Source organism: Devosia sp. Soil_C_22, assembly GCF_057657195.1.
Genome location: NZ_JBDGIY010000001.1, coordinates 3423062 through 3476198, shown reverse-complemented (window position 1 = coordinate 3476198; position 53137 = coordinate 3423062). Strand labels below are relative to the sequence as shown.

Genomic DNA, 53137 nt, shown 5'->3' with positions numbered 1-53137 from the left:
AAGCGGTCGCCTTCGCGCTCCAACTCGGCGACGGCGGCTTTGCGCAGGTTGTGATAGGGCTCGATGCTGAGCGTGGCGTGGCCCTTCTTATGCTCGATGGCCCAGCCGGCGGCGATGACGCCGTCGATCAGCACGGCTGGCTTGAAATCGGCGAACAGGTTGATGCGCTTCTCGTCGAGTTCCGCGAGCATGCGGCGGCGGTTGTCGTAGCCGAGATAGGCATTCTCGTAGAGCGGCAGGAAGCGCACCGGCGCGGGCGTATCGGCATCGGGGCGCGGTGCGTCGGGCAGGTCGAACAGCTCGCGGCCATCGGGCGCGGTGAAGGTGACGAGCTCGGGGCGCAGGGCTTCGAACACTTCGCCGAGCTTGGTGAGGCGCGACCAGGTCTGCATGTCGGCGACGCTGGCCGGGCCGTAGGCGGCGAGGTAGCGGCGGACCAGGGTTTCACGGGCGACCGGGCGCATATGGGGCGTGGGCAGCCAGTTCTGCAGGCGCGTGAGGACGGGCGCGTGGCCGGAGCCCCAGATGCGGGTGGGCGGGATCTGGACCAGCGTGTCGGTCGATTGCAGCAAGGTGGTCAGCGCCAGCGGCTCGGCGGCGGGGAATTGCTCTTTCAGCTTCTTGCCCAGCGCGCCGGCGGTCATCGGTTCGGCGTCGAGCAGCTTGCGCGCCAGCTTCAGTACGGCGGCCTCGTCGACGTTGCCGGAGCGCTTCTTGAAATTGCTGAGCCAGACGGTGCGCAGGAACGGCTGCATCTGCTCACGAATGCCGATCAGGTCGTCGGCGGTATGGAGGTGCAGCGTGCCGCGCATGGTGGTGGCGCGAGCGAGGGTGCGATCGACGATGAGCGCCGTAAGCGCTTCATGGGTGAAGCCGTTCAGCCGCGACCATAGGCCGATATAGGGATCATGGGTCTGCTGGGCCTGGAGGCCGAGCAGCCATTCGACGGCTTCGACGATGCCCATATCGGAGCGTTCGAGCAGCATCTGGCGGGCGAGGGTGGCCCGGTTGAGCTGGCGGTCGGTCAGGGTCGTCGGCATCGCACGTCTCCTTGTCAGGATAGGGCGATGGTAGATTGGGGCTGGTGACAGGGTTTGTCAGCAGTGGGGCTGCCGCGACCCCCTCTCTGCTGCGACTAACTCGCTGCGCTCGTAAGTCTCGCGTCTCCCCCGCCAGGGGGGAGAGGGTGCCCGCCAAGTGCATCGGGGTTGCGGTTTCGCAAGAGAGGGGGGCGGCCAGAGGCACCCCTCAAATCCAGTCCGGGACGCTATCGAGCGCGATCAGCTCTTCGATCGACTTGCGCGGCCGGATGACGTGCCACCTGGCGCCATCCACCAGCACCTCCGGGACCAGCGGGCGGGAGTTGTAGCTCGAGGCCATCACGGCGCCATAGGCGCCGGCGGACATGACCGAGAGCAGGTCGCCTTCCTTGACGCCGGCCATCTTGCGGTCCTGGGCGAGGAAGTCGCCGGTTTCGCAGACCGGGCCGACCACGTCGGCGGTGATCTGCGGCAGGTTGGAATGGACCACCGGCTGGATGTCGTGGTGCGCCTCGTAGAGGGTCGGTCGGATCAGGTCGTTCATCGCCGCGTCGACGATGACGAAGGTCTTCGCCCCCTCCTTCACATACTCGACCTTGGTGACGAGGATGCCGGCATTGCCGACGATCACCCGGCCGGGCTCCAGCACCAGCGACACGCCCAGCGGGGCGATATGCTTCCGGACAATCTCCGCATAGGCGGTGGGGAGCGGCGGGGCTTCCTCGTCGTGGTGGTAGGGGATGCCGAGCCCGCCGCCGACATCGGCGTGGCGGATGTCGTGGCCGGCGGCCTTGAGGTCGCGGATCAGCTCGGCGAGCAGCGCGAAGGCGTTGTCGAACGGCCGCATGTCGGTGATCTGGCTGCCGATATGCATGTCGACGCCGACGGCGCGGACGCCCGGCAGCTCGGCGATGCGGGCATAGACCTCGCGGGCGCGGGCATAGGGGATGCCGAACTTGTTCTCGGCCTTGCCGGTCGAGATCTTCTTGTGCGTGCCGGCATCGACATCGGGGTTGATGCGGACGGAGACCGGCGCGATCTCGCCCATCGACACGGCAACGTCGCTCAGCCGTTCCAGCTCGGGCTCGCTCTCGAGGTTGAAGCACTTGATGCCGAGTTCGAGCGCGCGGCGCATTTCGGCAAAGGTCTTGCCGACGCCCGAGAACACAATCTTGTTGGGCGGAATGCCGGCAGCGATGGCGCGCTCGAGCTCGCCGCCCGAAACGACGTCGGCGCCGGCGCCTTCCCTGGCGATCAGCTTCAGCACGGCCTGGTTCGAGTTGGCCTTCATGGCGTAGGCGACGAGCGTATCCATGCCGGCAAAGGCTTCGCGCATCACGCGCACGTGGCGGCGGAGGGTCGCGGCTGAATAGACATAGAAGGGCGTGCCGACCTTACCGGCCAGCTGGGTCAGGTCGACGTCCTCGGCAAACAGCTTGTCGCCGCGATATTCAAAGTGATGCACCAAGGTGAAGCGCCCCGCGAAATCCGGCGGAAGCTCTAGGCGAAAGGGGCGCGGAGGGGAAGCTAGACTTCTCGATGGGGCCGATAAGGGGAGGTGATCCTGCCTGCGAAGGGAGGGATCGGGTCTCGAAGATGCCCCCCCACCCTGTCCCTCCCCCGCAAGGGGGGAGGTGACCTGCGCTCGCAGGTCTTCGTCCCACTGGCGCCGGCGTTCGCTTGAGCGTCTCCCTCCCCCTTGCGGGGAGGGGACAGGGGTGGGGGAACTCTTTTGGGCGCGATGCCAGAGGCTAGTCCGAAACCCCGCCATCGCCGTGGCCGTGGCCGCCGCGGACCTTGACCGGCTCGCTCTTTTCGCCGGTGAGGATTTCCTTCCAGCGCGCCGCCTGTGCGGCGACATTCTCGGGCGCGGTGCCGCCATAGCTCTTGCGGGCGGCTACCGAGGCCTCGACGCTCAGCACCTTGTGGATGCGGCTGTCGATGCGCTCGTCGATCGACTTGAAGTCCTCAATGGTCAGCCCGTCGAGGCTCATGCCCTTCTGTTCGGCCAGCGCGACGATCTGGCCGGTGATGTGGTGGGCCTCGCGGAACGGGATGTTGGCCTGCTTGACCAGCCAGTCGGCGATATCGGTGGCGGTCGAGAAGCCGGCATTGGCGGAGGCGCGCATCTTTTCGCGGTTGGCGACAATATCCTCGACCATGCCGGTCATGGCGGCGAGCGACAGGGAGAGGGAGTCGAGCGCGTCGAAGGCGACTTCCTTGTCTTCCTGCATGTCCTTGGAATAGGCGAGCGGCAGGCCCTTCATGACGATCAGCAGGCTGGTCAGAGCGCCCATGATGCGGCCGACCTTGGCGCGGATCAGTTCGGCGGCATCGGGGTTGCGCTTCTGCGGCATGATCGAGCTGCCGGTCGTGAACTTGTCGGAAAGCTTCACGAAGCCGAATTGGGCCGACGACCAGATCACCAGCTCCTCGGCGAAGCGGCTCAGGTGCATGGCGCAGAGGCTCGCGGCGCTCAGCGTCTCGAGGATGAAGTCGCGGTCGGAGACGGCGTCGAGCGAGTTGGCGGTCGGGCGGTCGAAGCCGAGCGCCTGCGCCGTCATCTCGCGATCGATGGGGTAGGGGGTACCGGCCAGCGCGGCCGAGCCGAGCGGGCTTTCGTTGAGGCGCTTGCGCGCATCCTCGAAGCGGCCATGGTCGCGGCCGAGCATTTCGACATAGGCGAGCAGGTGGTGGCCGAAGGTGACCGGCTGGGCGTTCTGCAGGTGCGTGAAGCCCGGCATGATGGTCGCGACTTCGGTCTCGGCGCGGCGCACGAGAGCCAGCTGCAGCGTCCTGATCTGCGCCAGCAGCGTGTCGATGGCGTCGCGGACATAGAGGCGGAAATCGGTCGCGACCTGGTCGTTGCGCGAGCGGGCGGTATGCAGCCGCCCGGCCGGATCGCCGATCAGGTCCTTGAGCCGGCTCTCGACATTCATGTGAATGTCCTCGAGCGCGCGCGAGAATGTGAACGTGCCGGTTTCGATCTCGCCGAGCACCGAGTTCAGGCCGGAAATGATGGCGTCGCGGTCGGACTGGGTCAGGATGCCCACTTCCGCCAGCATCGTGGCATGTGCGATAGACCCGGCTATGTCCTGCTTGAACAGTCGCTGGTCGAAGCCGATGGAGGCGTTGATTTCTTCCATGATGGCGTCGGGGCCCGTCGCAAAACGGCCGCCCCACATGCGATTGCTCATCTCAACTCCAACGGTATCCGAATGACCGACAACAGCCCCACGCCGACGCGGAAACTCAACCCCAGGCGGGTGCTGCTGATTACGCTCGGCAGCGCGGCGGTAGCACTAGTCCTTACCCTTGTCGTTGGCAACTTCATGCCGGCGCAGGCGAAGCAATGCGAGCCGCAGGTGGTGAAGGGCCAGAAAATCGACGCGGCGGCCACCGGGCTGCTGGCGGCAGTGCTCGGCACCGGCGAGGGGCGCGGCTATGCCGATCTCGGCTTTGCCGACGAGGCCGGGGCGCCCAAGACCATCGCCGATTTCGCCGGCAAGCGCCTGCTGGTCAATTTCTGGGCCAGCTGGTGCATTCCGTGCCGCGAGGAGATGCCGGCGCTGCAGGCGATTGCCGACCAGTACAACTCGGACACATTCATGGTGCTGCCGATCAACCTCGATGTGGGCGAAGAAGGCCTCGCCAAGGCGCGAAAATTCCTCGAGGACGAGGGGCTGACGCATCTGCCGCTCTATGCGGATTCGAGTTTTGACGCGTTCAAGCGGCTGCAGCAGCAGGCGGTGGCGGTGGGCCTGCCGGCGACGCTGCTGCTCGACGAGAAGGGCTGCGAGCTCGGCGTGCTGCAGGGGCCGGCGGCGTGGGATTCCAATGACGGCAAGGCCGTGGTCGAAGCGCTGATCGGGGCCTGACGTGGCAAAAATCCTCTGCGTCGGCGCGCTGACGATGGACACCATCTTCCGGCTGCCGGAGTTGCCGGGTGGACCGGGAAAGTTCATTCCCACCGAGGCGGTCGAGGTGGCCGAAGGCATGGCCGCGGCGCAGGCGGCGACCATCGCGCGGCTGGGCGGCGAGGCGGCGCTGTGGGCTTCGGCCGGCGACGACTCGATCGGCGACCGGCTGGTGGCGCAGATTTCCGGTGAGGGCGTCGATACCTCCCGGGTGCGGCGCGTGGCCGGGGCGCGCTCGGGGTTCTCGACGATCTTCATGGATTTTGCCGGCGAGCGGATGATCGTGCCGAAATACGATGCCGACCTGATGGCGCCGCCGGAGGCGGCCCTCGACCTCAGCGGGTTCGACGCGGTGATGACCGACGTGCGCTGGCCGGGCGCGGCGGAGCTGGCGCTGATCGCGGCCAAGGCGGCAGGCATTCCGGGCATCATCGATGCCGATGTCGGCCCGCGCGAGGTGATCGAGCGGCTGGTCGGGCTCGCGAGCCACGTGGTGGCGTCGGAAGGCGGGGCGGCGCTGGTGACGGGCGGGACGACGCCGCTGCAATCGGCGGAGCGGCTGTCGGCCAGTCATCCAGGCTTCATATGCGTCACGGCGGGCGAGAAGGGCGCGTGGTGGGGTTCGGGCGGCACGGTGCGGCACACACCGGCGCCGATGGTCGCGGCTGTTGATACGCTGGCGGCTGGCGACGTGTTCCACGGCGCGTTTGCGTTCGGGCTCACCGAGGGCTGGGCGATGGAACGGGTGATCGCGTTTGCGTCGGCCGCGGCGGCGATCAAGTGCACAAGGTTTGGGGGAAGGCTCGGCGCGCCGACGCGGGCTGAGGTTGAGGCGATGCTGGCGGGGTAGGGTGGTGGGCACTGCCTCTCCTGATCCTCCCCTGCGCAGCGGGGGAGGGGGACCAGCGAAGCTGGTGGAGGGGGCGAGACTGGACTCGGTGCTTGTGGCCGCCCCCTCGACCGCCTTCGGCGGTCCCCCTCCCCCGTGAACGGGGGAGGATCACGGAGAGGCCGGTGTGTGCCGCTTCAGGCCGCGTTGGCAGCCTTCGCATTGTCCTGCGCAATCGTGCGGATTACCCGGCACGGGTTGCCAGCAGCCACCACACCGGCCGGAACATCGCGCGTCACCACGCTGCCGGCGCCGATGGTGGAGCCGTCGCCGATGGTGACGCCGCCCAGGATTAGCGCACCCGCCCCGATCCACACATTCTCGCCGATCGTGATCGGCTTGTTGTGGGTATGCGCCCCGACAATCTTGCCGGACGCATCGCGGATGGCGCGGTAATCCGGGTCGACCGGATGGCCGGCGGTGAGGAACTGCACGCGCGGGGCGATGACGCTGCCGTCGCCGATGCGGATTTCGGCGCCATCGAGGAAGATGCACTCGAAGTTGATGTAGACACCATCGCCGATATGAATGTGCTTGCCGAACTCCCAGGTCACCGGCGACATCACGATGGACTGGCCGAAGCTGCCGAGTTGATCGGCCAGCATGGCGGCGCGGTTGGCGAGGTCGGAATTGGGGGCGGCGTTGAGGTGCTGGAGCTTGCGGTGCGCCGCAGCCTGCAGGTCCATGATGTAGCGGTCGGGGGCGGCGTAGGTTTCGCCGCGCAGCATCTGTTCGTAAGCGATGGTGTCGGCCATCGAAACCTCCTGCGGCCCCCCGCAGTCGGAGGGCGTGTAGCGGAGGGACGGCAAGGGGGAAACCGCGAAATTCGCGCGCCGGCACGATTTTCAGGCACCACGTTCAGCGGCGGTTCAGAGCGCGGCCAAGGCCGCTCAGGCCAGCTTGTCGACCCTGGTTCCCTGTCCTGGGGGCGGAGCGCTGCGCGCCACCTGGTCGACCATCTGGATCAATGACATCTCCATCTCGTGCGACTTCTTCAGCACGGCGATGGAGACCGCATGCTGCGTCGATGCGGAGCGCGCGGCAAGCAGTTGCGATGTCAGATCGAGGTCCATCCACCCCAGTTTATTGACGAGGGGTAAACGAGGCGTTGCCCGGCTTGGTAAACGTCAGCGTCCGCCGAAAAGCGGAACCTCGCGGCGTTTCAACGGGATGCAGAGCAGGGCGCCGGCGACCAGGCCGCCGAGATGGGCGGTCCAGGCAACCGGGCTGGTATCGCCGATGACGAGGTAGAAGACCTGCAGCCCGGCCCACACGCCGAGCATCCACAGCGCCGGAATGGGCAGCGGGATGGGGATGACGATCTTGGCCAGCACGTAAACCCGGGCATGCGGGAAGAGCACGATATAGGCGCCCATGACACCGGCGACGGCACCCGAGGCGCCGATCAGCCAAGTGTAGGTGCCGAGCGCGAAGACGATGTAGACGAGACCGGAGAGGGCGGCGCAGAGCAGGTAGAACACCGCGAATTTCACGTGGCCCAGCGCATCCTCGATATTATCGCCGAACACCCACAGGAACAGCATGTTGCTGCCCAGATGCAGCCAGTCGGCATGCAGGAAGGCGTAGGTGAACAACGTCACCCCGTCGGGCAGGAAGGCGATGCGATCGGGCGCGGCCGGCTCGAGGAAATAGATCGGCACCGCCGCGTATTTCACCGCGAAGGCATCGAAATTGCCGCCCTGCGCCAGCTGGATCAGGAAGACGACGACGTTCAGCGCGATGATGCCGTAGGTGACATAGGGGAATTTGAGGTGCCGGATCGGATTGCGATCGTGCAGCGGCAGGAACATCTAGCTGCGCTGCTCCCCACGGGATTTTCCGGGCACCCACAGCACGTCGCTCTCGCCATTGGCATTGGCGACGCGCGCCATCACGAACATCAGGTCGCTCAGCCGGTTGAGATAGACGAGCACCTGCGCATTCACGTCCGGCTCGGCGGCTTTGAGCTCGACCACCAGCCGCTCGGCGCGGCGCGTCACGGTGCGGGCGAGGTGCAGCGCCACGGCGAGCGGGGTGCCGCCGGGGAGCACGAAGCTCTGCAGCGGCTTCAGTGCCTCGTTGTAGATGTCGATCTGCTGCTCGAGCCACTCGGCCTGCGCGGCGGTGATGCGGAGTGAGGGCGGAGCATCGGCGGGGTCCTCGCCAGGGGTCGCGAGATCGGAGCCGAGGTCGAACAGGTCGTTCTGGATGCGGGCGAGCAGGCGGTCGAGCTTGGGCATCGAGCCGGTGTGCAGTCGCGCCATGCCGATGAAGCTGTTGGCTTCGTCCACGGTGCCGAAGGCATCGACGCGCAGATCGGCCTTGGAGCGGCGCGGGCCGCGGACAAGGCCGGTCGTGCCGCTATCGCCGGTCCTGGTGTAAATCTTGTTCAGCTTGACCATTTGCGTTCCGCCGCGAGTCGGAGCGGCAGGCTAGCGCAGGGGGAGGGCGGTGGATAGCCGCGTGCGGTGTTGCTGCCGGCCCCCCGTAATCGCTACCTCCGCCGGCTGTCACCCCTGCGAAAGCAGGGGTCCAACTCCCCGCCCGCGCTGGTGGCGCGATGGATCCCTGCTTTCGCAGGGATGACAGCTGGTGGGAGGAGCGATGGAGGTCGTCGGCTGGACCGGCTGCTGCCGCCTTCTCAGCCCGGCCGGCCGAAAATCGCCAGCGCGGCCAGGATCACGACGACCGCGACGAACTGAGCGATGACGCGGGCGCGCATCAAGGTCTGGCTGGTGTTGGGGCTGCCGCCCCTGAACATGTTCCACAGGCCCATGAACAGGATGACGGCGACAACGGCCAGCGCGACGATGGTGATGATGGAGGTGATCATTTCGGTACTCTCGCGAGATAGCGGAGGAGGCCCTCGCTCAGCGCATCATACATGGCACGAACGCGGCGGCTGGTGAACAGTTCACGATGGGTCGCAAGCCAGACCTCCAGCGGCGGCGGCCTGAGATCGGGCAGCAGCGGGACGAGGCCCGGTGTATCGGCAACGAGGCCGGCCTGGGCGAAGCCGACCCCCAGCCCGGCGCGGACCAGCTCGAAAGCATTGGTCTGGCTGTCGGTTCTGAGCCTGAAGTCGGACCGCTGCAGCTCGAAACCCATGGCGCGGGCGGTGCGGGTCAGCAAGTCGGAGCGGTCGAAGCCGATGAGTTCGTGCGACAACAAGTCATCGGTGGTTTGGGGCCGGCCGCGCCGCTCGACATAGCTTTCGTGGGCGCAGGCGGTGATCGGGATGTCGCCGAGGTGTTTCGCGATCAGCTCGAGCTGGGTGGGCCGGAACATGCGCACGGCGATATCGGCCTCGCGCAGCAGCAGGTTCTCCGCCGTATCCGACGGAACCAACTCGATGGCGACCTGCGGGAATCTTTCGCGCAGGTCACGCAGGATGGCGGGCAGCACGTAGTGGCACATCACCGTGCTCGACGTGATGCGCACTGAGCCGGTCAGCGCCGCGCTGGCGCCTTCGGCGACAAGGCTCGCCTCGGCGAGCGCGGCTTCGGCCTGGCGCACAGGTTCGTAGAGGCGCAGCGCGGTTTCGCTGGGGCGAAAGCCGGACAGCGTGCGCTCGAACAGGCTCATGCCTAGCGTGAGCTCCAGCGCCTCGACATGGCGGCCGAGCGTGGGCTGGCTCAGGCCGAGCGCGCGGGCGGCGGCGGAGAGTGAACCATGTTCGACGACGGCGCCGAAGCTGCGCCACAGGGACCAATCGGGATCTGGCATATACAATTATGTATAGCCAGAGAACGATCATGTCGAATTCTAATTCACTGGTGTCGTGTCTACTTTCACGCTCGTCAGCAACGAGGACAGTGAAATGGACAAGCGGGTCATCATTCTGGGCATTAACGGCCATGTCGGCCACCACATCGCCAAGGCCTTCGTCGCGGCCGGCTGGGACGTGGCGGGCTTCGGCCGCTCGAACAAATATCCGGTGGCGGGCGTGCGCTTCATCAAGGGCGATGCCGAAAGCGCGGAGTCGATGCGCGACGCGATCAGCGACATCGACCTCGTCGTCAACGCGCTGAACCTGCCCTATCCCGAATGGGACAAGGGCCGGAAGGTGGCGCAGACCGAGCGGGTGATTGCCGCCATGGGCACGACCGGCAAGACGCTGCTGTTCCCGGGCAATATCTACAACTACGCCGCAAGCGACCGGCTGGTGACGCCGGACCTGCCGCAGCGGCCGCAGACGGCGCGCGGCGCCATCCGGGTCGAGGTGGAAAAGCTGTATCAGTCGGCCGCCCGGCGCGGCGACATGCAGGTGATCATCATCCGGGCCGGCGATTTCTTCGGACCGGAAAGTCATGGCGACTGGTTCGACCTCGCCATGATGACCGAGGCCAGGGTGGGCAAGCTGAAGCTGGTGGGCACCAAGGGCGTTGGCCACGCCTGGGCCTACCTGCCCGATCTTGGCCGCGCCTTCGAGAAGTTGGCCTGGCATCGCGACGAACTCGGGGCGTTCGAGAATTTCCACTTTGCCGGCCATTTCGTTACGCCCGAGCAGATGGGCGAGGCCGTCACGGCGGTGCGGCCTCTGAAGATCTCGATGTATCCGCGCTGGATTTTCGGGGCGATCGGGCTCGTGAACCCGCTGATGCGGGAATTGGGCAAGATGGCCTACCTGTGGGAGCATCCGATGGAACTCAGGGACGCGCGGCTCGATGCGATCCTCGGGCCGGAGTTCGCGACGCCGTTCGATGAGGCGGTGGCGGAGACGGTGGCGCCGTTCTTTGCGGAGGACCGGGTGGCGGCCTGAGGTTGGTTCCACAGCCACCGGGTCATCCCCGCGAAAGCGGGGATCTCCGTTTGGTTGCACGCTCCGTAAACAGAGATTCCCGCTTTCGCGGGAATGACACCGTGGGTGTGGCGGGCAGCGCCGGATAAGGGGTCGGCGGCGAAGCCGCCTCTTGATCCCCTGCGAAGCGGGGGGGGACCAGCGAAGCGGGGGGGGACCAGCGAAGCTGGTGGAGGGGGCGAGACTGGACTCGGTGCGTGTGGTCGCCCCCTCCACCGCCTTCGGCGGTCCCCCTCCCCCGTAAACGGGGGAGGATCAGAGCCCCAACTCCCGCCGCACATCCTCTGGCGTCCAGCCGGCTTCGCGAAGGCTCCGCAGGGATGTGGAGCCTTTCGATTTGGCGAGCTTTCTGCCGTCATCGTCGAGGATGAGCTTGTGGAAGGTGTAGATCGGCGAGGTCTGCCCGAGCAGCGCCTGCAGCAGCACGTGGATGTCGGTCGAGGCTTCCATGTCGCGGCCGCGGGTGACGCGGGTGATGCCCTGCGCGGCATCGTCGACCACAACGCTCAGGTGGTAGCTGGTCGGGGTGTCCTTGCGCTGGATGACGGCATCACCCCAGCGCTCGGGCCTGGCGTAGCGGATCTGGGGGCGATCGGCCGGGGTGGGGCCGGCGACCGTGTAGGTGAGCATGCCGGTGCGGGCGAAGGCTTCGTCGGTCCGGAGGCGCCAGTTGGCCGGCTCACCCGCGGCAAGGCGGCGGGCGACCTCGTCCGGGGTGAGATGGCGGCAGGTGCCGGCATAGAGCGGGGCGCCGTCCGGGTCGGTGCCGGTGGCGGTCGCGGCGATCTCGGCGCGCGAGCAGAAGCAGGGATAGAGCAGCCCGTAGTCGCGCAGCGTGTCGGCGGCGGCGGCATAGCTCGGGAAGCGGTGCGACTGGAACCAGACCGGCTCTTCCCAGCTCAGCCCGAGCCAGCTCAGATCCGTAAAGATCGCGTCGGTGAATTCCGGCTTGCTGCGAGCGATGTCGATATCCTCGATGCGCAGCAGGAAGCGGCCGCCCATGCGTTCGGCCCATTGCGCGGTGTAGATCGCGGAATAAGCATGCCCCATATGGAGATAGCCATTGGGGCTGGGCGCGAAACGGAACACGGGCTGCTGCATGCGAGCAGAGCTAGCACGACAGGACCTCATGACGACAGACCGACTGGACAGCGCCGAGGCATTGGCCCGGCACCTCGCGGCGCTGCTGGCGCTCGACCCGACGCTGGCGCCGATTGCCGAGCGGGCCGGGGCGTTCGAGGTGCGAAAGTCGCCGGGCGGCTTTGCCGGGCTCGCCCGGATCGTCACTGGCCAGCAGGTTTCTACCGCGAGCGCCGACGCGATCTGGGGGCGGTTCGCCCGGCTGCCGGGAGCGCTGGAGCCGGCGGGCTACCTGGCGCTGAGCGAGGAAGTGGTGCGTGGCGCCGGGCAATCGGGCGGCAAGTACCGCACATTGCGCGGGCTGGCCGAGGCGCTGGCGGCCGGGACGGTGGATTTTGCGCACCTGGCTGACCTGCCGGCGGAGGAGGCAATCGCCGCACTGACGAAGCTCAAAGGCATCGGGCCTTGGACGGCGGAGGTGTACCTGATGTTCTCGGCCGGGCACCCGGATATCTTTCCGGCTGGCGACGTCGCGCTGCAGCGGGCGGCGCAATGGGCCTTCGGGCTTGACGACAAGCCGCTGGTGAAAGACTTGATCGAACGCGCACGGCGCTGGTCACCGCATCGGTCGACCGCGGCGCTGCTGCTGTGGCGTTACTATCGCGCCGTTCGGGACCGCGAAGGGATATCGATCTGATGGCAAAACTCTCGGGGCCGATGCTGCCGCCGCCCAATGGAGCGGCACCGAAACGAATCGTGGTGCTGCTGCATGGCTATGGCGCCGATGGCAGCGACCTGATCGGGCTCGGCCACCGCTGGGGGCAGATGCTGCCCGATACGCTGTTCGTCGCGCCCAATGCGCCGACGCCGTGCGCCGGCAATCCCTTCGGGTTCGAGTGGTTTCCGCTCGCGGTCGATCGAATCGCGGGGCGAATCGAGGGTGCACGCACAGCGGCGCCGGTGATCACCGAGTTTCTCGAAGACCTGTGGGCGCAGACCGGGCTCAGTGCGGCCGATACCTTCCTTTGCGGCTTCTCGCAGGGCGCGATGATGGCGCTGCATGTGGGCACCGCGCTGCCGCAGCGGTTGCGCGGGATCGTGGCGTTTTCGGGTGCGTTCGTCGCTGCGAATGGGTTTCCGCAGGCGGACAAGCCGCCGGTGGCGCTGATTCACGGAGAACTCGACCAGGTGGTCGATCCCGGGCTCAGCCGGCAGGCTGCGGTGGAACTCGCCGCCGCGGGCTATGACGCGCGGCTGCACATCTCGCCCGATACCGCGCATGGCATCGCGCCCGATGGGCTCGATTTCGCCACGGCCTTCCTCACTCAGCAAAGCGCCCGAACGACTTAAGCGAAACGCGCTTCACAGCCATGTCACATCAGGCATAGACTATTGCCGATCATGACTGGCCGCGATTCCTGTTCACCAGGGGGCGACAAGTGACAGTACATGTGTCGCTTGAGAGCTGTCCTGCACTCGTGCTGAACGCCGATTTTCGGCCGCTCAGCTATTACCCCTTGTCGTTGTGGTCCTGGCAGGACGCCATCAAGGCGATTTGCCTCGACCGGGTCAACGTCGTCTCGAATTACGACCGGGTGATCAAGTCGCCCAGCTTCGAGATGTTCCTGCCCAGCGTGGTGTCGCTCAAGGATTACGTGAAGCCGGCGCGGCACCCCGCGTTCACCCGCTTCAACGTGTTCCTGCGCGACAAATTCCAGTGCCAGTATTGCGGCACCCGCGAGGACCTGACCTTCGACCACGTGATCCCGCGTTCCAAGGGTGGCCGCACGACGTGGGAGAACGTCGTCGCGGCGTGCGCGCCGTGCAACCTGCGCAAGGCCAACCGGCTGCCGCGCGAGATCAAGATGTTCCCGATGCAGGAGCCGTACCAGCCGACGGTGCATGACCTGCACAATAACGGCCGGGCCTTCCCGCCCAACCACCTGCACCAGAGCTGGCTCGACTATCTCTACTGGGACACCGAGCTGGAGCCGTAAGCCCGTCGCTGGACGTTCGGGCTGCCAATAACTATTATTGGTTGCGACGTTCACGCGATGGAGGCGGTTATGGCGATCAGCGCAGATCTGGGTGCAAAGCTCGAGGCCGTGGTCGAGGACCTGGTCAAGAACGGGCGCTACAACAGTAAGAGCGAAGTGCTGCGCGAGGGTGTGCGGCTGGTGCAGGAGCGTGAGGCGGCGCTCAAGCGGCTGGATGCGGCTTTGGCTCGGGGCATGGCAGACATCGAGGCGGGGCGGACCAAGCCGGCCGAAGAGGTGTTCGACCGCCTGATCGCAAAGTATGAAGGCATGGCGGCAGCGAAACGGAAGCGTGCCTGATGCGCGTACGGTTCACGGACACTGCCGAAGCCGACCTCGAGGAAATTGCCGACTACATCGCTGCAGATGATCCGGATGTCGCCGTTGAGTTTGCGATGGACATTCGCGAGGCATGCCTTGGCCTTGCGGAGTATCCGCTGCGGTATCCGAGGACGCCGTCCGGCGTCGATCCGCTGCTGCGCCGCCGACCATTCCGCAGCTACCTGATCTTCTACCGGGTCGCGGACGAAACAGTCATAATCTCGCGCATCGTGCATGCGGCTCGAGATTTCGAGAAGCTGGAGTTCCCCGAAGACTAACCTTTCCGCCGCAGCCACATCGCAACACCGAGCATCAGCACGATGGCGAGCGAAATCAGCGCGTTGTAGCCGGCGAGCGAGATGCCGAGCAGGCGCCACTGCACCGCGTCGCAGGGGACGACACGGGTGGCGTTGATATTGCTCAGATCCTGGAAGCTGACACTGACGCCGACACCCGAGCAGGCGGTGGGGCCGGGCCAGAACTGCCATTCGACGCCGGCGTGGTAGCCGGCCATCCAGGTGGACCACACGAAGATCAGCAGCGCGATCGCCATGGCAACGAGCCAGGCGGTGCGTGGCAGGCGGTTCCAGAAGATCAGGATCAGCGCCAGTACCGGCAGGCCCCAGTAATAGGCGAGGCGTTGCTCGAGGCAGAGCTCGCAGGGGACAAGGCCGCCGATCAGCTGCGAGCCCCACGCTCCCACGATAGTGGCGAGGCCGAGGACGAAGGAGATGGCGGTGAGGAGGCGCGGGCGGTCGGCGGTGAGGCTAGGCAAGGGTGACGCTCCGATAAGGCGCGGGCATATTGTGCGGCAGTAGCCTCAAGTCAATTGACGAGCGTGTCATTCACCCGGGCCAGTGAGGCCGAGCTTTGCCATCACGGCGCGGGCATTTTGTGGCGCGTGCTCCTTGTCGGTGGAGACGAAGAAGGCGTGCACGTCGCGCTCCGGCGGGGAGGCTTCGGCGGCCGTGACGTAGCGGGCGTCGGCGACCGGCTCGCCGGTGGACCAGGATTGCAGCCAGCCGGCGCGGATGTCGCGCTCGGCTTCGGTGTAGGCCTCGGCGCCGGGGGCGCCTTGGAGGCGGGCGTAGGAGAAGTCGGCGGTCTGGTCGATATAGGGCCAGTCGGCGGTGTCGGCGACGACGAGCGCGACATTGTGGGCGCGCAGTTGCGCGATGAAGCGCTGGTTGGCGAAGCTCTCGTGGCGGACTTCGATGGCGTGGCGGACGCGGGTTATGCCGGTGGCGTCGAGATGCGGCTCGCGCTTGTCGAAATCGCCCTTCTTCGCCAGCGCGACGAGCTCCTCAGGCGTGTGCGGGAGCAGGGAGAGGAAGCTCTCCATGCGATCGGGATCGTATTTGGAATTGCCGGGGAGTTGCCAGCAGAACGGGCCGAGCTTCTTGCCCAGCGCCATCACGCCCGAAGCGAAGAAGTTGGCGAGTGGGATTTCGACATTCTTCAGGCGCTTGATGTGGGTGACGAGCTGGTGGCCCTTCACGCTGAAGACGAAACTCTCGGGCGTCGCCGCGGCCCAGTTGGCGAAGCTTTCGGGCTTCTGGTGCGAGTAGAAGGTGGCGTTGATCTCGATATTGCCGAGGTGCCGGCTGGAGTAGGCCAGCTCGTCCTTCTGCTTCAGGCCTTCGGGATAGAAGGTCTTGCGCCAGGGTTCGAATACCCAGCCGGCGGTGCCCAGCCTGATCGTGCCTGCCATCGAATCCTCCCGCGTGACCGGCGTCACTCTGCGTCGGCGAAGCGGTCGGGTCCAGAGGCGGGGATGTCGAGGCGCTGCATCAGGTCGCGGGCGTCGCCGGGGGCATGCAGCTTGTCGGTGTTGTCGAAGAAGACGAAGACGTCGCGCTTCTGGCCGTCGGCGGTCGGGCCGGTGACGAAGTTGCCGTCGGTGGGGTGGCCGCGCGACCAGTGGTCGATGCGCTTCGCCCAAGTGTCGAGCTCATGGTCGGCATAGTCGGAATTGTAGAGCTCGACCGAGCCGTGCAGGCGGCAATAGATGAAGTCGGCGGTGACATCCATCAGCAGCGGCCAGTCTACCGTGTCGGCGCAGACCAGCGCGATGTCGTAGCGGCGCAGCAGCGCGATGAAGTCGGGATCGCGAAAACTTTCCGAGCGGATTTCCATGGCATGGCGGACGGGTCGGTTCTCACCGTCGCCAAAGTCGGCGCGGGCGCGCAGGCGGTGGTCGTGCTTGTGGGCGAGCTTTGCTGCCTCGTGCGTGTCGTGCGGAAGTAGCGCGAGGAAGGGCTCGAGCCGCTCGGGATCAAAGCGGAAGCGTTCGGGAAACTGCCACAGGATGGGGCCGAGCTTGTCGCCGAGCACCAATGGGCCGGAGGCGAAGAAGTTGGCGAGCGGGGCCAGCGGGTTGGTGAGTTTCAGCATGTGGGTGAGGTAGCGCGGGCCCTTCACGGCGAAGCGGAAGTCGTCCGGCACGGCGTCACGCCAGTTGCGGAAGCTCTGCGGCACCTGCATGCCGTAGAAGGTGCCGTTGATTTCGAGCGCATTGAAGCGGGAGGCGGCGAAGGCGAGCTCGTCCTTCTGGCGCAGGCCCATGGGATAGAAGTTGCCGCGCCAGGGGGCGTAGGTCCAGCCAGAGACGCCGATGCGGATATCGCCGCGCTTCGCGCGCGATCCGGTCGCCGGTTTCTCGATGGTCGCCGTATCCGCCACATTGGCCTCCGCGAAGGCACAACGAGCGTCGCGCCGGACGGTTCAGGCGCGCGGGCGGACAGTCTCGCCGGCGCGGCGGCCTTCGACGATGCCCTTGGCGATGATGGTCAGCACGGCGATGAAGGTCAGCACCGAGGCGGCCGCGAAGGAGCCGGAGATGTTGAGGTCGTTGAACAGCAGGTTGATCTGCAGCGGCAGGGTGTTGGTCTGGCCGCGGATGGCGCCCGAGACCACCGAGACGGCGCCGAACTCGCCCATGACGCGGGCATTGGTGAGGATGGCGCCGTAGAGCAGGGCCCAGCGGATATTGGGCAGGGTGACGTGGCGGAACATCTGCCAGCCATTGGCGCCGAGCGAGAGCGCGGCTTCCTCCTCCTCGCTGCCCTGCTGCTGCATCAGAGGGATCAGCTCGCGGGCGACGAAGGGGGCGGTGACGAACAGGCTCACCAGCCAGATGGCGAAGACCGTGAACATCAGCTTGATGCCCATGGCTTCGAGCGTCGGGCCGAACAGGCCCTGGCCGCCATAGAGGAACAGGTAGCTGACGCCGGCGACGATCGGGCTGATCGAGAAGGGCAGCTCGATGATGGTGATCAGCAGCTGCCGGCCGCGGAACTCGAAGCGGGCGATGAGCCAGGCGGCGCAGATGCCGAAGGCGATATTGATCGGCACCACCACGAGCGAAGCGAGCACGGTGAGCCAGATGGCGTGCAGCGTGTTGGGCTCGAGAATGTTGGCGAAATAGGCGCCGACGCCTTCGCGGAAGGCAAAGGAGAAGATCAGCGCCACCGGTACGCCGATCAGGAAGATCGAGGTGACGAAGGCGAGCCCGATCAGCCAGATGCGGGCCGGCCCGTGGTCGATGGCGCGGCGCGGGTTCATCGGGCGTTCCGATCGAGATAGCGCAGGCGCCAGCGCTGCAGCAGGTTGGTGAGCAGCAGCGTCGCGAAAGCCGCCGCGAGCAGTACAGTCGCGAGCGCGGCGGCGGCCGGGTAATTGTATTCCTCGAGCCGGATGAAGATCAGCAGCGAGACGATCTCGGTGAGGCCGGGAAGGTTGCCGGCGATGAAGACGACGCCGCCGAACTCGCCGATCGAGCGGGCAAAGCTCATCACGCAGCCGGCGATGAAGGCGGGCGTGATCAGTGGCCAGATGACGCGCGCGAAGATCTGCCAGCGGGTGGCGCCCAACGTGCGCGCCGCTTCCTCGATATCGGGGGCGATGTCCTCGAGCACCGGCTGCACAGTGCGGATGACGAAGGGGATCGAGGTGAAGGTCATGGCGATGATGATGCCGACCTGGGTGTAGTTCACCGTGATCCCGGCGGGAATCAGCACCTGGCCGTACCAGCCGTTCTCGGAGAATAGCGTCACCAGCGTGAGGCCGGCGACGGCGGTGGGGAGCGCGAAGGGCAGGTCGACCACCGCATCTAGCAGGCGCTTGCCGGGGAATTCGTAGCGGGTCAGCACCCAGGCCATCAGCAGGCCGAACAGGGCGTTGAACACCGTGGCGATGGCGGCCGAGCCGAAGGTGATGCTGTAGGCGGTGAGCGAGCGGCGCGACGTGACGATGCGCCAGAACTCGTCGAAGCCGAGACTGGCGCTTTTCAGTAGCATCGCGCCGATGGGCAGCAGGATGATGATGCTGGCGTAGGCGAGGGTGATGCCGAGAGTCAGCCCGAAGCCGGGAAGCAGATGCTTCCGTGTGCGTCGGGTTGTGTTCACGTCGATGCCCTCATCAAACAAAGTCGCGGCGTTGGCTCGGGGCCACCGCCGCGACGGTATGCGTTAAGGCCAATGCCCTACTGGTTGATGAACACCTTGTCGAGCAGGCCGCCATCGGCGAAGTGCTCGGCGGACACCTTGTCCCAGCCGCCGAACGCGTCCTCGACCGTCACCAGCTTCACTTCCGGGAAGTCGGCGGCGTGGGCCGTGGCGACGGCCTCGTCATGCACGCGGTTGAAGTTGCGGGCGAGGATTTCCTGACCTTGGGGGGTGTAGAGATAATCGAGATAGGCCTTGGCGATGGCCTGGGTGCCGCGCTGGTCGGCGATCTTGTCGACGACGGCGACCGGGAATTCCGAGAACAGGCTGATCGAAGGGGTCACGGCATCATACTTGTCCTCGCCCAACGCCTTCCTGATCTGCAGCACTTCGGCCTCGAAGGTGATCAGCACGTCGCCCTGCTGGCGCTCGGTGAAGGCGGTGGTGGCGCCGCGGCCGCCGGTCTCGAACACCGGCACGTTGTTGAACAGCTTGGTGAGGAATTCCTCGACCTTGGCCGTATCGTTGGCGAAGGCCTCGTTGGCCCAGGCGCGGGCGGCGAGATAGGTGTAGCGGCCATTGCCCGAGGTTTTGGGGTTCGGGAAGATGACCTTCACGTCGTCACGGGCGAGATCGGACCAATCCTTGATGCCCTTGGGGTTGCCGGCGCGTACGAGGAAAGCCGGCAGCGAGTAGAAGGGCGAGGCATTGTTGGGGAACTCTTCCTTCCAGTTCGCCGACACGAAGCCTTCCGAAGCGAGCTTGGCGACGTCGGTCACCTGGTTCAGCGTCACCACGTCGGCGGCGAGCCCCTCGAGCACGGCGCGCACCTGGGCGGACGAACCGGCATGCGACTGGTTGACGGTCAGGTCAACGCCGGCCTGCGCCTTGTAGTAGGGGATGAAGTTGGCGTTCACATCCTCGAACAGCTCGCGGCCGATATCGTAGGAGACGTTCAGGATGTCGGTCGGCTGGGCAAAGGCCGGGGTCGCGAGCGTGGCCGCGATCAGGGCTGCTCCAAGAAAACGCTTCAAGGCTACCTCCAGAAATGGTGGCGCAGAATGAAGCCGCTTTTGTCGGCGGAGCCAACCTGCTGCCGGAGAAGAGGAATTCGCAATTGGTGCGGTGGGTGACAAACTTGCCTGCCGCGGGCTCGGTTCGTGCAAGCTCGTACCGGGATGACAAGAAGCGGCGGCTGGCGCGTGGGTAGCACCCCCCTCCGAGCTACGCCAGGCAGCGGAGCTGCCAAGCTTCGCTTGCCTCCCCCATCAAGGGGGAGGTGGGGACGGTGCCCGAGGCTGGATGGTGCCCACTACTCGATAAGGCACCTCCCCCTTGATGGGGGAGGATGGGAGGGGGTGGGGCGGGGAAGCGTGGGCATTGACAGCATCCCCCGGTTTTTCCCCTCAGTTTCCCCAGTAGTCCGGATCGAGAATTCTGCCATGCGCCCAGGCCTCGATCAGGCCGCCGGCGATGGCGCCGGGGCGGGGCTTGTTGATCTCGGGGTGGGTGCCGGCAAGCATTGCGAAGACCTCGTCGCGGGTGACCCAGCGGGCATCGACCAGCTCGACGGGGTCGCGGGTGATGGCCTCGCTGGTCGCTTCGCCATAGCAGCCGAACATCAGCGACATCGGGAATGGCCAAGGCTGGCAGGCGACATAGCGCACCGGGCCAACCTCGATCGCGCTCTCCTCGAACACTTCGCGCCGGACGGCATTCTCGATGGTTTCGCCGGGTTCGACGAAGCCGGCGAGGCAGGAGTACATGCGCTCGGGCCAGCTCGGACCACGGCCGAGCAGCAGCTTGTCGCCGCGGGTGATGGCCATGATCACCACCGGGTCGGTGCGCGGAAAATGCTGGGTGCCGCATTGCGGGCATTTGCGTACCCAGCCGGTGCTTTCGACGGCGCTGGGCGTTCCGCAATTGGCGCAAAAGCGGTGCGAGCCGTGCCAGCCGATCAGGGCGCGGGCGGTGGCGACGGCCTCGCCTTCGAGCGGGGTCAGCGTCGGCATCAGGCCGCGGATCTCGACGAATTTCGCGTCGGGGAAGCCGGGGTGGACCTGCAGGCTCTGGTCGATGAACTGGCCGATGGTGGTGGCGTCCTCGGGCGGGGTCCACAGCGGCAGGTCGGTGGCAAAGAGCGGGCCGTCGGCCGTCAGTCCGACGAAGATCGGGGCTTCGCGGGCATCGGAGAGAGCAGAGTGGTCGAGCGTCACCAGCACGGGCTTGCCGGCGTCGTCGGCGAGGAGCTTGCCGCGCCAGAACACCAGCGTCTTTGTGCGGGCGTCCTGCCTGGCCTCGTCGGTGGCGCGAAGCGGCGCGGCCCGGTCGAGCCCGCCGGGCCGGAATGCGAACATGTAATCCATTGATGCTGCTCCTCTTCGCCTGAGGTGTAGGGCGGCGACGGAGCGGCGGCAAGATAGGCGGAGGGTTGAGAACCTGCCGTTGCGGTCACCGTCGCGAGAGCTGCATCTCCAGCATTTCGAGCAGCTTGCCGGCATCGGCAGGGCTGCCGACGATGACGACCTTCAGCGTTTCGGTGGTCGGGTCGAAGGCGGTGCTGAGGTGGAGCGGCGGGGTGTCGGCGTCGCCGGTCATGGCGACGGCACCGAGGAAGGTGGCGATGCGCTGGGCGTCGGCGGCGGTGAGGTTCGGGATCTCGACGATGCAGGTGGCGCGGGCGCCTTCGGTGGTCTCCACGCGGCCGCCGGCCATGCCGGCGAAGGCGGCGAGCTTGCTGCGCTCGATGCGATAGGACTTGCCGATGCGGGTGGCGGGCAGGCGGCCCTCCCGGATGTGGCGGAGCACGGTCTTGGGGTGCAGCTTCAGCTGTTCGGCGGCCTGCTCGACGGTGATCAGAGCGTCTGTCATGTTCCCTATTGTTCCGTATCGTTCCCTAAATTATATTGACATGCGGAGTGATGTAGAGCAATAGGAGTTATGTCATGGACGCGGGAACGGCTATGAAAGCGCGGCTGCGGGCCGACCTGGTGGTGGCGATGAAGCAGGGCGCGCGCAATGAGGCAGCGCTGCTGCGCCAGCTGATCGCGGCGCTCGACAATGCCGAGGCGGCGCCGATGCGGATCGAGTCCGCGTCGCTGGTGCGGCACGAGTTCGGGGCCGGGACGGCCGAGGTGGCGCGGCTGGTGCTCGACGAAGCGCGGGTGCGCGAGATCCTGGCGGCCGAGATCGCCGGCCGCGCGGATGCGGCGGCGGAGTATGAGCGGCTGGGCGAGGGAGTGCGCGCGGCGGCGTTGCGGGCCGAGGCGGAACTGGCGCGGCGGTATGTGGGGTAGTCCGTCTGGCACTGAGTGTTCGGTGCGTCGCTGAGACAGACGCCCCCCTCCCATCCTCCCCCACAAGGGGGAGGTGCCGCATCCAGCCTGAGGCACTATCGAGGGCCAAGGCTCGACTCTTCACCTCCCCTTCATGGGGGAGGCCGGGAGGGGGCCGTCTCTATCGGTGTGCCTCCGGCCACAGCCCGATGTGGAGACCCGGCCTGCGCCGGGGTGACCTGTGGGTGTGTGAGGCCTGGCCTCAGCCGATGACCGACCAGCGTTCCTCGCGCGGCATGGTGGGGCGGAAGTCGTAGCGGTCCTTGCCGAGCGCGTGGAGGGTGGCGCGCTCGATGAGGGAGAACTCGGCCGGGTCGGCGCGGTTGAGGTTCATCGGCTCCTTCAGCACCACCGGCGGGTTGGTCATGAAGCGGACGCGGCCGGAATGGTTGTTGGACGAGGCGTGCAGCATGAAGGGGTGAAGGATGATGAAGTCGCCGGTCTCGCCGGTGATCTCCTCGAACTCGGTGCACTGGTCGATCAGCTTGCCGAACGCGTCGCCGTCATCGACGCCTTCCGGATGCTCGGCGAGATATTTGGCCACCACCTTGATCGAGTCCGGAGCGACGAAGGTGCCGCCGCCTTTGTGGACGACATCGGACCAGTAGACGATGGTGAGCAGGCCCTGCTCGCGGCTATCGAGGAAGTGGCGGAAGAAGCTGCCATCCTTGTGCCAGCCACCGGAGGCGGGCGACGGCGGCAGCCACGGCTTGTCCTCGCCGCGGCGGAAATTGACCACGAAGGCGTCGGACCATTCGCGCGAGTCGATGGTGGTGAAGTGCTGGGACTCGATCTCCATGATCTTGTCCTCGATGCGGTCTTCGCCGCCGGTGACGTCGCAGAGCGCGGCCCAGCCCCTGGGCGAGATGTCCTTGATGCGCGCCAGGTTATGGCGGTCCATCCAGACGATGTCCTTGGTCCAGGTGGAGCGATCATCGGGGTCGTAGCCGAGGCGGCCATAGGCCTGGTCGGTCCACTTCTTGGCCAGCGCCGGATCGACGCAGCCCTTGACGCGCACATAGCCCTTCTCGACGAAATGCTGGGCCTGCTCGGGGGTCAGGACTTGAAACTGCCGGGCCATTCAGTAATTCTCCTCATTATCGTAGGGCGCCGTACAAACGCTGCGCCGCGACCGCTCCTCCAGCGGGACCACAGGGATAGCGCGGCTGATATTCGCTGTCATCGGGCTATTGGGCTAGGCTGTGATCGGCAGCAGGCCAGCGGGGGAAATGGCAAAGCCCTCGGCGCGGGCCTGGGGCAAGGAGACTTGCACCGGGCCGTGCGGCAGCTCGGGCCATGGCGCCGTGCCGGTCTTGCGCCGGCGGTTGGAGTGCCAGGCCATCACATGCAGGTAGAGGTAGGGCATGCCGTCGCCGTCGACGGTATTGGTCAGCCGCCCGTTGCGCCAGCGCCATTCGCGCGGCCAGTTGCCGGTGCCGTCGCGCCAGGGCGTACCCTCGATCGTGCTGAAACGCTCCTCGAACAGCAGGCGTGAACGGCTGAGCAGGCGGCGCAGCTTGTCCTCGCGCCGCAACTGGCGGCGGAGGGCGCCCTCGTCGAGGGCGTGGATGGCGGGATCGAGCGTCTTCGCGGCCCAGCCGGGGATGCGGCGATAGGCCGTGCGCAGGCGCTCGCTGTTGCGGAACACGGCGAGATGGCCGCTGACCCGGTCCGGGTGGGTCGAGATCACGTCGTAACGGGCCAGCAGGGCGTCGGTGTAAAAATGCCGGATGTCGCCGAAGAAAACGTCGAGGTCGTTGAAGCCGAAGCTGCGATAGCCGGCAATGTCGGCAGCAAAGACGTGGCCGTAGGCGCCCTTCAGGTCGCACAGCTTGTAGGCCGGGAAATCGGGCAGGGCGAGGCCGATCGCCTGTCCGATGCGGGCGAGGAATTCGGGCAGGGTCAGCTGGATGAAGCGCACGTTGGGTGGGCTGTCGGGCGGGGGCGGCTGGTCGGTGACGAGCAGCCAGTCGACCCCGGGGTTGTGCCGGCAGGTCTCGAGATGCAGCCCGATCCAGGCCGGCCACGGGCCGAACCAGGCGGAGATGAGGACAAGCGGCTTCACGGGATTCAGGTTCGGTTCAGTTTCGCATGGCCAGAGGAAGCGCCGATATAGCGCGCCGGCGCTGCTTTTTGGAGCCGTACTTGTCCCTGCCCGCCATCAACTCGTTCTGGTCCGGCGCCGCGATGGATCCCATCCACGCCGCCTGCCTCGCCTCGTACATCAGAATGGGCCACCCGGTCCGGGTATTCGTCTACGACAAGGTGGTCGGCTTGCCGGCCGGGGTGGAGATCGCCTCGGCTGCCGAGGTCTTTCCGCTGGGCGAGGCGCGGCCCTATCTGCGTGACGGAGCGCTGGCGCTGCTGTCCGACCTGGTGCGCTACCGCATCCTCGCAGCGGGCGCCGGGATCTGGTCGGATGCCGACTGCTTCTGCGTGCAACCGCTCGCGGACGCCGACTATGTGTTCGGCGCCGAGGACGACGCCGTCATCAACGGCGCGGTGCTGAAGGCACCGCCGGGCTCGCCGCTGCTGGACGCGCTGCTGGTGATCGGCGAGGGCTTCATCCCGCCATGGGAGCCGCGATCCCGGCAGCAGCGCTGGGAACTGCGCAAGCGGCTGTGGCAGCCCAAGCCGCTGAGGGACATGCGCTGGGGCACGGCCGGCCCCTGGGCGATCACGCATTATGTCAACGCGCTCGGGCTGGGACATCTGGCCCGGCCGTCGGACGTACTCTATCCGGTGCACTGGCGGCAGGCCGGCAAGCTGCTCGATCCCGGGCTGGCGCTGGACGAAGTGCTGAGCCGGCGCACGCGCGTCGTGCACTTCTACGGCTTCAACATCCGGCAGGCGCTGACCAATGGCGGTCCGGCCGCCGGCTCGCCGATGGCGGAGCTGCTCGCGGGGCGGCGGCCGTCGTGGCTGGCGGGGTAAGCTTTCGCGTTGCCCGAATTTACGCGTCGGCAAGCTTAGCCGAAAGTTGGCCAAATTGTGATCAACGATGTCATTTGCAGGGCAGGGTAGTTGAGCTAGCGTCTGCTGATTGCGAGTAAGCTTTTGTCCGGATTAGGCAATTATTGCCTGGGCGAAGGGCTGCTCATGGGGCGGACCACGGCGAGAGGCCACTCGCCAACTACGAAGAGGCAAAATGACGAGCGTCGGTTTGAATGGCGGTGCCGCGGGCACCGCAGGTCGTGCTGCGCGGTTTTTTCGGAAAGCGCCAGCGCTCCTTTCGGGTGTTTCGGTGCTGGCACTGGTCGCATCTGCGCTGGTGAGCCCAGCCAATGCCGCGACCTTCACGGCGGCGAACCAGACCCAGCTCGATAGCGCCATCGCGGCGGCGCAGGCGAACTCCGATGCGGCTTCGACCATCACGCTTACCAGCAGCTTCACCATTGCCACCCCGCCGCCGGCGATCGGCAGCAAGAACATCACCATCGCGACCGGCGCGAACACGCTGACCCTCGCCTCCGGCGCCGCCTTCAATGTCGATGCTGGCGCGTCGCTGACCATTACCGGCAATGTGCTCGGCAACGGCGTGCTCAACCAGGCGGTGCTCAACAAGTCGGGCACTGGCAACCTGGTGATCAACGGCGTCACCGCAACCGGCGTCACGCATATCGGCGTGCTGGGCGGGACCACGTTGATCAATGGCGGCAGCGAGATCACCATCCACCACAACACCACCAACGGCTCCACGCCCCTGATCGCGATCGGCAAAAACGCCGGCAATGTCGGAACGCTCACCATTTCCGGGGCAGGAACGGTGGTGACCGGTACAGGCGGTGATCCGCTCGACATCGGCAACACGACGGGCTCAGGTACGCTGAATGTCGAGGCGGGCGGCGTGCTCAACCTCACAACCTCGTCGGTTCGGCAGTCGGGCGTGTCGAACATCAATGTGAGGGGCGACGGTTCGGCGCTCTACTTCACCAGCATCAACCAGACGAGCGGGACGGTGGGAAGTATCAACATCACCGATGGTGGCCTGCTCAGCACCTCCGGTGCGGTGACGCTGGGTGGCGTCACCAACATCGTGCAGAGCGCGACGGTCGATGGCCTCGTTGCGGGCGAAGGCTCCAGGCTCGTCGTGGGAACGACGCTGTACCTGCAGCGCGGCACGCTTTCCGTGCTCGATGGCGGCGTGGTCGAGGCTGACGCGGTGACGGTCGCAACGGCCACAACCGGCACGGCGGTCCGGGACTTCGACGTACTCGTTTCGGGCGCGGGCTCGCGGATCGATACGGATGCCTTTACGGTCGGCACGCGCGGGATCGGGACGCTGACGCTGGCCGATGACGGCATGGTTTCCATCGCCGACGGCGCCGCGGCGCTGGTGCTGGGCGGCACGCATGTGGATAGTGCGGCGGTTCTCAATATCGGCGGTGCGGTGGGCGAGACGGCGGCCGCGGCCGGCGTGCTCGAGGCATCGGCGGTGACGCTTGCCGACAGCGCCGAAGTCAACTTCAATCACACCGGGACCGGCTATGTCTTCGACGTGCCGATCAATGGCGGCGGGGCGATCAACCAGCTCGCCGGACGCACGATCTTCGATGCCGACCAGCTCGGCTTTATCGGGCTCACCACGATCTCGGGCGGCATGCTGGAGGTGAATGGCGAACTGGGCGGCACTGTCGATGTGCTTGGCGGCACGCTGGCCGGCATCGGCCGGGTCGGGGCGACCAGCGTTGCCGCAGGCGGCGCCATTGCGCCGGGCAGCAACGGCATCGGCACGCTGACGATCGAGGGCGATTATGCCGGCGATGGCGGGCTGCTGCAGATCCAGACGGCGCTGGCGGGTGACAGCTCGCCGACCGACCTGCTCGTCGTCACCGGCGCGACCAGCGGGACGACCGACGTCGCGGTCAGCAATTTCGGTGGTGGCGGCGGAGCGACCAGCACAGGCATCAAGATCATCGATGTCGGCGGGGCTTCGGGCGGCACGTTCAGGCTGCTCGGCGATGTCGAGATCGACGGCCGGCAGGCAGTGATCGGCGGGGCTTATCTCTACGGCCTGCATCAGGGTACGCTGACCGACGCCGATGGCGACTGGTACCTGCGCAGCATCCTCAACCCGGACGATGACACGCCGATCTTCCAGCCGGCCGCGCCGGTGGTCGAAACCTATGCCGCGGCGGCGCTGCAGGCGTTCAACACCAGCGAGAGCCTGCAGCAGCGGGTCGGCAACCGCGCGTGGTCGGATGGGACCACGCAGGGCGACGGCATCTGGGGGCGGATGGAGGCGACGCACACCTCGCTCGATCCCGAGGGCTCGTCGACGGGCGCCAGCTACGACGTGACCACCTGGCGGCTGCAGGCGGGGCTCGACGGCGTGCTCAGCCAGTCCGAGGCGGGAACGGTGGTCGGCGGGGTCAACCTGCAGGTGGGCACGATCGCGGCCGATATCGGCTCGGCCTATGGCGATGGCAGCATCGAGGGCCGGGCGTTCGGCATCGGGGGCACGCTGACCTGGTACGGCAGCGCGGGCTTCTACCTCGATGCGCAGGGCAAGCTGAACTGGTTCGATAGCGATCTCAGCGCCGACCTGCTCGATGGTGCGCTGGTCTCGGGCAATGCGGGCTTCGGCTATGCGCTGAGCCTCGAGGCGGGGCAAGAGGTCGGGCTCGGCGGCGGCTGGTCGGTGACGCCGCAGGCGCAGCTGGCCTATTCGGCGGTGGATTTCGACGCCTTCGATTCGTACGGCTCGACCGTGGCGCTCGAGAGCGGCGACAGCCTGCTCGGCCGGCTCGGGATATCGGCCGACTACGAGGCCGAGTGGCAGGACACCGCCGGCGAGACGGGGCGGACCCATCTCTACGGCATCGCCAATGTCAGCTACGAATTCCTCGACGGGGTGGCCACCAGCATCGGCAGCGATACGCTGGTGAACGAGGCCGACCCGCTATGGGGCAGCCTGGGGCTCGGCGGTTCCGTCAACTGGGCCGGCGACGCGCTGTCGCTGCATGGCGAGGCCAATCTCGGGACCAGCCTCAATGCTATCGGGGAGAGCTATAGCCTGGGCGTGACGGCCGGAATCAGCGGCAAGTTCTAGCGTGCGAGGGGCCCGTCGGCTGTGACCGGCGGGCTCCTGAGCGATCTCGCAGGTGATTGGTGCCCCCGGTCGGACTCGAACCGACATGCCTCGCGGCGGCGGATTTTGAGTCCGCTGCGTCTACCAATTCCACCACAGGGGCGCGTCCGAGCGCGTAGCATTCCGGCCCGTGCCGCGCAACCCTCAGGCGCCGAGGGCAAGGCGCGCGAGATAGACCGCGAGCACGCCGCCGGCCATGGCAGCGAACAGGTTGCGGCTGACGATGTAGATCAGCGCCACCGCGGCGGCGGCGATGGCTTCGGCCGGACCGCCCTTGAGGATGGCGGGGGCGACGAGCGAGGCGAGCACCGCGCCGGGCACATGCTTCATCCAGCTCGCAACGAACCCGGTTTCGGGCAGGCGGTTGGCGAGCAGCAGGCCGCCGGCGCGGATGGCGTAGGTGATGGCGGCCATGCCGAGGATGGTGACCAGCGACTCAAGCGACATGGCGGCGGCCTCCCATGGTCTCGGCCACGGCGCCGGCGAGGCTGCCGGCAAGGCCGCCGGTGATGATGTACCAGTTGCCCTCGACCAGCTGCGCGGTGGCGATGGCGACGAGCCCGCCGACCAGCCAGGGGACGAGGTCGCCACGGCCGCGCCACATGCCGAGCAGCAGCGCGAGGAAAGTGGCGGTGAAGGCGAAATCGAGCCCGTAGCGGGTCGGGTCGTCGATGAAGGCGCCGAGCGCGCGGCCGAGGATGGTCGAGGCCATCCAGCTGAGCCAGCTGAGGACGCCGGTGCCGAGGAGGAAGGAGACGGTGCCGCGGCCCTTGCGCACCTCGGCCATGGTCATCGCCCACTGCTCGTCGGAGACGAAGAACATGGCGCCGAGGGCTTTGGGCAGGGGCAGGTGCGTTACCAGCGGCCGCAGCGTCGCGGACATCAGCATAACGCGCAGGTTGACGATACCGACCGCGATAATGATCGAAACGATGGGCAGGCTGCCCGGCGTCCACATCTCCAGCGCCACGAACTGGCTGGCGCCGGCAAAGACGAGGCCGCTCATCAGCGCCACCTCGGCGAGGCTGAGCCCGGCCTGGCCCGCGAGCACGCCCCAGACCACGCCGTAGGAGGCGATGGAGATGGCGACGGGGATGAACATGCGGAAGCCGAGCCAGAACTGGGCGGATCCGTTTTGTGGGGCGGGCGAATGCATGGGCGCGGACACTACAGCGAATCCCGCCGGCGTCACGATGATATCTGGTGATCGGGACCATTCGCCGGTGTGATGCGAGGCGCGCTCATCGCCGTAAGTATTGATCGCGGGGACGTTGACGCAATCGCGCAGGCGAGGCTACACACCGCCCTGCGTTCATACCCCAGCGTGCTCCGACCCGCCTGCATCGGCATCCCGATGTGAAGTGGCCCGCCCGGCGCCGTCATTTTTCGACCCCGCCCGGCTATTTGGGGCCGACGCAGATCGTGTTCGGGTTTCGGAGTGACGTTTATGATCGACGTGAGCAAGCCGCTCTGGCAGCGCTTCCTCGTTTTCCTCGTGCCGCTGATGGTCAGCAATATCCTGCAGTCGCTGTCGGGCACGATCAACAATATCTATATCGGGCAGATGATCGGGGTGGAGGCGCTGGCCGCGGTCTCGACCTTCTTTCCGATCATGATCCTCCTGATCTCGTTCGTGATCGGGCTGGCCTCGGGCGCCTCGATCCTGATCGGGCAGGCCTGGGGCGCCAAGAACCTGCTCAAGATCAAGCAGATCACCGGCACGACGCTGACGGCGGGCTTCTTCCTCGGGCTGGTGGTCGCGATCATCGGCGCGCTGTTCGCCGACAACCTGATGCAGCTGCTCGGCGCACCGGCCAACATCCTCGCCGACTCGGCGGCCTATGGCCGGGTGATCCTCGTCGGCATGCCGGGCTTCTTCATCTTCCTGCTCATCACCTCGATGCTGCGCGGCGTAGGCGATACGATCACGCCGCTGCTGACACTGATCTTTTCGATCGGCATCGGGCTCGTCGTGACGCCGGCGCTGATCCAGGGCTGGTTCGGGCTGCCGCAGATCGGCGTGCTGTCGGCGGCGGTGGCGTTCATCGCCGGCTTCGTCGTGGTGCTGGTGTTTCTCTACTTCTACCTCAACGCCAGGAAGAGCCCGATGGCGCCAGACGCCGACCTGATCGCGAGCCTCAGGATCGACATCAAGCTGCTCGGCCTCGTGGTCAAGCTGGGACTGCCTGCGGGCGTTGCCATGGTCGTCTCGTCGCTGTCGGGCATCGTCATCATCGGCATCGTGAACCGGTTCGGTTCCGACGCCACGGCGGCTTACGGCTCGGTGAACCAGGTGCTCAGCTATGTGCAGTTCCCGGCCATGTCGATCGGCATCGCCTCGGCGATCTTTGCGGCGCAGGCGATCGGCGCCCGCCGCTTCGACGAGGTGGAGCACGTGACGCGTACGGCGGCGGTGATCAACCTGATCTTCACCGGCACGCTGGTGATCATCGCCTATCTGTTCTCGCAGCACCTCGTGGCGCTGTTCATCACCGATCCCGGCGTGGTGGAGCTGGCCGAGCGGCTGCTGCACATCGTGCTGTGGAGCTGCCTGCTGTTCGGCTGGGGCTCGATCTTCTCGGCGGTGATGCGCGCCTCTGGCGACGTGTGGATCCCGATGGCGCTGTCGCTGGCCGCGATCATCCTGGTCGAGGTGCCATCGGCGCTGATCCTCAGCCAGATCTACGGGCTCGACGGCGTGTGGATCGGCTACTGCCTGAGCTTTACGGCCATGCTCACCTTCCAGGCGATCTACTATTTCGGCTGGTGGCGGAAGAAGAAGATCGTGGCGCTGGTCTAGCCGGCGCCGCAATCGCGTCCCAGGCGGCCATGGCGCCGTCGATGACGCGACCGAGGGCGGCGCTGTCGGCGCCATCCCGGGCCTGCAGGGCGAGGCCGTTCAGCACCGTGGTGTAGAAGGCGGCCATGGCGGCGGCGTCGGCTCCGGCCGGCACGTCGCCATCGGCAATGCCGCGTTCGATGCGGCGGGCGATGTCGTCGGTGGAGCCCTGCCGCAGCGCGGCCACGTGGGCGCGGACCTCGGCATTCTGCGGCGGTCCGACAGCGGCGGCGAGGACGATCATGCAGCCGCTCGGCACGTTCGGATCGGTGTAGGTGGCGGCGTTGGAGCGGAGCAGGCTCTCGACCTCCTCCCGCGCCGTGGCGTGGTCGCCGGGCTTGGGGCCGTAGGCGGTCACGTAGAGATCGAGCGCCTCGTAGAACAGCTCTTCCTTGGAGCCGAAGGCGGCGTAGAGGCTCGGTTTGGCGATGCCCAGCCGCGCGCTGAGATCGCCGACAGAGGTGCCCTCGTAGCCGCGCTCCCAGAACAGCCGCATGGCCCGGTCCAGCGCTTCGGCGCGATCGAACTCTCTCGGGCGGCCTGCCAAAACCGGGTTTCTCCGTGATTGTGTACCAGTCAGTATAAAATTGTTGACGGGTGATCGCAACCGTCATAGCCAATTGTGTAATGATCGGTACAAAATGGAGATCCGACATGACTGACCAACTCGCTCTTTCAGGCCGCGCCGCGCTTGTCACCGGTGGCAGCCGCGGCATCGGAGCGGCCATCGCGCTGGCCCTGGCCAAGGCCGGGGCGGACGTCGCCATTACCTTCGAGCGCAATGGCGAGCGGGCCGACGCGGTGCGGGCGGCGATCGTAGCCGAGGGGCGGCGGGCGCTGGTGCTCAAGGCCGATTCGGCCGAGGTGGCGGACGTGACGCGCGCGGTGGACGATACGGCGGCGGCGTTCGGACGGCTCGATATCCTCGTCAACAATGCCGGCATCGGCGATGGCGGGGCCTTCGCCGAGGTGACGCCGGCGGCCTATGACCGGATGTTCGCCATCCACAGCCGGGCGCCGTTCTTTGCGGCGCAGGCGGCGGTTCGGCACATGCAGGCGGGTGGGCGGATCATCTCGATCGGCACCAACATGTCGACCCGCGTCGCGGCGCCGGGGCTGAGCCTCTATGTGGCCAGCAAGTCGGCACTGTCGGGGATGACGCGGGCGCTGGCGCGCGAGCTCGGGCCGCTCGGGATCACGGTCAACACCGTCGATCCGGGCTCGACCGATACGGACATGAACCCGGCGGATGGGCCGTATGCCGCGGGGCAGCTCGCCCACAATGCGCTCGGGCGGTTCGGCGAGGCTGAGGATATCGCGGCAGCGGTGGTGCATCTCGCCGGGGTTGGCGGGCGGAGCATCACGGGGACGTCGATTTTGGTGGATAGCGGGTTCAACGCCTAGGCGAGAGGCTGGTGCGTGGGGTCGCCCCCTCCACCAGCTTCGCTGGGCCTTTCGAGCATAGCTCTCAAGGCCTTCTCACCTAAAATCGCTCCACTGGAGCGATTTTGCCTGCGGCACGGCTCGAAGCCCCTCCCCCGTGAACGGGGGAGGATGAAGACCGCTAGCCCAGCCGCTCTTCCATCCATTTGACGCCGAAGGCGGTGATGCGGTCGGCGGGGACGAGGACGGAGGGCGCGGCGCCGATGGTGTCGCGCCTGCCTTCGCCGCTGGCGAGGAATTGTTCGACGATGGTGGCGAAATAGTCGTCGGGCAGGCCGTCGGGCGGGTTGCCGGTGTCGAATTCCTCGAACTGGCGCCAGACGGTCCGGCCGTCGACGAGGATGGGGGACTCGTAGCGGATGACGCGCTTGTCGGGGAAGTCGGCGATGTGCTCGGCGTGGTGCAGCAGGGTCATGGTGTCGAGCGGGGCGCCGAGCATCAGCACCTTGCCCTTGGCTTCGACCAGCTTGCCGAGCGGGGACTGCGAACCGTAGCCGTAATCCATGGCCTGGTCGGCGGTGAACCAGTCGGCGCGGCTGCCGAGCGCGACGAAGGACGCGCCCGGATTGGCGCTGCGCCGGCTGCCGGGCGTGGTGCGCAGCAGCTCGGCCCAGGCGCCATAGTCGCGGTTGGCGCGCGAGGTCAGCGGGTCGAAGGGCGGGATGTCATCGCGGAGCGCCGGGTCGTCGCGGTCGTCATCCTCGAGCTGCCAGTCGGCATAGGCGAGGATGGTGCCGGTGGGGCCGAGCACGTCGCGCAGCGCCGCGATGATCATGTCGGGACCGCCGACGATGCGGCCGACCTTGCGCAGCGCGGCATGGACCAGCACCGCATCGCCTTGGGTGAGGCCGATGCGGCGGAAGTCTTCACCCAGGCTCAGCCGGGTCGGGCGGCTCAACGGCCGGCGGCTCCGGCGTAGCGGCGCTCGGCCGGATGCTGCTGTGCCGTCTCACCGTGCAGGATATCGTATTCGTGACGGGCGCTGACCACCTGGTGCTGGTGCTCGGCGGCCCAGTCCCAGAGCGCATTCAGCGGCTCGGTGAGGGTGCGGCCGAGCTCGGTCAGCTCGTATTCGACGCGCGGCGGAATCTCGGGATAGACGGTGCGGGTGACGAGCCCGTCACGTTCGAGATTGCGCAGGGTGAGGGTCAGCATGCGCTGCGAAATGCCACCGATGGCATGGCGCAGCTCGTTGAAGCGCATGGTCTTGCGCTTCAGGTAACCGACGATCATCACGCTCCACTTGTCGCCGATGCGATTGAGGATGTCGCCCATCGCGTTGCAGGTTTCGACCTTGTCGGGACTACCCAGAGGCATGGCAGTAGCTTTCGAGAAGACTGTGTTTGCCTGCAATATAGGCGTGGTTACCGTTTGTGACTAGGGGGCTGAACTGGATGCGGCGGAGGGGGGCTTCCGCTGAGTGTTGCACCCCTCATTGAGTCATTCCCGCGAAAGCGGGAATCTCTGTTTCGGTGCGTGGGCAAAACGGAGATCCCCGCTTTCGCGGGGATGACCCCGGTGGGTGGGGCGGGCGGCGTGGTCTAGGTGCCGCCCTCGAGGCTCATGCGGCCTTGGCAAACTGGGCGGCGTGGAGGCCGACATAGTAGCCGAGGTTGTCGTCGCTCAGCCCCAGGCCTTCCATGATGGCGGCCATGAAGGCGACCGGCGAGGTGCCGGGGGCGGTGACGATGCCGCTATCGCTGACGGCGGCGGGGGTGTCGCGATAGAGGGCGCTGCCCTTGTAGCCGGTGAAATCGAGATAGCCGGCGCCGTTCGAGGTGTGGCGGATGGTGTCGAGCAGGCCAGTTCTCGCGGCGGCGACGGTGGCGTCGCAGATGAGGCCGACCAGCTTGCCCTCGGCCTTGGCCGCGCTCAGCAGCGGGGCGAGGTCGGGCGCGTCGGGCGATTGCCAGATGGTGCCGCCGCTGACGATGATGGCGTCGTAGTCGGCGACGTCGATATCCTCGAGCGCCAGCGTCGGTGTGACGGTCATGCCGCCGGACGAGGTGACGGGCTGGCCGCCGGGAGTCGCGAAGCGCGTCTCGACCTTGTAGAAGGCGTGGGCGACGGCGTTGAGCAGGGCGGTCTCCCAGTCGGCAAACCCTTCGGTGAGGATGGTCACGATGGTCGTCATTTCGTTTCTCCGTGTGCGATGGGGAGAAGCTAACGCCGGGGGACGCCCGATTTTGTCAGCAGGGGTGTTGGCGTAATGGCGAAGCGATCGGAGCGGCTGCTCAACCTGCTGCAGGCGCTGAGGCGCCGGCGGCGGCCGGTGTCCGGCCAGGTGCTCGCGGAGGAGATGGGCGTGTCGCTGCGCTCGGTCTATCGCGACATCGAAACGCTGAAGTCGATGGGTGCGGCGATCGACGGGGAGGCGGGCGTCGGCTTCCAGCTGCGGGCCGAGCATTTCCTGCCGCCGCTGATGTTCACCGACGAGGAGCTCGAGGCGCTGGTGCTGGGGCTGCGCGGGCTGATCTACGGGCCGGACAGCGAGATGGCGCTGACGGCGCGCGATGCGAGCGCCAAGATCGAGGCGGTGCTGCCCAAGCCGATGCGCGAGGACATGCAGTCGATCGGGCTGTTCGTCATTCCGCCCAGGACGATCGACGCGGACAACCTGCTTGGCCGGCTGCGGCGGGCGATGCGCGAGGAGAAGCAGGCCTGGCTCGGCTATCGCGACAAATCCGGCTCGACGAGCGAGCGCACGGTCTATCCATTCGCGCTCGGTTATTTCGAGGGCCACCAGACGCTCGCGGCGTGGTGCACGCTGAGGAATGACTTCCGCAGTTTTCGCGTCGATCACATCCTGACGCTGGATGTGCTGGAGGCGCCGCTGCCCGAGCCGCGGCGCACGTTGTTCCACCGCTGGTCGCGTGCCAGAAATTTACCGGATTTGACGTAGAATGGGGCCGGACTTCAAAATCCTTTGACAGGGCCATGGCAAAGGTTGAGCGGCGCGAGGGGCGTTGCTAGAACCCGGGCGGCCCCGCGAAACAGCCTTCTGGAGGCGCCTTGTTCGCCAAACTTCGCCGGCATCTCGCCGCCAGCCTGATGCTCATTGCCGCCTTCGCCGCGAACCCCGCCTGGGCCACGCCGATGCTGCTGGTCGATGCCACCACTTATGACGTGCTCTATGCCGAGGATGCGGGCGTGTCCTGGCACCCGGCCTCGCTCACCAAGCTGATGACGGCCTATGTCGCCTTCGCGGCGATCCGCGCCGGCACGGTGACGCTCGATACCAAGGTGAAGATCTCGCAGAACGCCTGGAACCAGGCACCGAGCAAGTCGGGCCTCAAGGTCGGCTCGCAGATCACGATGCGCGATGCGCTCTACATCCTCCTGGTCAAATCGGCCAACGATATCGCGGTGGCGATCGCCGAGACGGTGTCGGGCTCGGTGCCGGCCTTTGTCGACGAGATGAACGCCATGGCTTCGGCCATGCAGCTGACGGCGACGCATTACGTCAACCCGCACGGGCTGCACCAGGAGGAGCAGGTGACGAGCGCGCGCGACCTCGCCATCCTGGCGCTGATCCTCCGGCGCGACTTCCCCGAATATGACGACATCTTCCGCACCGAGGTGGTGGAGCTGGGCAAGGCCAAGCTCGAATCCAACAACGACCTGCTGCTGCATTTCCCGGGCACGACCGGCATGAAGACGGGCTATGTCTGCGCCTCCGGCCTCAATATCGTCGCCACCGCCGAGCGCGGCGGGCGCTCGCTGTTGGCGGTGGTGCTGGGCGGCTCGTCGGCGCGCGAGCGCAACGAGATGGCGGCGGAGCTGTTGCTGCGCGGCTATTCCGGCGCGGTGTCGAGCACGGGCAAGAACGTGACGCAGCTGGTCAACGAGGACGGGCCGGCGGTGAACATGCGGTCCAAGATCTGCGGCAAGGAAGCCAAGGAATATGTCGCGGGGCGCAATGCGGCCTATCCGATGGGGCTCAAGGGCCAGCCAAGCTACCTGACCGACAAGATCAGCGGGTTGAGCTACACGGCCACTGACCTCGGCATCCTCGTCGACGACGTGCCGCTGCCGCGTCCACGGCCGAGCTGGGCTCCGGCGGCCGTCGCGGCGGTGCAGTAGGTCAGGCCGTAGCCTTCACGATCGAAAAGCGGAGGACGCCACCGTCCTCGGTAGCGTCGCAGGCATGGGCGTTCTGCCGGCAGTAGAGCGGGATGTCGATCTTGGCCATCGGGTCGGTGGCGAGCACGACCAGCGCCGCGCCGGGGGCGAGCCCGGCGAGGTGTTTTTCCATCTTGAGGACCGGTAGCGGGCACTTGAGTCCGCGGCAGTCGAGGACCGGCTCAGTCGTCAAGCACGAGCACCCAGTAGACGCCATTGGCCGAGTTGGGCTCGTACGCCACGCCGAGGCCGGCGCGACGCGCCATCGGGTCGGCCAGCGCCGAGGCATCGGCGGGTGCGGCGCGCCAGCCCGAGAAGACTTCGGCGAAGGTGGTGTAGCCGGCGCTCAGGCGCATCACCAGCGTGCCGGGTGGCAGCATGGGCTGCGCGCCGGTCTTGGCGTAGTTGGCGGCGAGCGACTGCGCGGTCGAATCGAGCTGGATGTCGCCGCGCACATCGGCGGCGCCCATGGTGCGGCGGAAATCGTTGAGCAGGAACAGCGCCTCGACGCGGTTCAGCTGGGCGCCCGGCTGGTTCATCTGGGTCGTGAGCCCCGGCGACAGGGCGGTGCCGCCGCCCGTCGAGCAGGCGGCGAGGGTTACGGACAGCAGCGCAGCCGCGGCGAGAGGGGCGAAACGGCGGGTTCCCGTCGAAGGCATGGCGCAGAACTCCTTGCATGGCCGGCTCTTTGTGGCCGGCGTGGCCTCACATGCTCTGGTGACCCCGGCGGGATTCGAACCCACGACCCCAGGATTAGGAATCCTGTGCTCTATCCTGCTGAGCTACGGGGCCACTCGCCCGGCACATAGCAAATCATCGGGTCGGGGGGAACCCGCGGTGATGCGCGTTGGCCCGCAACAGCGGTCACTTGATGATCAGGTCCACGAGCCGAGCGAGGGCGCCAGCCTCAGTAGTCGACGGCGTCGCGGATGATCGGGCAGGTCATGCAGTGGCCGCCGCCGCGGCCGCGGCCGAGCTCGGAGCCGGAGATGGTGATCACCTCGATGCCGGCCTTGCGCAGCAGGGTGTTGGCGTAGGTGTTGCGATCATAGGCGAAGACCACGCCGGGCGAGACGCAGACCAGGTTGGCGCCGGAATCCCACTGGGTGCGCTCGCGGGTGTAGTCGTTGCCGCCGGTTTCGACGACGCGCAGTTGCTTCAACCCGAGCGCGCCCTGCACGGTTTCGACGAGCCCGCCATCCTTCGTCAGCTCGAGGCCACCGTTGCCGTCGGGGCGATAGGAGAAGCATTCGATCTGGTTGACGATGTCGGGATAGAGCAGCACGCAGTCGCGGTCGGCGAAGGTGAACACCGTGTCGAGATGCATGGCGGCGCGCAGCTTGGGCATGGCGGCGATGATGACACGGTCGGCAGCGCCCTTCTCGAACAGCGCCGCCGCGACCTGGCTGATGGCCTGGCGCGAGGTGCGCTCGCTCATGCCGATCAGCACGTTGCGCTTGCCGATCGGCATGATGTCGCCGCCTTCGAAGGTGGCGAGGCCCCAATCCCTGGTGGGGTCGCCCCACCAGACGTTCACCTTGCCGGCGAAGTCGGGGTGGAACTTGTAGATCGAGCTGGTGAGGATGGTCTCCTCGTGGCGGGCCGGCCAGTAGAGCGGGTTGAGCGTTACGCCGCCATAAATCCAGCAGGTGGTGTCGCGGGTGTAGAGCGTGTTGGGCAGGGGGGGCAGCAGGTATTCGTTGACGCCGGCGGCGTCGCGGATCATCGCCAGGGTCTCGCCGCCGATGGAATCGGGGAACTCGAAGGTGGAGAGGCCGCCGATCAGCGTCTCGGCGAGGTCGCGGTTCGAAAGGCCATCGAGATAGGAGCGCACCTCGTTCTCGAAGCCGAGGCCGACCTGATTGGGGACGACCTGATTGTCGAGGATCCACTTCTTGGCCTCGGGAATGGCGACGGTCTCTTCGAGCAGGTTGTGCATCTCGACCACGTCGACGCCGCGATCGCGCATCTTGGTGATGAAGTCGAAATGGTCGCGCTTGGCGACATCGACCCACATGACGTCGTCGAACAGCAGCGCGTCGCAGTTGGAGGGCGTGAGGCGCTGGTGCGCCCGGCCGGGTGCGCAGACCATGACCTTGCGCAGCTGGCCGACTTCCGAGTGAACGCCAAAATCCATGATGCTCTCCCTCAGGGTTGGATCGTGCCGGTGACGAGGCCGTAGATGCCGATCAGCGCGCCGATGACGACGACGGCGAGGACCCCCAACTCGACCGGAGTGAAGTAGCGGGCACCCTGTTCGCGGCGGGCCCACAGGTAGAGGATGGTGCCGGGGGCGAAGAGCACGGCGACCAGCACCACGTATTTCAGCCCGGCGGCAATGAACATGAACAGCGTGTAGAGGATGGCGATCCAGGCAAAAATGCCGTCGCGCGTACGCTCGCGCGGCGTCTGTTCGTAGCCCATGCCGGTGCGCACCAGCAGGGCGCCGTAGCCGGCGACCAGCAGATAGGGGAGCAGCGCGGTGACGCTGGTCATGTCGAGCATGAAGTTGAAGGCGTCGTCGGACCAGTAGGTCGAGATGACGAAGAGCGAGATGACGATGTTGGTCAGCCACAGGGCATTGGCCGGCACACCATTCTTGTTCTGGGCCGAGAAGATTTTCGGCATGTCCTGCGACTTGGCGGCGGCGAACAGCACTTCGGCGCAGATCAGCGACCACGCAAGATAGGCGCCGAGCACCGAGATCAGCACGGCGATGGAGATGAAGATGGCGCCCCAGTGGCCGACCACCAATTCCAGCGCGCCGGCGAGCGAGGGGTTGGTGACGCCGGCGATAGCGGCCCGCGGCTGTGTAGCGTAGGGCAGCAGGGTGATCGCGACCATCAGGCCGGTGACGGCGAGGAAGCCGAGCATGGTGGCGCGGCCGACATCGGCGCGGGTGCGGGCGTAGCGCGAGTAGACGCTGGCGCCCTCGATGCCGATGAAGACGAAGACGGTGATCAGCATGGTGTCGCGCACCTGATCGACCAACGACTTTTCCGGCATGCCGATGCCGCCGAAGAAGTTCTCGACGAACTGGTCCCAGTTGAAGGCGATCAGGAACAGCACGACCGTCAGCAGCAGCGGCACAACCTTGGCGACGGTGACCACGGCGTTGACGAGCGCCGCCTGCTGGGTGCCGCGCAGGATCATGAAGTGGAACAGCCAGATGCTGGCCAGCGAGACGATGATGGCGATGGGACTCGAGCCGTCCCCGAACAGATCGGGAAAGAAGCGGCCGAGCGTGGCGCCGATCAGCACCCAGTAGAAGACGTTGCCCAGAACGCTGCCGAGCCAGTAGCCGAAGGCGGAGAGGAAGCCCATGTAGTCGCCGAAGCCGGCCTTGGCATAGGCGAATACGCCGGAATCGATATCGGGACGCTTCTCGGCGAGCACCTGGAACACGCGGGCCAGCGTGTACATGCCGAAACCGGCGATGGTCCAGGCGATGATGGCGCCGAAGGGGCCGGTGGCGGTCGCGAACCGGCCCGGAAGGTTGAATATGCCGGCCCCGACCATCGAGCCGACCACCATTCCGCTCAGCGCAAAGAGCGGAAGCTTTCCGTCAGTCGCAGCCATCGTCCCCCCCCCTCAACAAGGCCAATCGCTACGAACCAGTGAAGCAACAAAAAGTACGGATGCTTCCAAAACGTGCCGCGCGAAACACTAACCCCCGCAATCGGCCTCGATTGCGGGATAACAGCTTCAGGCACACCAATCCGACGGCGCGCCATCTTGTCAGGCTCGATTTATAGGATGATCATAGCACCCACCAGTTACTGGTGCGAGAGGAATCTTCGTAGTCAATTTAAGAGCTTAAGTGTCACGAGATACGAAACCTTGGCTAGGCGCGGGCAGAGCTTGCCGGCGCGAACAATCAAGAGGAAAATCCAGATGAGCCGGAAGCTTTTTGTTATGGCCATAGTGGCATTCCTGGGGTTGAGCGCCCCGGCGATGGCCCAGGACGATACTTCGCGCGTGCTGGTGCCCGATGCACCGCAAGGCGCCATTGTTGCGGGCTGCTTCAGGGCCGACCGCAACCTTTACGGGCCGCATCGGCTCACCATGTGCCTGCGAGGCAACGGCACCTACCAGGTCACCGGCGGCGGCATCCGTTGCGATGGCCGGCTGACGTGGCGAACCTCGGGCCGCAATATCGACATCAACCTGCGGCGCCAGAGCTGCAATCGCGGCGTGGCCTGGGCCGCCGCGCGGGTGGAGTGCCGCGCCAGCAGCCTGGATCTTCGGGCGCAACCAGCGCGTGGTGGTGCCCGACCTGCCGGCGGTGCGGTCGCTCAGCTGCACCTATTTCCCGACGGTGCGGGGCGAGCGGCCGGCGAATTTCAACGCGCGGCGAACCTAGCGAACCACCCCGGGGCAGGTGCGGCAGGGAATACCTGCCCGGCAAGGAGCCGGTGGCGATAGCCTCGCCGCCGGCCGATCGTGGGCCGATCCACTCGCCGCCATCAAGGGGAACCGGGGGTTCGGCCGCGGGTTGGTTCTCCGGTGACAATGGCAGCGGGAGAACGAGATGGCCGAGGACAAGCGCAAGGACGACAAGCCTTCGGTGAAGCCGACCGGCCAGGCGGACGACAACATCGACGATCTGGGGCGCGACGTGAACAAGCCGGAGCGCAATGTCGGTGACCGCGCGACGGTGGATCGCACCAAGGACGCCGACAAGGCGGCGAAGCAGGGCTAAGCCCTACTTGTCGGGATACTCGTGGCTGATCTCGGCCAGGGTGCGTTCGGCGCCTTCGGGGTCGACGCGGCGAAGGATGGCGTCCAGCTTGGCTTCGGACCGATCCTCGCTTTCCTTCGATTGCGGCGAGCCGACATAGAGAAGCAGGGTCAGGCCGACCACCTGCCAGAGCAGCTGCAGGAACTCGGACTGCCAGTTCTCGAAGGTGTCGCGCAGCATCTCGACCAGGTAATCGCCGACCAGGATCGGCGCACCCAGTGCCGTCTGCTCGTTCACGAAGGCGAGCCAACCAAAGAACCAGTGACCCACGAGGCTGACGATCAGGAAGCCGATCGTCACCCAGGCGAAGCCGTATTTCTTGAGAATACCCATGTGCGTAACCCTAGTGAGGCCTGTCAGCCAAACTCGGGTCCAGCGCTTCCGTTCCGGGAGGGGAACGTTGCGGGTCGGGTGACATTGCCTCTCGATACCCAAGAGAGGAGCGTGCCATGCATCAGTCCAATACCGAGCCCCGCGAGGCGCCAAAACGCCAGGGCAAACGCACCCACGAGCAACAGAAGCGAATCGCCGAGAAGCGCGAGAACACCAAAGGTGCGGATGTCCCGATGCCGGGTGATACGCTGGCCGAGGCAGCAAAGCGCCACCCGCGACAGGCCGGGGCCTACGACATCTCGAGTGGAGATCGCTCGATCCAGCGTGGCATCAACGACGAACAAGGCCACCACAAGCGCCGGACGGACGACTGAGGGTCAACCCTCGGCGGCCGCATCCGTCAGCGTTGGAGCCGGGGCGGACAGCGACCAGACGACCGATGAGGGCGTCAGCTCGGTATGGGCCCGGCCGCCGAGGCTCATCGGGGCGATGCGATCAAGCACGACGCGGCCAAAACCGCGGCGAGGATTGTCGATGGCGGCCAGCGGCGTGCCGTGTTGCTCATCCCAGGTGAGCTCGAGCTCCGGTTCGGGACCGGGGGTGATCGACCAACTGATCGTGATGGCGCCGCCGCGGCCGGACAGCACCCCGTACTTGGCCGAGTTGGTGCCGAGTTCATGGAAGGCCATGCCGAGATTCTGGACAGCCGTGGCCGAGATCGCGACCAATGGACCGGACACCGTGACCAGATGCTCGTGGCCGAATGGAGCGAGCTGTTCGTGAATGACTTCGGTGAGGGTGGAACCGGTCCAGTTGGAGCGAACCAGCAGATCATGCGAGGACGCCAGGGCGCTGATGCGCTCGCGGATCTTGGTCTGGAACTCGGCAATGCCGTCGGAGTGGATGCCGGTTTCGCGGATGATCGAGAGGATCACCGCGTACTGGTTCTTCACCCGGTGGTTGATCTCGCGCAGCAGGACGCGGATACGCCGCTCGTTCTCCTTTGTGGCACTGATGTCGCGCGCGATCTGGGAGGCGCCGACGACGCGCCCGGTGGCATCGCGCACCGGCGAGACGGTGAGCGACACCTGAATCTGGGTACCGTCATTGCGGAGGCGGACGGTTTCATAGCTTTCGATCCGCTCGTTGGCCCGGATGCGCCGGATGATCTCGGTCTCTTCCTCACGCAGATGGTGTGGGATGAGCATGATGATCGACTGGCCGATCGCTTCGGCGGCAGCGTAGCCGAACATGCGCTCGGCCGCCGGGTTCCAGTCGGTGATGACAGAGTTGAGGTCCTTGGCGATGATCGCGTCGAACGAGGATTCGATGATGGCGGCCAGCCGAGCGGAGGCGATCGCGTCGGGGCCGTGCTCCACTTTGGCAACAATATCGGTCGGCGGCATGTAGGCGGGGCTCCCTTGGGGCGCCACACAAACGTCGATGTTTGCACCGGGTTCCGCGGATGTCGATGCCCGCCGCCTAGATCAGCAGCGACTGCGCTCCATCGATCCACACCGGCGTTTCGGTGATGTGGCTGGCTTCGTCCGATAGCAGAAAACAGACGAGTCTGGCGACATCGGAGGCTGTGCCGTGCTTGCCGCCGGTGAGGGGAATGCGGCCCTCGGGATACTCGGCCGGAACGCGGGCCAGGTCGGTATTGCGCCTGATGGTGCTGTCGCCGATCTGGGTGGTGATGGCGCCCGGGCAGATGACGTTGACGCGGATGCGGTAGCGCGCGAGCTCGAGCGCGGTCATCTGCCCGAGCGCGAGCAAGCCCGCCTTGCTGGTGGAATAGGCGCTGGCGCCGGCGAGCGTGAAGCTGCGCGTGCCGTTGATCGATGAGGTGATGACGATGCCGCCGCCACGCTCCTTCATCAGCGGCACGGCATATTTGAGGGTAAGGAAGGTGCCACCGAGGTTGATGGCCATGGTCTGGTTCCACTCCTCGTAGGTCAGGTCGTCGATGGGCGCCCAGGTACCATTGATCCCGGCATTGGCGAACACCCCGTCCAGCGTGCCGAACTCGGCCTCCGCGGTGGCGAAGGCGGCGCGCACCTCCGCCTCGCTTGAGATATCGGTGACGATGGTATGCGCGGTGCCGCCGCCGCTGCGGATGGCATCGGCGGTGTCGTCCAGTTCGTGGCGATGACGGCTCACCAGGGCCACGGCGGCACCGCGTTCCGCGAGCATCAGGGCTGCTGCCTTGCCGAGCCCGGACCCCGCGCCGGTCACCACCATCTTCTTGCCGCTCAGATCCATGGATTGTCCCCCTCGATGCTCTCTCCGAGCGGTATCGAGGGGGATTCTCAGGCGCTTGTCGAGATGGACCTACGGTCGGTCAGTAGAGGTCGTTGAAGGTTTCCGGATCGCTGCCGGTTCTGCCTACCTCGCCCTTGTCGAGTCCGGCGATCCGGCCCATGGCACCATCGTCCAAGGTGAAGCCGAAGACATCGAAATTCTCCTCGATGCGATCGGCGTGCACCGATTTGGGAATGACGATCGAGCCGCGCTGCAGGTGCCAGCGCAGGATGATCTGGGCGGGCGACTTGCCGTACGCAGCGGCGATGTCCGCGATGATCGGATCGTCGAGCACTTCACCGCTGCCGAGCGGCGAATAGGACTCGTGGTGGATGCCGCGGCCAGCGAGATAGGGCAGCATCTCCTTCTGCTGGAAATAGGGGTGGGTCTCGATCTGGTCGACGGCCGGCACGATGCCGGTCTCGTCGATGATGCGCTCAAGCTGCGACTGCGTGAAGTTGGACACGCCGATCGAGCGGACCAGCCCATCCTCGCGGGCTCGGATCAGGCCCTGCCAGGTCTCGACATATTTGTTGTGTCTCGGGGTGGGCCAGTGGATGAGCATGAGGTCGAGATAGTCGACACCAAGCGCATCGAGCGATTCCTGCACGCCGCGCAACGCACCATCCGTGCCCTGGGCCTTGGTGCGCAGCTTGCTGGTGAGGAAGATCTCGGAGCGCGGCACCGCCGAGTCGCGGATGGCCTCGCCGACGCCCGGCTCGTTGTCGTAGCCCTGGGCGGTATCGATGAGGCGGTAGCCGACGGACAAGGCCTGGGTAACGGCGTCGACCACCTTGTCGTTCTCGATCTGCCAGACACCGAAACCAAGCTGCGGGATGGCCAGCTGCTCGCCGAGCTGGATGGAGGGAGTGGATGTCGCGTTGGTGGCCGCCTGGGCCTGATCATGAATCATCGTCGGCTCCTGTAGGTTGGTCAGGTTGAAACTTGGCCGGCGGCGGCACGGTTCCAGTAGCGAGGTCGGGCTATCGGGCTATCGGGCCGTCGTCGGTCTCGGCTAACGTGTGCCTGACCAACACCTGGGAGAGCAGCATGGCCGTGACGGAGCGTTCGTTCGGGGAGGGGCAGGGCAAGGGGTTCACGATCACGGCCGGTCCCTATGCGATCGAGGTGATCGAGTACGGGGCGCGGCTGCGCACCTGCCTCGTGCCGGACGCGCGCGGTGAAATCGCCGATGTGGTGCCCGGGTTCGATACGCCGGCCGACTATATCGACCGGGCCGGATCGACCGGCGCCATCTGCGGCCGCTACGGCAACCGCATCGCCAATGGGCGCTTCACCCTCGATGGCGTGACCTACCAGCTATCGCTGAACGAGCCGCCCAACAGCCTGCACGGCGGGTTCAACCATTTCGGCAAGCACTTCTGGAGCGGTGCGGCGCTGCCGGAGGAGAACGGGGTGCGGCTGACGCTGCTCAGCCCGGATGGCGACGAGGGCTGGCCGGGGAACCTGTCTGCGGCCGTGACCTACAGGCTTACCGACAGCGGCAAGCTCACCATCGACATGGAAGCGACGACCGACAAGCCGACCTATGTGAACCTCATCCATCACGGCTACTGGAACCTGGGCGGCCACGCCTCGGGACGGATCGACGATCACCTGCTGCAGGTTGCGGCGACGCACTACCTGCCCAAGGATCAGTTCAGCGTGGCCAATGGCGAAATCGCGCCGTTGGCGGGGCTGCCGGTCGACTTTCGCGCCATGAAGGCGGTGGGGCGCGATGCGGCGACGCAGCCGCGCGGCGGCTATGACAATAACTGGTGCCTCGATGTGGGCATCGACGATGTCGCGGTGCGGTTGGTCGATCCGTCGTCCGGGCGGGCGCTGTCGCTGTCGACCGACCAGCCGGGGGTGCAGATCTTCACGGCCAATGCCTGGAAGGATCTCGCGGGCAAGGACGGCGCCGTCTACCAGGCGCGCTCCGGCGTCGCTTTCGAGACGCAGATCTATCCCAACGCGCCCAACACGCCGGCTTTCAACCCGGTGCCGCTGCGGCCCGGCGATACCTACCACCATCATATGGTGGTCCAGTTCGAGGCGCTGGACGACCAGCAGCTTTCGGCATTGCGGGAATCGCTGTCTGCCTGACGGCGCAGCTCTCCCGTTCAACAAGCAGCTTTCGATGTCATCCAGCGTTGCTAGGATGGCCCCGACTGCAGTCCCAACAAGGAGACGACGAATGAAGCGTACAGCGACCGCAAACTGGAGCGGCACCCTGCAGGAAGGCGCCGGCCGGCTCGATTCACAAAGCGGCGCCCTCGCCGGCCTTCCCTATACGTTCAAGGGCCGGTTCGTCGATGAAGAGGGCAAGTCAGGCACCAATCCCGAGGAACTGATCGCAGCGGCGCATTCGGGTTGCTACGCCATGCAGCTGAGCGCCTTCCTCGCCGAGAACGGCACGCCGGCGCAGAACCTCAAGGTTACCGCGGCGGTGGAGTTGGTCCCGGGCACCGGCATTACCGGCAGCGCACTGACGCTCGAGGGCAACGTGCCCGGCATCGACCAGGCCAAGTTCACCGAGCTGGCCGAGAAGGCCAAGGCGGAATGCCCGGTATCGCGGGCGCTCGGCGCCATCAACGTCACGCTCGACGCGCGGCTCGTCTGAGCGGCAAAGAAAAACCCGGCCTCCGAGGAGGCCGGGTCGAATTCAGACCGCAGCTTGGCGGCTTAGAAGCGCCAGTTTACGCCAGCGGTGACCGAGTGGGTGGTGAAGCCCACTTCGTGCGTGTCGACGTCCAGTTCGTAGTCCTGGGTGCCGTAGTCGGTGTACCGGTAGAGCAGGTCGATCGACACGTCTTCGGTGACGGCGAACTCGACACCGGCGCCGGCGGTCCAGCCGACATGGGTGTTGCTGTCGACACCGGTTTCCGTGCCGCTGCCTTCAACCTGAGCCGAACCGAAGGCCACACCGGCCGTCACGTAGGGGAGGAAGGCGCCGCCGTCGAAGCCGAGCTTGCCGCGGATGGAACCGCCCCAGTAGAGGTCGTAAGCGATGTTTTCGCCGGCCGGATCGCCGATGCCTTCGAGGCCGAGATAGGCCACGTCGCCCACCACGCCAACGACGATGCCGTCGGTCAGGGTGAAGTCGGCGCCGAGGTTGAAGCCGCCGATCCAGGTGCCGTCGAGATCGACATCGGATTCGAGCGCCACGTCATCCGACGCTTCGCCAACGGCATAGCCGGCGAAAGCGCCGAAGTAGACGCCGTCCCAGCTGCTGTCATAGGTCTCAACGATCGGAGCCATGGGCTCTTCGATGATGAGGTCGGCAGCGTGAGCGGCGGACGCCAGGGCGATGGCAGAGACGCCAGCGGCGAGGAAAAGGGAAAACCGGGTCATGGGTGGCCTCACAAGAGTTCGTCTCCGGCAACCTGCCACCGTTCGTCATGGTTGGGAAGATATTACGCCGCATTCTCACCACTGAATGCGTAGTTTGCGGTAATTCGGCCACAGCAACGCCCCGCGCCGGTGAGGTTTCGTTAAGTTTCGTCACATTCTAGCGGGGGTCTCGCCAGTCCGGCCAGGCCGCCATGTAATGTACACGCCGCAGATGCGGATGTTCTTCGCCGAACGGGGCGACTTCCCATTTCCAGCGCAGGCCGCTGCGCGGCACGGCGCGACCATGCATCAGGTCGCCGCTGTCGAGCAGCACGCCGTGCCGGTTGAAGACGCGGTAATCGAGATCGGCGATCAGGGTGACCGGACAGGGCAGGGCGGCGAGCGCATCGAGATGGGCGTCGACCACCGCGCGCGCCTGGGGCCCGGCGGCCTGCGCCAGCGGGGCGACAAGGCCGGCCGAGACCACCCAGTCGAGGTCAGGGATCGCGCCGAGGAAGGCCAGCGGCGGTGAATCGGCAAGCGGCGCCAGATCGTGCCAGCGGCATTCGACATTGCGATAGCGGTTCAGTCGCGCATCGATGATCGACAGGTGGACGTGGTCGACCAGAATCACGCGGGCGAAAGTGCGGGCCAGCGATTCGAGGGGGATGTCGAAAAGCGGGCCCGAGCCGAGCACAACGACGGTGCGCCGGCCCGCAATGTCGTCGATGGTGGTGTCGATGAAGCCGCGCGCCTTGGCGAGGTGGGGGGCCCAGGCGCGGTTCTGGCGTTGCCCCTGGCTCCAGTAGCGCGCGGCCGCCGGCAGATGCGGGCGGAACTGCAGCGGCGTGCGGCGCCGGCTCGCGGCGCGGACCATGAGTTCGGCGAGCATCGTATTCTGCGGTCGTCGTTGCCAGAATTGCGGCGATCCTACGGGCAAGCGGCGGCAGCGCAAGACGGAGGTGGCTTCCCAAATCAATTTCGCCGCAATTTAGTGGCTCAAGTCGGGCGTCGGATGGGGCTGGATTTGCTTGCGCTCAATATTGTCTCAATCACTCTGGCCGTGGTGCTTGCAGCCATGCCCGTGACGGCCGTGGCCTGCGAAGGGCTTGTCAACGGCGTGAAGGGCGTCGTCGCGTCGGTGACCGATGGCGACACCGTGGTGCTCGATTCGGGTGTGATCATCCGCCTCATCGGCACGCAGGCGCCGAAACTGCCGCTCGGGCGCGAGGATTTTCCGACCTGGCCCAAAGCCGAGGAGGCGAAGGCCGCGCTTGAGGCGATGACGCTGGGCAAGGCCGTGACGCTGCGCTACGGCGGCGAGCGCGTCGACCGGCATGGCCGCATGCTGGGGCAACTGTTCGTCGCCGGCGATCCCGAGATCTGGGTGCAGGGCAAAATGATCGCCGACGGGTGGGCGCGGGTCTATTCGTTCCCCGACAACCGTGCATGTTTGACACAGTTGCTGGCTGCCGAGACGCAGGCACGCCTGATGAAGCTTGGCATCTGGGCCGATCCTTACTATTTCGTGCGCCGGGCGGACCGGCCGGCAGAAGTCGGCGGGCGCCTGGGACAATATGAGCTGGTGGAAGGTCGGGTGCTGCTCGCCGATGAGGCGCAGGGGCGCGTGTACCTCAATTTTGGCCGGTCGTGGAAAGAGGACGTCACTGCCGTGATCGACAGGACGGCAGTGAAACTCTTTGCCGCGTCAGGCCTTGATCCACTCAGGCTCGATGGGGCCCTGGTCCGGATTAGAGGCTGGGTGGACGATCTCGACGGTCCGCGGATCGAGATCACCCACCCCGAGCAGATCGAGGTTTTGCGCGCTCCATGAGCACCGAGCCGATAGCAAAGCTGATGTACCGTCCGCTGGCGGTGGCGCTGCTCGCCCTGCTGGCGGCCTGCTCCAGCCTGCCCGGGGTCAGCGTCAGCCGGACCGAAAACAATAACGTCGCCGCCGTCGACCAACCCTCCGACGATCCCGAGGAGGATGCGATCGGGGCGCGCGAGCACCCGCGCATCATCGCCTCGTATGGCGGGGTCTATGCCGACCGGCAGGCCGAGATCATGATTGCCCGGATCGTGGGCCGCATCCTAACTGCTGCCGGTCAGCCCAACCAGAAATTCACCGTCACCATCCTCGATACCGCCGAGGTCAACGCCTTCGCGCTGCCCGGCGGCTATGTCTACGTGACGCGCGGCATCCTCGCGCTCGCCTCCGATACCTCGGAGCTGGCAGCAGTGCTGGCGCACGAAATCGCCCACGTGACGCTCAGGCACGCCCGCGCGCGCACCAACCGGGCGCGCACCAGCGAGATCGTCGACAAGGTGGTGTCGGGCGTGTTCGGGGGCGATGTCGCCACCGACCAGAGCTCGAACCGGCAGAAGATGTCGCTCGCCGCGTTCAGCCAGCAGCAGGAACTGGCGGCGGACAAGGAAGGCATCGAGACGGCCGGACAGGCCGGTTTCGACCCGCATGCGGCGGCGCGGTTCCTCGGCGCCATGGGCCGCTTTGCGCATTTCTCGGCCGGCGACGCGGCGCAGGATGACGATTTCCTCTCCTCGCACCCCTCGACGCCGGACCGTATCCAGAAGGCGGTCGAGACGGCGCGTGCCGCCTTCGGCGCTCCGGGGCTGGGTGAGACCGATCGCGCCGGCTACATGGCCGCCATCGAAGGCCTTGCCTTCGGCGACAGTCCGGCGCAGGGGGCAGTAGTGGGGCGCCGCTACGTGAACCCGACGCTGAAATTCACCTTCGAGGTACCGCAGAACTACACCCTGCAGATCTCGAAGGGCGCCGTGGTTGGCGTTGCCGGCGACGGTGAGGCGGTGCGCTTCGACAGCGCCGAGGTGCCGCAGACGATGTCGCTCGAGGACTATCTCAAGTCGGGCTGGATCGCGGGCCTGCAGCCGCAGACGGTCAAGCGCGAGAGCGCCAACGGCTATGAGATGGCGACCGGCGTCGCGATTACCGAGCAGTGGAATTTCCGCGTCGCGGTGGTGCGGCACCAGGGGCGGGTCTACCGCTTCATCTTTGCAGCCAAGCTCAACAGCGATGCCTTCGCCGCGGCTGCCGACAAGACGCTGAAGAGCTTCCGGGCCGCCAACGACCGCGATATCGGCCAGGTGAAAAAGCTCGTGGTCCGCACCGTGACGGCCGGTTCGGGCGACAGCGCGGATTCGCTCGCCCGCCGCATGGCGGGGCTCAGCCGCGGCGCCGACCTGTTCTACATCCTCAACAACCTCTATCCGGGCGATACGCTGGTGGCCGGGCAGAAGTACAAGATCGTCGCGGTCGAGTAGTCAGCCGATCAGCCGACGGTAGGCCGGCAGGATGTGGTCGCGCGTGAGTGGCGCCATGTCTTCGGTCGCGTCGACCGGAGCGACCCAGCGCAGTTCCTCGATCTCCGCCTGTGCGGCGAGCGCCTGTCCCGTGCGGACCACGTAGGTCTCGGCGATCACAGTTGCATCCGCTTCGTTCGCCGCCGCGGCCTCGAAGCGGCCGAGATAGGTCGCGGCCTCGCTGGCGGCGGCAAATCCGATCTCTTCCTCAAGCTCGCGGGCGAGCGCGGTGAGGACCGGCTCGCCGGGCTCGATCTTGCCGCCGGGCTGCATGAACACGGATGAGCCGCGCTTGCGGACGAGCAGCACCTGACCGTCGGGTCGGGCGATAACGGCAGCGGCAACGTGGATCTCGCGGGTCATGCGGCAGTGTCGCCCGATTCTCTCTGCGTCGCAGAATTTTCCTTCTCACGGCTCGCTGCCGAGGCTCGGCATGCCGGAGCCCGCCCATCGGCTCGATCCGGGCGACGCGCTATCGGGCCGAAGCAAAGCAAAAAGGGCCGGTCCAGTGGACCGGCCCTCGTGTGTGCTGCTGGATGCTGGCTTACGCCGCTTCCTCGGCATCCGCCGCGTCGGCCTTGGGGCCGCGGCGCGGGGACTTCTGCAGGTTCTTCTCGATCAGCTGCACGGCCTCGGTGAGGGTCAGCTTGTTGACGGCCGCAACCTCACGGCTCATGCGGTCCATGGCCTGCTCGAACAGCTGGCGCTCGGAGTAGGACTGCTCCGGCTGGTCGTCCGAACGATAGAGATCGCGCACGACTTCCGAGATGGCGATCAGGTCGCCCGAGTTGATCTTGGCTTCGTACTCCTGGGCGCGGCGCGACCACATGGTGCGCTTCACGCGGGCACGGCCGGTGACGGTCTCGAGCGCCTTCTTGACCTCGTCCTCTTCGGCGAGCTTGCGCATGCCGACGGACTTGATCTTGGCAACGGGGACGCGGAGAGTCAGCTTGTCCTGCTCGAACGAGATGACGAACAGTTCAAGTGTCAAGCCCGCAACTTCCTGCTCTTCGATCGAGGTGATGAGGCCGACGCCGTGGGCCGGGTACACGATATACTCGCCCGTCTTGAATCCAAGCCGCTGCTGAGGCTTCTTGGTGACCATAAAGGGATACTCCTATTAACGCCGCCGCCGGACAGCTCTTCGCGGAAAGGCTGTCCTTTGTTGTTGCTGTGTCGCCCGTCGAACGGTAAGCAAAACCCACTCACGCACGCTGCCGGTCCGCGGACCCCCGGCAACTCGCGCCCCATATTTGCTGGTGTCATAAAAAAAGTGCCTTGCGGCACGCTGGATGACGGGCAAGCTCCATTCGATATAGGGAGCCTAGCACAAAATTTCAGCAAAATCAAAAGTTGCGAATCGGATGCCACCGGATTTCGTTAACCCGGCGGTCACCAATGCTTCACGAGACGGTCATCAGCGGACGTGAATGACTGTGATGAAGGGCTCAGTCGCCCTCGCCGGGGGCTTCTGAGAAATATTTCTCGAACTTGCCCTCGACCCCGTCCCACTCCTTGGCGTCGGCGGGCGCATCACGCTTCTCGGTGATGTTGGGCCAGGCGCTGGCATATTTGGAGTTGATCTCCAGCCACTTGTCGAGCCCGCCCTCGGTATCGGGCTTGATCGCCTCGGCCGGGCATTCGGGCTCGCATACGCCGCAGTCGATACACTCGTCCGGATGGATGACGAGCATGTTCTCGCCTTCATAGAAGCAGTCGACGGGGCAAACCTCGACGCAGTCCATATATTTGCACTTAATGCAGTTGTCCGTGACGATGTAAGTCATATTCGCGAGCGTTCCCTGCTCAGGGTTGGTCGGGCCGCTGGGTCTTGGCCGGGCCCTCGCGAAGGCGCGGGGGCACGAGGCGGTGCTAGCCCTTTTCGCCTGCCTCCGCAAGGGATACGGGCGGGAGGGTTTATGCATCATTTGGCGAGGGGCGTGCGCACGCTCGCGGATGACAAGCGAGAGTTCCGAGGAGATGGCCGCCCCCTCCACCAGCTGCGCTGGTCCCCCTCCCCCGCTGCGCAGGGGAGGATTGGCGGGGCCGGTGGCTAGTCCGCGCCGTCGCCTTCGTCTTCGCGCAGGCGGTCGATGTCGCGGCGGTCCTTCTTGGTCGGGCGGCCGGCGCCGGGTTCGCGGGCGGCGTGGGCGGGGGGTTCTGCGTCACGCGGGACCGGGGGCGGGGAGAGGTCTTCGTAGAGGCCGGCGGCTTCGGTGGCGGGGCCGCGGCGGTCGCCGGCATCGAGGATGCGCCAGACCAGGAGGCGATGCGGCAGCGTCATGGTGAGCACGTCGCCCGGGCCGACCTTATGGTCGGTCCGGTCGGTGCGCTCGGAATTGACGCGGATGGCGCCGGTTTCGATCAGCTTTTGCGCCAGGGTGCGCGACTTCACGGCGCGCGAGAAGAACAGCCACTTGTCGAGCCGTTGCTTCTCCAAGCGCAGCTATTCCGACTTGGGGTTCCGGAGCGCGGCGAGCGCGGCCCAGGGCGAGTTCGGATCGAGCGGAGCGGGCTTGCGATCCTCGCGCGGCCGGTGCTCCTTCCAGTCCTCGCGGGGCTTGTCGAAGCGCTTGCCGGCGGGCTTGCCGCCGCGGTTCTCGAACGGCTTGCCACCGTCACGGCGGTCGCCGTCGGGACGGGGCGGGCGCTTGCCCTGGCCGGGCTTGTCGCCGCCGTCGCGGTCGGGACGGCGGAAATTGCGCTGCGGGCGCTCGCCATTGGCTTC

63 protein-coding genes and 2 tRNA genes (2 of these 65 cut by a window edge) are annotated in these 53137 nt (G+C 66.4%); 22 read left to right on the top strand and 43 right to left on the bottom strand.

Features of this window, described 5'->3' with window-relative positions:
* The 3 genes from AC3A6I_RS16895 to argH all read right to left on the bottom strand — a co-directional run.
* Window positions 1-1040 carry the 5' portion of a winged helix DNA-binding domain-containing protein gene (locus AC3A6I_RS16895; RefSeq protein WP_487544928.1) on the bottom strand. Its footprint begins 64 nt before the window's first position, so only the first 1040 of its 1104 coding nucleotides appear in the window; the start codon lies at window positions 1038-1040; the stop codon falls past the left edge of the window.
* Between the two features lie 208 nt (window positions 1041-1248).
* A complete protein-coding gene (gene lysA, locus AC3A6I_RS16890; protein ID WP_487545052.1) occupies window positions 1249-2505 on the bottom strand; it encodes a diaminopimelate decarboxylase in 1257 nt (418 codons plus the stop codon).
* A 286-nt stretch (window positions 2506-2791) separates the two neighbouring features.
* Window positions 2792-4237 (bottom strand): argininosuccinate lyase, encoded by a 1446-nt coding sequence (argH, locus tag AC3A6I_RS16885; RefSeq protein WP_487544927.1) that lies wholly within the window; start codon window positions 4235-4237, stop codon window positions 2792-2794.
* A 21-nt stretch (window positions 4238-4258) separates the two neighbouring features.
* Here argH and AC3A6I_RS16880 point away from each other — a divergent pair, with 21 nt between their 5' ends.
* Window positions 4259-4918 carry a TlpA family protein disulfide reductase gene (locus AC3A6I_RS16880; RefSeq protein ID WP_487544926.1) on the top strand — a complete coding sequence of 220 codons (660 nt, stop codon included), beginning with the start codon at window positions 4259-4261 and terminating at the stop codon, window positions 4916-4918.
* Window position 4919: 1 nt separating this feature from the next.
* The gene (locus AC3A6I_RS16875; RefSeq protein ID WP_487544925.1) at window positions 4920-5807 is read left to right on the top strand and encodes a PfkB family carbohydrate kinase; all 888 of its coding nucleotides are present in this window, start codon (window positions 4920-4922) and stop codon (window positions 5805-5807) included.
* A 176-nt stretch (window positions 5808-5983) separates the two neighbouring features.
* Here AC3A6I_RS16875 and AC3A6I_RS16870 read toward each other — a convergent pair whose 3' ends face one another.
* From AC3A6I_RS16870 to AC3A6I_RS16845, 6 genes are all read right to left on the bottom strand, one after another.
* Entirely contained in the window at window positions 5984-6601 is a 618-nt protein-coding gene (locus AC3A6I_RS16870) for a sugar O-acetyltransferase (protein ID WP_487544924.1), read from the bottom strand.
* A gap of 135 nt (window positions 6602-6736) precedes the next feature.
* The gene (locus AC3A6I_RS16865; protein WP_487544923.1) at window positions 6737-6919 is read right to left on the bottom strand and encodes a hypothetical protein; all 183 of its coding nucleotides are present in this window, start codon (window positions 6917-6919) and stop codon (window positions 6737-6739) included.
* 54 nt (window positions 6920-6973) lie between these two features.
* Window positions 6974-7657, bottom strand: coding sequence for a rhomboid family intramembrane serine protease (locus AC3A6I_RS16860; RefSeq protein ID WP_487544922.1), 684 nt, complete (start codon window positions 7655-7657; stop codon window positions 6974-6976).
* Window positions 7658-8248 (bottom strand): cob(I)yrinic acid a,c-diamide adenosyltransferase, encoded by a 591-nt coding sequence (locus AC3A6I_RS16855; protein WP_487544921.1) that lies wholly within the window; start codon window positions 8246-8248, stop codon window positions 7658-7660.
* 239 nt (window positions 8249-8487) lie between these two features.
* A complete protein-coding gene (locus AC3A6I_RS16850) occupies window positions 8488-8679 on the bottom strand; it encodes a twin transmembrane helix small protein (RefSeq protein ID WP_487544920.1) in 192 nt (63 codons plus the stop codon).
* On the bottom strand, window positions 8676-9572 hold the full coding sequence (locus AC3A6I_RS16845) for a LysR family transcriptional regulator (RefSeq protein WP_487544919.1): 897 nt from the start codon (window positions 9570-9572) through the stop codon (window positions 8676-8678). Before AC3A6I_RS16845 ends, AC3A6I_RS16850 begins: the two co-directional genes overlap by 4 nt.
* Before the next feature lie 94 nt (window positions 9573-9666).
* On the opposite strand from AC3A6I_RS16845, the gene AC3A6I_RS16840 reads away from it, so the two are divergent.
* On the top strand, window positions 9667-10608 hold the full coding sequence (locus tag AC3A6I_RS16840) for an NAD-dependent epimerase/dehydratase family protein (RefSeq protein WP_487544918.1): 942 nt from the start codon (window positions 9667-9669) through the stop codon (window positions 10606-10608).
* 294 nt (window positions 10609-10902) lie between these two features.
* Here AC3A6I_RS16840 and gluQRS read toward each other — a convergent pair whose 3' ends face one another.
* Window positions 10903-11748 carry a tRNA glutamyl-Q(34) synthetase GluQRS gene (gene gluQRS, locus AC3A6I_RS16835; protein ID WP_487544917.1) on the bottom strand — a complete coding sequence of 282 codons (846 nt, stop codon included), beginning with the start codon at window positions 11746-11748 and terminating at the stop codon, window positions 10903-10905.
* A 28-nt stretch (window positions 11749-11776) separates the two neighbouring features.
* Here gluQRS and AC3A6I_RS16830 point away from each other — a divergent pair, with 28 nt between their 5' ends.
* From AC3A6I_RS16830 to AC3A6I_RS16810, 5 genes are all read left to right on the top strand, one after another.
* Complete coding sequence (locus AC3A6I_RS16830; protein ID WP_487544916.1) at window positions 11777-12424, top strand: DNA-3-methyladenine glycosylase family protein; 648 nt, start codon at window positions 11777-11779, stop codon at window positions 12422-12424.
* A complete protein-coding gene (locus AC3A6I_RS16825; RefSeq protein WP_487544915.1) occupies window positions 12424-13077 on the top strand; it encodes an alpha/beta hydrolase in 654 nt (217 codons plus the stop codon). Before AC3A6I_RS16830 ends, AC3A6I_RS16825 begins: the two co-directional genes overlap by 1 nt.
* An 89-nt stretch (window positions 13078-13166) precedes the next feature.
* The gene (locus AC3A6I_RS16820; RefSeq protein ID WP_487544914.1) at window positions 13167-13724 is read left to right on the top strand and encodes an HNH endonuclease; all 558 of its coding nucleotides are present in this window, start codon (window positions 13167-13169) and stop codon (window positions 13722-13724) included.
* 69 nt (window positions 13725-13793) lie between these two features.
* Window positions 13794-14063 (top strand): type II toxin-antitoxin system ParD family antitoxin, encoded by a 270-nt coding sequence (locus AC3A6I_RS16815; RefSeq protein ID WP_487544913.1) that lies wholly within the window; start codon window positions 13794-13796, stop codon window positions 14061-14063.
* On the top strand, window positions 14063-14362 hold the full coding sequence (locus AC3A6I_RS16810) for a type II toxin-antitoxin system RelE/ParE family toxin (RefSeq protein ID WP_487544912.1): 300 nt from the start codon (window positions 14063-14065) through the stop codon (window positions 14360-14362). Before AC3A6I_RS16815 ends, AC3A6I_RS16810 begins: the two co-directional genes overlap by 1 nt.
* Here the strand turns inward: AC3A6I_RS16810 and AC3A6I_RS16805 are convergent.
* From AC3A6I_RS16805 to AC3A6I_RS16770, 8 genes are all read right to left on the bottom strand, one after another.
* A complete protein-coding gene (locus tag AC3A6I_RS16805) occupies window positions 14359-14859 on the bottom strand; it encodes a disulfide bond formation protein B (protein ID WP_487544911.1) in 501 nt (166 codons plus the stop codon). The genes AC3A6I_RS16810 and AC3A6I_RS16805 overlap by 4 nt on opposite strands.
* 66 nt (window positions 14860-14925) lie before the next feature.
* Window positions 14926-15795, bottom strand: coding sequence for a DUF72 domain-containing protein (locus tag AC3A6I_RS16800; RefSeq protein ID WP_487544910.1), 870 nt, complete (start codon window positions 15793-15795; stop codon window positions 14926-14928).
* A 23-nt stretch (window positions 15796-15818) separates the two neighbouring features.
* Window positions 15819-16766: a DUF72 domain-containing protein gene (locus tag AC3A6I_RS16795; protein WP_487544909.1), complete on the bottom strand. Its 948-nt coding sequence runs from the start codon at window positions 16764-16766 to the stop codon at window positions 15819-15821.
* Between the two features lie 42 nt (window positions 16767-16808).
* On the bottom strand, window positions 16809-17648 hold the full coding sequence (gene cysW, locus AC3A6I_RS16790; protein WP_487544908.1) for a sulfate ABC transporter permease subunit CysW: 840 nt from the start codon (window positions 17646-17648) through the stop codon (window positions 16809-16811).
* Window positions 17645-18490, bottom strand: coding sequence for a sulfate ABC transporter permease subunit CysT (gene cysT, locus AC3A6I_RS16785; protein WP_487544907.1), 846 nt, complete (start codon window positions 18488-18490; stop codon window positions 17645-17647). Before cysT ends, cysW begins: the two co-directional genes overlap by 4 nt.
* A 77-nt stretch (window positions 18491-18567) precedes the next feature.
* On the bottom strand, window positions 18568-19563 hold the full coding sequence (cysP, locus tag AC3A6I_RS16780) for a thiosulfate ABC transporter substrate-binding protein CysP (protein ID WP_487544906.1): 996 nt from the start codon (window positions 19561-19563) through the stop codon (window positions 18568-18570).
* A 372-nt stretch (window positions 19564-19935) separates the two neighbouring features.
* Window positions 19936-20895 carry an NAD(+) diphosphatase gene (gene nudC / locus AC3A6I_RS16775; protein WP_487544905.1) on the bottom strand — a complete coding sequence of 320 codons (960 nt, stop codon included), beginning with the start codon at window positions 20893-20895 and terminating at the stop codon, window positions 19936-19938.
* 85 nt (window positions 20896-20980) lie between these two features.
* A complete protein-coding gene (locus AC3A6I_RS16770) occupies window positions 20981-21400 on the bottom strand; it encodes a helix-turn-helix domain-containing protein (RefSeq protein WP_487544904.1) in 420 nt (139 codons plus the stop codon).
* A gap of 74 nt (window positions 21401-21474) precedes the next feature.
* Between AC3A6I_RS16770 and AC3A6I_RS16765 the strand changes: the two genes are divergently transcribed.
* Window positions 21475-21825, top strand: a complete 351-nt coding sequence (locus tag AC3A6I_RS16765) for a hypothetical protein (RefSeq protein WP_487544903.1) — start codon at window positions 21475-21477, stop codon at window positions 21823-21825.
* A 241-nt stretch (window positions 21826-22066) separates the two neighbouring features.
* Here AC3A6I_RS16765 and AC3A6I_RS16760 read toward each other — a convergent pair whose 3' ends face one another.
* Together AC3A6I_RS16760 and AC3A6I_RS16755 are read right to left on the bottom strand one after the other, a co-directional pair.
* On the bottom strand, window positions 22067-22945 hold the full coding sequence (locus tag AC3A6I_RS16760) for a phytanoyl-CoA dioxygenase family protein (protein ID WP_487544902.1): 879 nt from the start codon (window positions 22943-22945) through the stop codon (window positions 22067-22069).
* A gap of 114 nt (window positions 22946-23059) precedes the next feature.
* Window positions 23060-23929, bottom strand: coding sequence for a DUF6625 family protein (locus AC3A6I_RS16755; protein ID WP_487544901.1), 870 nt, complete (start codon window positions 23927-23929; stop codon window positions 23060-23062).
* Window positions 23930-24009: 80 nt separating this feature from the next.
* Between AC3A6I_RS16755 and AC3A6I_RS16750 the strand changes: the two genes are divergently transcribed.
* Together AC3A6I_RS16750 and AC3A6I_RS16745 are read left to right on the top strand one after the other, a co-directional pair.
* Entirely contained in the window at window positions 24010-24798 is a 789-nt protein-coding gene (locus AC3A6I_RS16750) for a glycosyltransferase family 32 protein (RefSeq protein ID WP_487544900.1), read from the top strand.
* A 310-nt stretch (window positions 24799-25108) separates the two neighbouring features.
* Window positions 25109-27916 (top strand): autotransporter family protein, encoded by a 2808-nt coding sequence (locus tag AC3A6I_RS16745; RefSeq protein WP_487544899.1) that lies wholly within the window; start codon window positions 25109-25111, stop codon window positions 27914-27916.
* 57 nt (window positions 27917-27973) lie between these two features.
* Here AC3A6I_RS16745 and AC3A6I_RS16740 read toward each other — a convergent pair.
* From AC3A6I_RS16740 to AC3A6I_RS16730, 3 genes are all read right to left on the bottom strand, one after another.
* Window positions 27974-28058, bottom strand: a tRNA-Leu gene (locus AC3A6I_RS16740).
* A gap of 41 nt (window positions 28059-28099) precedes the next feature.
* Window positions 28100-28402 carry an AzlD family protein gene (locus tag AC3A6I_RS16735; protein WP_487544898.1) on the bottom strand — a complete coding sequence of 101 codons (303 nt, stop codon included), beginning with the start codon at window positions 28400-28402 and terminating at the stop codon, window positions 28100-28102.
* Window positions 28392-29123: an AzlC family ABC transporter permease gene (locus AC3A6I_RS16730; RefSeq protein ID WP_487544897.1), complete on the bottom strand. Its 732-nt coding sequence runs from the start codon at window positions 29121-29123 to the stop codon at window positions 28392-28394. The genes AC3A6I_RS16735 and AC3A6I_RS16730 overlap by 11 nt, the downstream gene beginning before the upstream one ends.
* 279 nt (window positions 29124-29402) lie before the next feature.
* On the opposite strand from AC3A6I_RS16730, the gene AC3A6I_RS16725 reads away from it, so the two are divergent.
* Entirely contained in the window at window positions 29403-30755 is a 1353-nt protein-coding gene (locus AC3A6I_RS16725; RefSeq protein ID WP_487544896.1) for an MATE family efflux transporter, read from the top strand.
* Here AC3A6I_RS16725 and AC3A6I_RS16720 read toward each other — a convergent pair.
* Window positions 30691-31341 carry a TetR/AcrR family transcriptional regulator gene (locus AC3A6I_RS16720; protein ID WP_487544895.1) on the bottom strand — a complete coding sequence of 217 codons (651 nt, stop codon included), beginning with the start codon at window positions 31339-31341 and terminating at the stop codon, window positions 30691-30693. The two genes, AC3A6I_RS16725 and AC3A6I_RS16720, sit on opposite strands and share 65 nt — an antisense overlap.
* A 107-nt stretch (window positions 31342-31448) precedes the next feature.
* On the opposite strand from AC3A6I_RS16720, the gene AC3A6I_RS16715 reads away from it, so the two are divergent.
* The gene (locus tag AC3A6I_RS16715) at window positions 31449-32198 is read left to right on the top strand and encodes an SDR family NAD(P)-dependent oxidoreductase (protein ID WP_487544894.1); all 750 of its coding nucleotides are present in this window, start codon (window positions 31449-31451) and stop codon (window positions 32196-32198) included.
* Between the two features lie 160 nt (window positions 32199-32358).
* On the opposite strand, the gene aac(3) is transcribed toward AC3A6I_RS16715, so the two are convergent.
* From aac(3) to AC3A6I_RS16700, 3 genes are all read right to left on the bottom strand, one after another.
* Window positions 32359-33135 (bottom strand): aminoglycoside 3-N-acetyltransferase, encoded by a 777-nt coding sequence (aac(3), locus tag AC3A6I_RS16710; protein ID WP_487544893.1) that lies wholly within the window; start codon window positions 33133-33135, stop codon window positions 32359-32361.
* A complete protein-coding gene (locus AC3A6I_RS16705) occupies window positions 33132-33554 on the bottom strand; it encodes a winged helix-turn-helix transcriptional regulator (RefSeq protein ID WP_487544892.1) in 423 nt (140 codons plus the stop codon). The genes aac(3) and AC3A6I_RS16705 overlap by 4 nt, the downstream gene beginning before the upstream one ends.
* A gap of 244 nt (window positions 33555-33798) precedes the next feature.
* The gene (locus tag AC3A6I_RS16700) at window positions 33799-34371 is read right to left on the bottom strand and encodes a DJ-1/PfpI family protein (protein WP_487544891.1); all 573 of its coding nucleotides are present in this window, start codon (window positions 34369-34371) and stop codon (window positions 33799-33801) included.
* A 75-nt stretch (window positions 34372-34446) separates the two neighbouring features.
* On the opposite strand from AC3A6I_RS16700, the gene AC3A6I_RS16695 reads away from it, so the two are divergent.
* Complete coding sequence (locus tag AC3A6I_RS16695) at window positions 34447-35139, top strand: helix-turn-helix transcriptional regulator (RefSeq protein WP_487544890.1); 693 nt, start codon at window positions 34447-34449, stop codon at window positions 35137-35139.
* A 110-nt stretch (window positions 35140-35249) separates the two neighbouring features.
* Window positions 35250-36320 (top strand): D-alanyl-D-alanine carboxypeptidase family protein, encoded by a 1071-nt coding sequence (locus AC3A6I_RS16690; protein WP_487544889.1) that lies wholly within the window; start codon window positions 35250-35252, stop codon window positions 36318-36320.
* Window position 36321: 1 nt separating this feature from the next.
* Here the strand turns inward: AC3A6I_RS16690 and AC3A6I_RS16685 are convergent, their stop codons facing one another.
* The 5 genes from AC3A6I_RS16685 to AC3A6I_RS16665 form a co-directional block, all read right to left on the bottom strand.
* Window positions 36322-36576: a sulfurtransferase TusA family protein gene (locus tag AC3A6I_RS16685; protein WP_487544888.1), complete on the bottom strand. Its 255-nt coding sequence runs from the start codon at window positions 36574-36576 to the stop codon at window positions 36322-36324.
* Window positions 36542-37018 (bottom strand): CAP domain-containing protein, encoded by a 477-nt coding sequence (locus AC3A6I_RS16680; protein WP_487544887.1) that lies wholly within the window; start codon window positions 37016-37018, stop codon window positions 36542-36544. The genes AC3A6I_RS16685 and AC3A6I_RS16680 overlap by 35 nt, the downstream gene beginning before the upstream one ends.
* Window positions 37019-37074: 56 nt before the next feature.
* Window positions 37075-37151 (bottom strand) — tRNA-Arg (locus tag AC3A6I_RS16675).
* A 115-nt stretch (window positions 37152-37266) separates the two neighbouring features.
* On the bottom strand, window positions 37267-38496 hold the full coding sequence (locus AC3A6I_RS16670) for an arginine deiminase (RefSeq protein ID WP_487544886.1): 1230 nt from the start codon (window positions 38494-38496) through the stop codon (window positions 37267-37269).
* A gap of 11 nt (window positions 38497-38507) precedes the next feature.
* Window positions 38508-39938 carry a basic amino acid/polyamine antiporter gene (locus AC3A6I_RS16665; protein ID WP_487544885.1) on the bottom strand — a complete coding sequence of 477 codons (1431 nt, stop codon included), beginning with the start codon at window positions 39936-39938 and terminating at the stop codon, window positions 38508-38510.
* 315 nt (window positions 39939-40253) lie between these two features.
* Between AC3A6I_RS16665 and AC3A6I_RS16660 the strand changes: the two genes are divergently transcribed.
* Together AC3A6I_RS16660 and AC3A6I_RS16655 are read left to right on the top strand one after the other, a co-directional pair.
* On the top strand, window positions 40254-40784 hold the full coding sequence (locus tag AC3A6I_RS16660) for a hypothetical protein (RefSeq protein ID WP_487544884.1): 531 nt from the start codon (window positions 40254-40256) through the stop codon (window positions 40782-40784).
* Window positions 40785-40890: 106 nt separating this feature from the next.
* A complete protein-coding gene (locus AC3A6I_RS16655) occupies window positions 40891-41061 on the top strand; it encodes a hypothetical protein (RefSeq protein WP_487544883.1) in 171 nt (56 codons plus the stop codon).
* Between the two features lie 3 nt (window positions 41062-41064).
* Here the strand turns inward: AC3A6I_RS16655 and AC3A6I_RS16650 are convergent, their stop codons facing one another.
* Window positions 41065-41433, bottom strand: a complete 369-nt coding sequence (locus AC3A6I_RS16650; RefSeq protein ID WP_487544882.1) for a DUF6766 family protein — start codon at window positions 41431-41433, stop codon at window positions 41065-41067.
* Window positions 41434-41549: 116 nt separating this feature from the next.
* Here AC3A6I_RS16650 and AC3A6I_RS16645 point away from each other — a divergent pair, with 116 nt between their 5' ends.
* A complete protein-coding gene (locus tag AC3A6I_RS16645; RefSeq protein ID WP_487544881.1) occupies window positions 41550-41807 on the top strand; it encodes a hypothetical protein in 258 nt (85 codons plus the stop codon).
* A gap of 3 nt (window positions 41808-41810) precedes the next feature.
* Here AC3A6I_RS16645 and AC3A6I_RS16640 read toward each other — a convergent pair whose 3' ends face one another.
* The 3 genes from AC3A6I_RS16640 to AC3A6I_RS16630 form a co-directional block, all read right to left on the bottom strand.
* The gene (locus tag AC3A6I_RS16640; RefSeq protein ID WP_487544880.1) at window positions 41811-42839 is read right to left on the bottom strand and encodes a PAS domain S-box protein; all 1029 of its coding nucleotides are present in this window, start codon (window positions 42837-42839) and stop codon (window positions 41811-41813) included.
* Window positions 42840-42915: 76 nt separating this feature from the next.
* A complete protein-coding gene (locus AC3A6I_RS16635) occupies window positions 42916-43695 on the bottom strand; it encodes an SDR family oxidoreductase (protein ID WP_487544879.1) in 780 nt (259 codons plus the stop codon).
* Between the two features lie 79 nt (window positions 43696-43774).
* The gene (locus AC3A6I_RS16630; protein WP_487544878.1) at window positions 43775-44647 is read right to left on the bottom strand and encodes an aldo/keto reductase; all 873 of its coding nucleotides are present in this window, start codon (window positions 44645-44647) and stop codon (window positions 43775-43777) included.
* 137 nt (window positions 44648-44784) lie between these two features.
* On the opposite strand from AC3A6I_RS16630, the gene AC3A6I_RS16625 reads away from it, so the two are divergent.
* Window positions 44785-45840, top strand: a complete 1056-nt coding sequence (locus AC3A6I_RS16625) for an aldose epimerase family protein (RefSeq protein WP_487544877.1) — start codon at window positions 44785-44787, stop codon at window positions 45838-45840.
* Between the two features lie 91 nt (window positions 45841-45931).
* Window positions 45932-46357, top strand: coding sequence for an OsmC family protein (locus AC3A6I_RS16620; RefSeq protein WP_487544876.1), 426 nt, complete (start codon window positions 45932-45934; stop codon window positions 46355-46357).
* A 62-nt stretch (window positions 46358-46419) separates the two neighbouring features.
* Here AC3A6I_RS16620 and AC3A6I_RS16615 read toward each other — a convergent pair whose 3' ends face one another.
* Window positions 46420-47088, bottom strand: a complete 669-nt coding sequence (locus AC3A6I_RS16615) for an outer membrane protein (RefSeq protein ID WP_487544875.1) — start codon at window positions 47086-47088, stop codon at window positions 46420-46422.
* Window positions 47089-47245: 157 nt separating this feature from the next.
* Window positions 47246-47959: a Rossmann-fold NAD(P)-binding domain-containing protein gene (locus tag AC3A6I_RS16610; protein ID WP_487544874.1), complete on the bottom strand. Its 714-nt coding sequence runs from the start codon at window positions 47957-47959 to the stop codon at window positions 47246-47248.
* A gap of 123 nt (window positions 47960-48082) precedes the next feature.
* Here AC3A6I_RS16610 and AC3A6I_RS16605 point away from each other — a divergent pair, with 123 nt between their 5' ends.
* Both AC3A6I_RS16605 and AC3A6I_RS16600 read left to right on the top strand, forming a co-directional pair.
* Window positions 48083-48901, top strand: coding sequence for a thermonuclease family protein (locus AC3A6I_RS16605; RefSeq protein WP_487544873.1), 819 nt, complete (start codon window positions 48083-48085; stop codon window positions 48899-48901).
* On the top strand, window positions 48898-50370 hold the full coding sequence (locus AC3A6I_RS16600) for a M48 family metalloprotease (protein ID WP_487544872.1): 1473 nt from the start codon (window positions 48898-48900) through the stop codon (window positions 50368-50370). The genes AC3A6I_RS16605 and AC3A6I_RS16600 overlap by 4 nt, the downstream gene beginning before the upstream one ends.
* Here the strand turns inward: AC3A6I_RS16600 and AC3A6I_RS16595 are convergent, their stop codons facing one another.
* The 5 genes from AC3A6I_RS16595 to AC3A6I_RS16575 form a co-directional block, all read right to left on the bottom strand.
* Window positions 50371-50772, bottom strand: a complete 402-nt coding sequence (locus tag AC3A6I_RS16595; RefSeq protein ID WP_487544871.1) for an NUDIX hydrolase — start codon at window positions 50770-50772, stop codon at window positions 50371-50373.
* A 181-nt stretch (window positions 50773-50953) separates the two neighbouring features.
* The gene (locus tag AC3A6I_RS16590) at window positions 50954-51514 is read right to left on the bottom strand and encodes a CarD family transcriptional regulator (RefSeq protein ID WP_487544870.1); all 561 of its coding nucleotides are present in this window, start codon (window positions 51512-51514) and stop codon (window positions 50954-50956) included.
* Between the two features lie 343 nt (window positions 51515-51857).
* On the bottom strand, window positions 51858-52196 hold the full coding sequence (gene fdxA, locus AC3A6I_RS16585) for a ferredoxin FdxA (RefSeq protein ID WP_273959908.1): 339 nt from the start codon (window positions 52194-52196) through the stop codon (window positions 51858-51860).
* Window positions 52197-52462: 266 nt separating this feature from the next.
* Window positions 52463-52849: an RNA-binding S4 domain-containing protein gene (locus AC3A6I_RS16580; protein ID WP_487544869.1), complete on the bottom strand. Its 387-nt coding sequence runs from the start codon at window positions 52847-52849 to the stop codon at window positions 52463-52465.
* 6 nt (window positions 52850-52855) lie between these two features.
* Window positions 52856-53137, bottom strand: the final stretch of a protein-coding gene (locus tag AC3A6I_RS16575) for a helicase-related protein (RefSeq protein WP_487544868.1). Its footprint extends 2829 nt past the window's final position; only the last 282 of its 3111 coding nucleotides appear in the window; its start codon lies off the right edge, out of view — the gene reads right to left on this strand; the stop codon is at window positions 52856-52858.

Excerpts from the sequence above, each read along its gene's own strand:
- AC3A6I_RS16670 (WP_487544886.1), bottom strand. The coding sequence starts at position 38,496 with ATGGATTTTGGCGTTCACTCGGAAGTCGGCCAGCTGCGCAAGGTCATG.
- fdxA (WP_273959908.1), bottom strand. The coding sequence starts at position 52,196 with ATGACTTACATCGTCACGGACAACTGCATTAAGTGCAAATATATGGAC.
- AC3A6I_RS16870 (WP_487544924.1), bottom strand. The coding sequence starts at position 6,601 with ATGGCCGACACCATCGCTTACGAACAGATGCTGCGCGGCGAAACCTAC.
- AC3A6I_RS16610 (WP_487544874.1), bottom strand. The coding sequence starts at position 47,959 with ATGCTCGCCGAACTCATGGTCCGCGCCGCGAGCCGGCGCCGCACGCCG.
- AC3A6I_RS16660 (WP_487544884.1), top strand. The coding sequence starts at position 40,254 with ATGAGCCGGAAGCTTTTTGTTATGGCCATAGTGGCATTCCTGGGGTTG.
- AC3A6I_RS16695 (WP_487544890.1), top strand. The coding sequence starts at position 34,447 with ATGGCGAAGCGATCGGAGCGGCTGCTCAACCTGCTGCAGGCGCTGAGG.
- AC3A6I_RS16650 (WP_487544882.1), bottom strand. The coding sequence starts at position 41,433 with ATGGGTATTCTCAAGAAATACGGCTTCGCCTGGGTGACGATCGGCTTC.
- AC3A6I_RS16605 (WP_487544873.1), top strand. The coding sequence starts at position 48,083 with ATGGGGCTGGATTTGCTTGCGCTCAATATTGTCTCAATCACTCTGGCC.
- AC3A6I_RS16700 (WP_487544891.1), bottom strand. The coding sequence starts at position 34,371 with ATGACGACCATCGTGACCATCCTCACCGAAGGGTTTGCCGACTGGGAG.
- AC3A6I_RS16815 (WP_487544913.1), top strand. The coding sequence starts at position 13,794 with ATGGCGATCAGCGCAGATCTGGGTGCAAAGCTCGAGGCCGTGGTCGAG.
- AC3A6I_RS16595 (WP_487544871.1), bottom strand. The coding sequence starts at position 50,772 with ATGACCCGCGAGATCCACGTTGCCGCTGCCGTTATCGCCCGACCCGAC.
- AC3A6I_RS16850 (WP_487544920.1), bottom strand. The coding sequence starts at position 8,679 with ATGATCACCTCCATCATCACCATCGTCGCGCTGGCCGTTGTCGCCGTC.
- AC3A6I_RS16600 (WP_487544872.1), top strand. The coding sequence starts at position 48,898 with ATGAGCACCGAGCCGATAGCAAAGCTGATGTACCGTCCGCTGGCGGTG.
- AC3A6I_RS16635 (WP_487544879.1), bottom strand. The coding sequence starts at position 43,695 with ATGGATCTGAGCGGCAAGAAGATGGTGGTGACCGGCGCGGGGTCCGGG.
- AC3A6I_RS16880 (WP_487544926.1), top strand. The coding sequence starts at position 4,259 with ATGACCGACAACAGCCCCACGCCGACGCGGAAACTCAACCCCAGGCGG.
- AC3A6I_RS16645 (WP_487544881.1), top strand. The coding sequence starts at position 41,550 with ATGCATCAGTCCAATACCGAGCCCCGCGAGGCGCCAAAACGCCAGGGC.
- AC3A6I_RS16725 (WP_487544896.1), top strand. The coding sequence starts at position 29,403 with ATGATCGACGTGAGCAAGCCGCTCTGGCAGCGCTTCCTCGTTTTCCTC.
- AC3A6I_RS16770 (WP_487544904.1), bottom strand. The coding sequence starts at position 21,400 with ATGACAGACGCTCTGATCACCGTCGAGCAGGCCGCCGAACAGCTGAAG.
- AC3A6I_RS16715 (WP_487544894.1), top strand. The coding sequence starts at position 31,449 with ATGACTGACCAACTCGCTCTTTCAGGCCGCGCCGCGCTTGTCACCGGT.
- gluQRS (WP_487544917.1), bottom strand. The coding sequence starts at position 11,748 with ATGCAGCAGCCCGTGTTCCGTTTCGCGCCCAGCCCCAATGGCTATCTC.
- AC3A6I_RS16625 (WP_487544877.1), top strand. The coding sequence starts at position 44,785 with ATGGCCGTGACGGAGCGTTCGTTCGGGGAGGGGCAGGGCAAGGGGTTC.
- AC3A6I_RS16665 (WP_487544885.1), bottom strand. The coding sequence starts at position 39,938 with ATGGCTGCGACTGACGGAAAGCTTCCGCTCTTTGCGCTGAGCGGAATG.
- AC3A6I_RS16630 (WP_487544878.1), bottom strand. The coding sequence starts at position 44,647 with ATGATTCATGATCAGGCCCAGGCGGCCACCAACGCGACATCCACTCCC.
- AC3A6I_RS16705 (WP_487544892.1), bottom strand. The coding sequence starts at position 33,554 with ATGCCTCTGGGTAGTCCCGACAAGGTCGAAACCTGCAACGCGATGGGC.
- AC3A6I_RS16590 (WP_487544870.1), bottom strand. The coding sequence starts at position 51,514 with ATGGTCACCAAGAAGCCTCAGCAGCGGCTTGGATTCAAGACGGGCGAG.
- AC3A6I_RS16860 (WP_487544922.1), bottom strand. The coding sequence starts at position 7,657 with ATGTTCCTGCCGCTGCACGATCGCAATCCGATCCGGCACCTCAAATTC.
- AC3A6I_RS16840 (WP_487544918.1), top strand. The coding sequence starts at position 9,667 with ATGGACAAGCGGGTCATCATTCTGGGCATTAACGGCCATGTCGGCCAC.
- AC3A6I_RS16855 (WP_487544921.1), bottom strand. The coding sequence starts at position 8,248 with ATGGTCAAGCTGAACAAGATTTACACCAGGACCGGCGATAGCGGCACG.
- AC3A6I_RS16830 (WP_487544916.1), top strand. The coding sequence starts at position 11,777 with ATGACGACAGACCGACTGGACAGCGCCGAGGCATTGGCCCGGCACCTC.
- AC3A6I_RS16845 (WP_487544919.1), bottom strand. The coding sequence starts at position 9,572 with ATGCCAGATCCCGATTGGTCCCTGTGGCGCAGCTTCGGCGCCGTCGTC.
- AC3A6I_RS16800 (WP_487544910.1), bottom strand. The coding sequence starts at position 15,795 with ATGGCAGGCACGATCAGGCTGGGCACCGCCGGCTGGGTATTCGAACCC.
- AC3A6I_RS16655 (WP_487544883.1), top strand. The coding sequence starts at position 40,891 with ATGGCCGAGGACAAGCGCAAGGACGACAAGCCTTCGGTGAAGCCGACC.
- AC3A6I_RS16685 (WP_487544888.1), bottom strand. The coding sequence starts at position 36,576 with ATGGCGTCTACTGGGTGCTCGTGCTTGACGACTGAGCCGGTCCTCGAC.
- AC3A6I_RS16760 (WP_487544902.1), bottom strand. The coding sequence starts at position 22,945 with ATGGCCCGGCAGTTTCAAGTCCTGACCCCCGAGCAGGCCCAGCATTTC.
- AC3A6I_RS16765 (WP_487544903.1), top strand. The coding sequence starts at position 21,475 with ATGGACGCGGGAACGGCTATGAAAGCGCGGCTGCGGGCCGACCTGGTG.
- nudC (WP_487544905.1), bottom strand. The coding sequence starts at position 20,895 with ATGGATTACATGTTCGCATTCCGGCCCGGCGGGCTCGACCGGGCCGCG.
- AC3A6I_RS16735 (WP_487544898.1), bottom strand. The coding sequence starts at position 28,402 with ATGTCGCTTGAGTCGCTGGTCACCATCCTCGGCATGGCCGCCATCACC.
- AC3A6I_RS16615 (WP_487544875.1), bottom strand. The coding sequence starts at position 47,088 with ATGACCCGGTTTTCCCTTTTCCTCGCCGCTGGCGTCTCTGCCATCGCC.
- AC3A6I_RS16620 (WP_487544876.1), top strand. The coding sequence starts at position 45,932 with ATGAAGCGTACAGCGACCGCAAACTGGAGCGGCACCCTGCAGGAAGGC.
- AC3A6I_RS16825 (WP_487544915.1), top strand. The coding sequence starts at position 12,424 with ATGGCAAAACTCTCGGGGCCGATGCTGCCGCCGCCCAATGGAGCGGCA.
- argH (WP_487544927.1), bottom strand. The coding sequence starts at position 4,237 with ATGAGCAATCGCATGTGGGGCGGCCGTTTTGCGACGGGCCCCGACGCC.
- cysW (WP_487544908.1), bottom strand. The coding sequence starts at position 17,648 with ATGAACCCGCGCCGCGCCATCGACCACGGGCCGGCCCGCATCTGGCTG.
- AC3A6I_RS16810 (WP_487544912.1), top strand. The coding sequence starts at position 14,063 with ATGCGCGTACGGTTCACGGACACTGCCGAAGCCGACCTCGAGGAAATT.
- AC3A6I_RS16865 (WP_487544923.1), bottom strand. The coding sequence starts at position 6,919 with ATGGACCTCGATCTGACATCGCAACTGCTTGCCGCGCGCTCCGCATCG.
- AC3A6I_RS16640 (WP_487544880.1), bottom strand. The coding sequence starts at position 42,839 with ATGCCGCCGACCGATATTGTTGCCAAAGTGGAGCACGGCCCCGACGCG.
- AC3A6I_RS16680 (WP_487544887.1), bottom strand. The coding sequence starts at position 37,018 with ATGCCTTCGACGGGAACCCGCCGTTTCGCCCCTCTCGCCGCGGCTGCG.